Origin of the sequence: Paenibacillus taichungensis, from assembly GCF_003287275.1 — a bacterium.
GTDB classification, from domain to species: Bacteria; Bacillota; Bacilli; order Paenibacillales; family Paenibacillaceae; genus Paenibacillus; species Paenibacillus taichungensis_A.
In genome coordinates this window covers 346,029-403,699 of the sequence record NZ_QEVW01000014.1, presented here as the reverse complement: position 1 = coordinate 403,699, position 57,671 = coordinate 346,029, and the positions used below count along the sequence as shown (strand labels likewise).

At 44.5% G+C, this 57,671-nt stretch carries 52 protein-coding genes (2 of these 52 cut by a window edge); 45 read left to right on the top strand and 7 right to left on the bottom strand.

Annotated features, from left to right (window positions below; translation table 11 throughout):
- Positions 1-563, bottom strand: partial view of a chromate transporter gene (locus DC345_RS21680; RefSeq protein ID WP_113054868.1) — the 5' portion only. 91 nt of this gene lie to the left of the window's left edge; 563 of the gene's 654 nt are visible here — the first part of the coding sequence; its start codon is at positions 561-563; the stop codon falls past the left edge of the window.
- The gene (locus DC345_RS21675) at positions 556-2,094 is read right to left on the bottom strand and encodes a sulfatase family protein (protein ID WP_113054867.1); all 1,539 of its coding nucleotides are present in this window, start codon (positions 2,092-2,094) and stop codon (positions 556-558) included. The genes DC345_RS21680 and DC345_RS21675 overlap by 8 nt, the downstream gene beginning before the upstream one ends.
- Positions 2,095-2,217: 123 nt before the next feature.
- Between DC345_RS21675 and DC345_RS21670 the strand changes: the two genes are divergently transcribed.
- From DC345_RS21670 to DC345_RS21640, 7 genes are all read left to right on the top strand, one after another.
- Positions 2,218-3,072 carry an AraC family transcriptional regulator gene (locus DC345_RS21670; RefSeq protein ID WP_113054866.1) on the top strand — a complete coding sequence of 285 codons (855 nt, stop codon included), beginning with the start codon at positions 2,218-2,220 and terminating at the stop codon, positions 3,070-3,072.
- 73 nt (positions 3,073-3,145) lie between these two features.
- Positions 3,146-4,945, top strand: coding sequence for a sensor histidine kinase (locus tag DC345_RS21665; RefSeq protein ID WP_113054865.1), 1,800 nt, complete (start codon positions 3,146-3,148; stop codon positions 4,943-4,945).
- A gap of 3 nt (positions 4,946-4,948) precedes the next feature.
- Positions 4,949-6,640: a response regulator gene (locus DC345_RS21660; protein ID WP_113054864.1), complete on the top strand. Its 1,692-nt coding sequence runs from the start codon at positions 4,949-4,951 to the stop codon at positions 6,638-6,640.
- A gap of 158 nt (positions 6,641-6,798) precedes the next feature.
- On the top strand, positions 6,799-8,367 hold the full coding sequence (locus DC345_RS21655; protein ID WP_113054863.1) for an extracellular solute-binding protein: 1,569 nt from the start codon (positions 6,799-6,801) through the stop codon (positions 8,365-8,367).
- Positions 8,368-8,400: 33 nt separating this feature from the next.
- On the top strand, positions 8,401-9,363 hold the full coding sequence (locus tag DC345_RS21650; RefSeq protein ID WP_113054862.1) for an ABC transporter permease: 963 nt from the start codon (positions 8,401-8,403) through the stop codon (positions 9,361-9,363).
- Between the two features lie 16 nt (positions 9,364-9,379).
- A complete protein-coding gene (locus DC345_RS21645) occupies positions 9,380-10,273 on the top strand; it encodes a carbohydrate ABC transporter permease (RefSeq protein WP_113054861.1) in 894 nt (297 codons plus the stop codon).
- A 30-nt stretch (positions 10,274-10,303) separates the two neighbouring features.
- On the top strand, positions 10,304-12,322 hold the full coding sequence (locus DC345_RS21640; protein WP_397333707.1) for an alpha-L-arabinofuranosidase C-terminal domain-containing protein: 2,019 nt from the start codon (positions 10,304-10,306) through the stop codon (positions 12,320-12,322).
- 130 nt (positions 12,323-12,452) lie between these two features.
- Here the strand turns inward: DC345_RS21640 and DC345_RS21635 are convergent, their stop codons facing one another.
- Entirely contained in the window at positions 12,453-13,694 is a 1,242-nt protein-coding gene (locus tag DC345_RS21635; RefSeq protein ID WP_113054860.1) for an MFS transporter, read from the bottom strand.
- A 156-nt stretch (positions 13,695-13,850) separates the two neighbouring features.
- The gene (locus DC345_RS21630) at positions 13,851-14,324 is read right to left on the bottom strand and encodes a MarR family transcriptional regulator (RefSeq protein ID WP_113054859.1); all 474 of its coding nucleotides are present in this window, start codon (positions 14,322-14,324) and stop codon (positions 13,851-13,853) included.
- A 200-nt stretch (positions 14,325-14,524) separates the two neighbouring features.
- Between DC345_RS21630 and DC345_RS21625 the strand changes: the two genes are divergently transcribed.
- The 3 genes from DC345_RS21625 to DC345_RS21615 are packed head-to-tail and all read left to right on the top strand — an operon-like array spanning position 14,525 to position 18,025.
- The gene (locus tag DC345_RS21625; protein ID WP_113054858.1) at positions 14,525-15,871 is read left to right on the top strand and encodes a spore germination protein; all 1,347 of its coding nucleotides are present in this window, start codon (positions 14,525-14,527) and stop codon (positions 15,869-15,871) included.
- The gene (locus tag DC345_RS21620) at positions 15,864-16,934 is read left to right on the top strand and encodes a GerAB/ArcD/ProY family transporter (RefSeq protein WP_113054857.1); all 1,071 of its coding nucleotides are present in this window, start codon (positions 15,864-15,866) and stop codon (positions 16,932-16,934) included. The genes DC345_RS21625 and DC345_RS21620 overlap by 8 nt, the downstream gene beginning before the upstream one ends.
- Positions 16,907-18,025, top strand: coding sequence for a Ger(x)C family spore germination protein (locus tag DC345_RS21615; RefSeq protein ID WP_113054856.1), 1,119 nt, complete (start codon positions 16,907-16,909; stop codon positions 18,023-18,025). The genes DC345_RS21620 and DC345_RS21615 overlap by 28 nt, the downstream gene beginning before the upstream one ends.
- A 109-nt stretch (positions 18,026-18,134) precedes the next feature.
- Here DC345_RS21615 and DC345_RS21610 read toward each other — a convergent pair whose 3' ends face one another.
- Positions 18,135-18,683, bottom strand: coding sequence for a TetR/AcrR family transcriptional regulator (locus DC345_RS21610; RefSeq protein ID WP_113054999.1), 549 nt, complete (start codon positions 18,681-18,683; stop codon positions 18,135-18,137).
- 207 nt (positions 18,684-18,890) lie between these two features.
- Here DC345_RS21610 and DC345_RS21605 point away from each other — a divergent pair, with 207 nt between their 5' ends.
- The 7 genes from DC345_RS21605 to DC345_RS21575 all read left to right on the top strand — a co-directional run bounded on the left by DC345_RS21605 (position 18,891) and on the right by DC345_RS21575 (position 25,877).
- Positions 18,891-20,060, top strand: coding sequence for an MFS transporter (locus DC345_RS21605; protein WP_113054855.1), 1,170 nt, complete (start codon positions 18,891-18,893; stop codon positions 20,058-20,060).
- A gap of 244 nt (positions 20,061-20,304) precedes the next feature.
- A complete protein-coding gene (locus DC345_RS21600) occupies positions 20,305-21,285 on the top strand; it encodes an aldo/keto reductase (RefSeq protein ID WP_113054854.1) in 981 nt (326 codons plus the stop codon).
- 239 nt (positions 21,286-21,524) lie between these two features.
- Complete coding sequence (locus DC345_RS21595) at positions 21,525-22,250, top strand: SAM-dependent methyltransferase (protein ID WP_113054853.1); 726 nt, start codon at positions 21,525-21,527, stop codon at positions 22,248-22,250.
- A gap of 58 nt (positions 22,251-22,308) precedes the next feature.
- Entirely contained in the window at positions 22,309-23,463 is a 1,155-nt protein-coding gene (locus tag DC345_RS21590) for an NAD(P)/FAD-dependent oxidoreductase (protein ID WP_258530751.1), read from the top strand.
- Between the two features lie 191 nt (positions 23,464-23,654).
- A complete protein-coding gene (locus tag DC345_RS21585) occupies positions 23,655-24,839 on the top strand; it encodes an aminotransferase-like domain-containing protein (RefSeq protein WP_076288472.1) in 1,185 nt (394 codons plus the stop codon).
- A gap of 15 nt (positions 24,840-24,854) precedes the next feature.
- On the top strand, positions 24,855-25,163 hold the full coding sequence (locus DC345_RS21580) for a hypothetical protein (protein WP_113054852.1): 309 nt from the start codon (positions 24,855-24,857) through the stop codon (positions 25,161-25,163).
- A gap of 213 nt (positions 25,164-25,376) precedes the next feature.
- Positions 25,377-25,877, top strand: a complete 501-nt coding sequence (locus DC345_RS21575; RefSeq protein ID WP_113054851.1) for a GNAT family N-acetyltransferase — start codon at positions 25,377-25,379, stop codon at positions 25,875-25,877.
- 106 nt (positions 25,878-25,983) lie between these two features.
- On the opposite strand, the gene DC345_RS21570 is transcribed toward DC345_RS21575, so the two are convergent.
- The gene (locus DC345_RS21570; protein WP_113054850.1) at positions 25,984-27,258 is read right to left on the bottom strand and encodes a stalk domain-containing protein; all 1,275 of its coding nucleotides are present in this window, start codon (positions 27,256-27,258) and stop codon (positions 25,984-25,986) included.
- Positions 27,259-27,435: 177 nt separating this feature from the next.
- On the opposite strand from DC345_RS21570, the gene DC345_RS21565 reads away from it, so the two are divergent.
- From DC345_RS21565 to DC345_RS21500, 14 genes are all read left to right on the top strand, one after another.
- On the top strand, positions 27,436-28,665 hold the full coding sequence (locus DC345_RS21565; RefSeq protein ID WP_397333706.1) for an aminopeptidase: 1,230 nt from the start codon (positions 27,436-27,438) through the stop codon (positions 28,663-28,665).
- 50 nt (positions 28,666-28,715) lie between these two features.
- The gene (locus tag DC345_RS21560; protein ID WP_113054848.1) at positions 28,716-29,390 is read left to right on the top strand and encodes a TetR/AcrR family transcriptional regulator; all 675 of its coding nucleotides are present in this window, start codon (positions 28,716-28,718) and stop codon (positions 29,388-29,390) included.
- A gap of 182 nt (positions 29,391-29,572) precedes the next feature.
- Positions 29,573-30,349 carry an ABC transporter ATP-binding protein gene (locus DC345_RS21555; protein WP_113054847.1) on the top strand — a complete coding sequence of 259 codons (777 nt, stop codon included), beginning with the start codon at positions 29,573-29,575 and terminating at the stop codon, positions 30,347-30,349.
- Between the two features lie 53 nt (positions 30,350-30,402).
- Positions 30,403-31,413: an aliphatic sulfonate ABC transporter substrate-binding protein gene (locus tag DC345_RS21550; protein ID WP_113054846.1), complete on the top strand. Its 1,011-nt coding sequence runs from the start codon at positions 30,403-30,405 to the stop codon at positions 31,411-31,413.
- Between the two features lie 42 nt (positions 31,414-31,455).
- The gene (locus DC345_RS21545) at positions 31,456-32,301 is read left to right on the top strand and encodes an ABC transporter permease (RefSeq protein WP_113054997.1); all 846 of its coding nucleotides are present in this window, start codon (positions 31,456-31,458) and stop codon (positions 32,299-32,301) included.
- The gene (locus DC345_RS21540; protein WP_113054845.1) at positions 32,298-33,110 is read left to right on the top strand and encodes an ABC transporter permease; all 813 of its coding nucleotides are present in this window, start codon (positions 32,298-32,300) and stop codon (positions 33,108-33,110) included. Before DC345_RS21545 ends, DC345_RS21540 begins: the two co-directional genes overlap by 4 nt.
- A gap of 32 nt (positions 33,111-33,142) precedes the next feature.
- A complete protein-coding gene (locus tag DC345_RS21535; RefSeq protein ID WP_113054844.1) occupies positions 33,143-34,504 on the top strand; it encodes an LLM class flavin-dependent oxidoreductase in 1,362 nt (453 codons plus the stop codon).
- 250 nt (positions 34,505-34,754) lie between these two features.
- The gene (locus tag DC345_RS21530; protein WP_309304342.1) at positions 34,755-35,279 is read left to right on the top strand and encodes a sigma-70 family RNA polymerase sigma factor; all 525 of its coding nucleotides are present in this window, start codon (positions 34,755-34,757) and stop codon (positions 35,277-35,279) included.
- The gene (locus DC345_RS21525) at positions 35,276-36,130 is read left to right on the top strand and encodes a hypothetical protein (RefSeq protein ID WP_113054843.1); all 855 of its coding nucleotides are present in this window, start codon (positions 35,276-35,278) and stop codon (positions 36,128-36,130) included. The genes DC345_RS21530 and DC345_RS21525 overlap by 4 nt, the downstream gene beginning before the upstream one ends.
- 319 nt (positions 36,131-36,449) lie before the next feature.
- Positions 36,450-37,604: an alanine racemase gene (alr, locus tag DC345_RS21520; protein WP_113054842.1), complete on the top strand. Its 1,155-nt coding sequence runs from the start codon at positions 36,450-36,452 to the stop codon at positions 37,602-37,604.
- Positions 37,570-38,376 (top strand): D-alanyl-D-alanine carboxypeptidase family protein, encoded by an 807-nt coding sequence (locus tag DC345_RS21515; protein WP_113054841.1) that lies wholly within the window; start codon positions 37,570-37,572, stop codon positions 38,374-38,376. The genes alr and DC345_RS21515 overlap by 35 nt, the downstream gene beginning before the upstream one ends.
- 52 nt (positions 38,377-38,428) lie before the next feature.
- Positions 38,429-39,481, top strand: coding sequence for a D-alanine--D-serine ligase VanG (vanG, locus tag DC345_RS21510; protein ID WP_113054840.1), 1,053 nt, complete (start codon positions 38,429-38,431; stop codon positions 39,479-39,481).
- 137 nt (positions 39,482-39,618) lie between these two features.
- Complete coding sequence (locus tag DC345_RS21505) at positions 39,619-40,233, top strand: TetR/AcrR family transcriptional regulator (protein WP_113054839.1); 615 nt, start codon at positions 39,619-39,621, stop codon at positions 40,231-40,233.
- Positions 40,234-40,277: 44 nt separating this feature from the next.
- Entirely contained in the window at positions 40,278-41,243 is a 966-nt protein-coding gene (locus DC345_RS21500) for an alpha/beta hydrolase (protein ID WP_258530750.1), read from the top strand.
- Positions 41,244-41,321: 78 nt separating this feature from the next.
- Here the strand turns inward: DC345_RS21500 and metE are convergent, their stop codons facing one another.
- Positions 41,322-43,613: a 5-methyltetrahydropteroyltriglutamate--homocysteine S-methyltransferase gene (metE, locus tag DC345_RS21495; protein ID WP_113054837.1), complete on the bottom strand. Its 2,292-nt coding sequence runs from the start codon at positions 43,611-43,613 to the stop codon at positions 41,322-41,324.
- Positions 43,614-43,845: 232 nt separating this feature from the next.
- Here metE and DC345_RS21490 point away from each other — a divergent pair, with 232 nt between their 5' ends.
- From DC345_RS21490 to DC345_RS21425, 14 genes are all read left to right on the top strand, one after another.
- Positions 43,846-44,166, top strand: a complete 321-nt coding sequence (locus DC345_RS21490; protein WP_113054836.1) for a DMT family transporter — start codon at positions 43,846-43,848, stop codon at positions 44,164-44,166.
- A gap of 21 nt (positions 44,167-44,187) precedes the next feature.
- Positions 44,188-44,538, top strand: a complete 351-nt coding sequence (locus DC345_RS21485) for a DMT family transporter (protein ID WP_113054835.1) — start codon at positions 44,188-44,190, stop codon at positions 44,536-44,538.
- A 27-nt stretch (positions 44,539-44,565) separates the two neighbouring features.
- Positions 44,566-45,108, top strand: a complete 543-nt coding sequence (locus DC345_RS21480; protein ID WP_113054834.1) for a TetR/AcrR family transcriptional regulator — start codon at positions 44,566-44,568, stop codon at positions 45,106-45,108.
- Between the two features lie 59 nt (positions 45,109-45,167).
- Positions 45,168-46,133 carry an MBL fold metallo-hydrolase gene (locus DC345_RS21475; protein ID WP_113054833.1) on the top strand — a complete coding sequence of 322 codons (966 nt, stop codon included), beginning with the start codon at positions 45,168-45,170 and terminating at the stop codon, positions 46,131-46,133.
- 240 nt (positions 46,134-46,373) lie between these two features.
- Positions 46,374-47,219, top strand: a complete 846-nt coding sequence (locus DC345_RS21470; protein ID WP_181586683.1) for a helix-turn-helix transcriptional regulator — start codon at positions 46,374-46,376, stop codon at positions 47,217-47,219.
- An 85-nt stretch (positions 47,220-47,304) separates the two neighbouring features.
- Entirely contained in the window at positions 47,305-48,579 is a 1,275-nt protein-coding gene (locus DC345_RS21465) for an ABC transporter substrate-binding protein (RefSeq protein WP_258530749.1), read from the top strand.
- Between the two features lie 52 nt (positions 48,580-48,631).
- Positions 48,632-49,522 (top strand): carbohydrate ABC transporter permease, encoded by an 891-nt coding sequence (locus DC345_RS21460; RefSeq protein WP_113054831.1) that lies wholly within the window; start codon positions 48,632-48,634, stop codon positions 49,520-49,522.
- A 15-nt stretch (positions 49,523-49,537) separates the two neighbouring features.
- On the top strand, positions 49,538-50,419 hold the full coding sequence (locus DC345_RS21455) for a carbohydrate ABC transporter permease (RefSeq protein ID WP_113054830.1): 882 nt from the start codon (positions 49,538-49,540) through the stop codon (positions 50,417-50,419).
- Positions 50,420-50,650: 231 nt separating this feature from the next.
- The gene (locus tag DC345_RS21450) at positions 50,651-51,403 is read left to right on the top strand and encodes a response regulator transcription factor (RefSeq protein ID WP_258530748.1); all 753 of its coding nucleotides are present in this window, start codon (positions 50,651-50,653) and stop codon (positions 51,401-51,403) included.
- A complete protein-coding gene (locus DC345_RS21445) occupies positions 51,372-53,024 on the top strand; it encodes a sensor histidine kinase (RefSeq protein ID WP_113054828.1) in 1,653 nt (550 codons plus the stop codon). Before DC345_RS21450 ends, DC345_RS21445 begins: the two co-directional genes overlap by 32 nt.
- 217 nt (positions 53,025-53,241) lie before the next feature.
- Entirely contained in the window at positions 53,242-54,879 is a 1,638-nt protein-coding gene (locus DC345_RS21440; RefSeq protein ID WP_113054827.1) for an extracellular solute-binding protein, read from the top strand.
- Between the two features lie 142 nt (positions 54,880-55,021).
- Positions 55,022-55,933: an ABC transporter permease gene (locus DC345_RS21435; protein ID WP_113054994.1), complete on the top strand. Its 912-nt coding sequence runs from the start codon at positions 55,022-55,024 to the stop codon at positions 55,931-55,933.
- A gap of 10 nt (positions 55,934-55,943) precedes the next feature.
- Positions 55,944-56,831 carry a carbohydrate ABC transporter permease gene (locus DC345_RS21430; protein WP_113054826.1) on the top strand — a complete coding sequence of 296 codons (888 nt, stop codon included), beginning with the start codon at positions 55,944-55,946 and terminating at the stop codon, positions 56,829-56,831.
- A 159-nt stretch (positions 56,832-56,990) separates the two neighbouring features.
- On the top strand, positions 56,991-57,671 hold the 5' portion of the coding sequence (locus tag DC345_RS21425) for a glycoside hydrolase family 76 protein (protein ID WP_113054825.1). Its footprint extends 450 nt past the window's final position; only the first 681 of its 1,131 coding nucleotides appear in the window; it begins with the start codon at positions 56,991-56,993; the stop codon falls past the right edge of the window.

Sequence of the window (57,671 nt, the reverse complement as noted above, 5' to 3'; positions counted from 1 at the left end):
ACGGCCATACCGCATATCAATCCTGAAATAATAAGATAGAGGGGGTGGATTCCTGCAAACAGAAGCACAGCTACGGTCACAATGGCAGCTATCGCTGTTGTTGTATCAAAGATGGAATACCTGGCCGTCCGATAAGCTGCCATGCTAATTAGTGCAATAATGCCACCGTTCATTCCTTTTAAAGCAGCCTCAACTTTGGGTTGGTTACGAAATAGGATGGCGAACACGCTGATCAGGATCACAATCAAAAACGTGGGACATGTCACGCCGATGACGGCAGACACAGCTCCCATAATTCCTGCCTGGCGATGTCCGATCATCGCAGCGGCATTAACGCCAACTCCTCCGGGAGTCGAGCCGGCAAGCGATATAAGCTCACCGATCTCGTCCTCTTGCATCCATTTTTTCTTGTGCACCACTTCGCGTTCGATAATTGGCAGCATCGCATATCCGCCTCCGAAGGTGGAAGGACCGATGCGAAAGAAAGTCCAAAAAAGCTGGATCAGTAACATAAATTGTTCATTCAGGTTCTTGATGCTACCCTCAACCTTTCCATCACGCATGATGAATTCGAGGCATCGGCATGGACTCCTTGCCAAGCTCAGCCCAGATGTATTTGAGCAGAAGCTCAGACTTGAGCCCGGTGTACTCAGGTTCATTCCACAAGTTAAAACGTTCATCTGGATCCTGTTCAAGATCGAAAAGTTCACCATAGGTTTGATTGTAATAGACGGTGATTTTATACCGCTGTTCGACATAGGTTTTTTGATGAATCGTCGTGGGTTCGTGTCGAAATTCGCAGAGAGCATGATTACGAACGGCTTCCTTGGCGCCCAGCCACACTTTTTTCTGATCGATTCCCGTCATGGCGTGCGGAATTGCAATGTTGCAAAAGGACAAGAAGGTAGGAGCCAGATCGACCAGCGATTGTATGGCATTTGACTTTTTCGCAGCAGGCACCTCACCAGGATATCTTACGATAAATGGGACTTTGATAAGATCTTCGTAATGGAATCCACCCTTGGCCTGAAGACCATGCTGTCCGAAGAAATGACCGTGATCGGTAGTGAAAACGACGATCGTATCGTCTGCAATACCCAACTCATCCAACTTATCGAGGATTTTGCCAATATATTTATCCATCATGCTGATCATTCCATAATACACGCCGACCAGTTTTTTCTTGTCATACGCCGTTAACCGGAATTTGTCGCCATATTCATAATAATGATGCGAACGGTAACCGTGGATGCCGAAGCCGGTTTCAACCAGATGCTCAAAATTCGGATTCTCCTCCTGGGTCAGTTGAAAATGTGGTGGGTTACGATCATGCTCTCCAGGTGTTATAGAGGGAATTGTCAGATCATCGGGGTCATACATGGAATCCCAAGGTTCCGGTACCAGATATTCAGGATGCGGATCGAAAAAGCTGGCCCACAGAAAAAATGGATCATCAGCATGGGTGTACTGCTCCAAAAGGGAATTGGTTCGTTCGGCGATCCAGGTGTTGTAGTGATATTTCTCAGGGATGGGCCATGTATAGGTTGAAGATGGATCCATCGTTCCGGTTGGGGGAAGGAAGTAATCTCTCCAATTCGTACATCCCTGTTCTTCCAACCATAACGCGTAATGCTGACCGACATGCGCTTCATTCGTATGATTACGTGTTAACTCTACGTGGTCAAAGCCGTAAAATGGACCGTGGAAATGTCTCCAGTACTCCAAATCCTGCAGGATGGGATACGCTTCAGACGACGGGTATTCCTCTGTAGATTTTAGAGGCTGAAAATGTGCTTTACCTACTAGGGCAGTGCGGTAGCCTGCCTCTTTGAAACTTTCCCCGACGGTATGACGATCTTCAAGCAGTTTTGTGCCTAATGTCCAGGCTCCATGCTGACTGGGGTACATACCTGTAATAATAGAAGCACGGCTCGGGGTACAGGTAGGGTTCGGGCAATAGGCCCGATCAAACGTTGTTCCTTGATGGGCGAGCCGGTCCAGATTGGGCGTGGAAATTTCAGACTGAAAAGCTCCGATTGTGTTCCAGTGCTGCTGGTCGCTAGTGATTAGCAAAATGTTAGGTGTTCTCGACAAGTGTAATCGCCTCCTAGTAAGATGATATTGAAAAAAACGAGTTATCAAAATAGCCCGGTGTTATATTTTTATTGTCATTTTGTTATGATCAAACAAAATTGGTGAAGGAGGGAACTCCCTACGATGCAGGAATATGAGTACGAGTATGCAGAATTCATCTACTATAAGCCAGGATATTTGGATAAAGAGGAACACATCTGGCCAGTCCGGGCAGGGAGAAGTATAGCCAAATCCAATTACAGGGTTGGCCCCAAACGTATCGAGTGTTACAGTCTTCATTTTGTGCGTGAAGGTATGGTCAGGCTTGAGTTTGATGGCAAGCGAGTGGACCTGCAGAAGAATGATCTGTTTTGTCTTTTTCCCGGCAGAACCTATTACTATCACATGCTTCCCTCGGAATCTCCACTGCAAATGAACTGGCTGGCATTGGATGGGTCTAAAGTCAAACCTTTATTGGAGCTGGCTGGCTTGACTCCGGAAAGTCCGTTTGGCAAACAGATGTGTTCTCCACAGGTCCAGCAAACGTCTGAACGTCTGATTCATGCATTGGCATGTGTGGAACGATGGAAGCCAGCAGTATCGCTGGAGTTGCACGGGCTGGTATATGGCTTGTTGGCCAGTCTTGTTCCGGACACCAACAATGCACAGCCTACAGAACTGGCGGGCTGGATACATGAGTGCATGGATTACATGGAATTGCATGCAACAGAGGGCATTTCGGTGCAGCAGGTTGCTGACTTCGCAGGGGTGCATCGTTCATACTTCTCCAATATGTTCACCAGTCAGGTTGGTCTGCCTCCGTTAAAATTCATGCAGAAAATACGTATGGATAAGGCCAAACAGCTGCTTAAAGATACGGATGCTACCGTTACGGAGATTGCTCTATCACTCGGTTATCCCAATTTATATTCATTTACCAGAGCATTCAAAATCTACTATAAAGTACCTCCTATCATGATGCGGAGAACCTCAAGCTGATCCTGAAGATACCGATGTCCAGTATGGAGAACGCTTACTTTTTTATTGGATCATGAAAAAGGAGACTTCCACAATGAAACTCTCTACATTGCAGAGATGGATATCACCGAAACGCAGCATTCAGGGCAAAATTTTTATCGCTTTTATTGCAGTTACGCTAGTATCCATCGTTTCGATTACGGTCATTGTTTATATGAGTATGCGTGAGACAATTACGCAAAATGCCATTACGTCTGTATCAGACAGCATAAGGCAGGCAGATGAATCATTGAACAGAATGCTGGAAGAGATCGACCGGCTGAATACGGTCGTGGTGACTAACAAGAACACGGTCATTGACACTTTGCTCAGTCCAAATGAGGAGATCAGCTATGAGTGGTTTCAGGAGCAGAAGCGAATGGATGAATTTCTATCTTCCCTCATCGATTATAAGGCTTACATTTCACGGATAGCCGTTGTGGGCCTGAGCGGGAAAGTTTTTTTCTCAGGTGGACCTTGGCTGGACAGAACCATCTTGGGCACGCCATTGATGAACTATATGCTTCAAAATGGATCAAGGCACGCATATTTCAAACAGACAGGAGTGTCAGATGCGGTTACCATTGGTCGGGAGATTCGTTATAACCGTGCGACTATTGGGTTTGTCATGGTGGATCTTAATTATGAGTTTATCCAGAAAACATACGACGTGAGACCAACTACAGACAGCATGATCTATGTGCTGGACAAGGGGAATCAATTCATCTATGAAACCCGATCTGCCTCACCTCTTACTCCATCTTACCAGCAAATTAAGGAGATCAATCAGCAATTTAAGACGGATGGTGAAGCGGTCAGGCGGTACATTGATGGAAAAGAATATATCGTTGTTTGTCGTCAATCCGACTATACTGGGTGGAGTACTATTTCTTTGGTTCCGATGGATTCTCTTCTGACCGAATCTGTGAAGCTGCGCAACCTGCTCGCAGAGGTGTCCATTATTGTGTTTGTCGTTGTTCTGATCGTTTCACTTCAAGTCTCTTCCCGAATTACCCTAAATATCCGGAAACTAAAATCACTGATGATGTTGGTGAAGGACGGTAATCTGACACTCCCCCAAAATGAGATTAAAACTGAAGATGAAACAGGACAACTGTACCATGTCTTTAACGGAATGGTGGAAGAATTGAAAGATCTGCTCGAAGGAATCCGCGTCAGCGAGAAAGAAAAGCGGGAAGCTGAGCTAACTGCGCTCCAGGCACAAATCCATCCTCATTTTTTATACAATTCTCTCAATACAATCAAGTATCTAGCCAAGCTGAACGGAGTGCCAAACATTGAAGAGGTCTCGGGTTCATTAATTGAGCTCATGCGGAGTGTCCTTGGTAATTCTAATGAATTTCTTACGGTACGTGAAGAATTGGCATATGTTGAACATTATATTTCAATCATGAAGTACAGGTATATGAAGCCAATTAGGATGATTACCGAAATTGAGGATGAAACCTTATTGGATTGCCTGGTGTTGAAGCTGATGCTGCAGCCCCTGGTTGAAAATGCAATTATTCATGGAATCGGACCACTCGAACAGGATGGCTTCATATTGATACGGGTGTATGAAGAAGGAAATAATCTCAATATTGATGTGGTGGACAACGGTAAGGGGATCACGGAGAAGCAGCGGGAGTATTTACTGAAAGGTACGGGTACAAACGGCGATACATCACGTTTTAGTGGAATGGGTGTACGTAATGTACACGAACGAATCGTTCGCACGTATGGCGCACCGTATGGGGTTCATTTGTGCAGTGAACCGGGATTGTACACCAAAGCCGAGGTTCGGCTCCCCAAAATGGAGAAAAGTGTGGAAAATACCAAACGAGAGGTGATATAAGCCATGTTTCAGGTGCTACTCGTCGATGATGAGCCGTTAGTATACCATAATTTATGGACGTTATTGGACTGGGCTAACTATGGGTTCGAATTATGCGGTCAGGCGCATAATGGGTTAATTGCTTTAAGAATGATTGAGCAGTCGCCACCGCATATGGTCATTATTGATGTAGATATGCCTGAAATGAACGGTGTAGAGCTCAATCGAGCAATCAAGGAACGTTTTCCGTGGATTAAGACGATTATACTTAGCAGCTATGACGATTATGACTATGTGCGGGACTGCCTGAACAATGGCTCCATGGATTATTTGCTCAAGCATCGATTGGACGAGTCAACACTGCTCAACATCCTGAATAAAGCCGTATCGGAATTGCAGCAGGAAGATCAGATGCGTGTGAAACACGTCACCGAGAGCGGCATGGTCGAGAAATTGAGTTCAGAGGCTATACGCGATTACTTACTGTACTTGCTCAAAAGACAGACGAAGGCAGCCTACAGATTTGAAGACTTCTCCCGGAGAGACAATCTGTATCTGCATGCGTCCAGATATGTAACAGCAGCTTTACAGATTGTTCCGTTCCTGCTGCTGACAGAGTCATACAGTGACGTGCAGACGAATGGTCTGGTTCAACAGGTTGTTGATATGATGCAGCAGAGCCTGGGTGATATCCATGAGCGGACAGCGGTGTACGTTGAGGAAGGGCGATTTGTCATCGTGTTTTCCTTCAGGGAACGAAGCGAGCACATTATGCAGCGTGAGGTAGACGGACAACTGCGCAAGATTCAGCATGCATTGGAACTGTTCCTGAATCTGCAAAGCGTAACCGCTGTAGGACCTATATGCACCAGTCTGTCACAACTGGCCTCCAGCTATTGCTCAGCCGAATATGAACTTGATAAATCTTCTTCTGCAAAAACGCTCAGAAGCCATATCTCCCAAGTGGAAGCCCCATGCTCGGACAAGCATTCCGAAGAAAATGATGAGCCTCCGCGTGTTTCTCTGACCATTGAGGAGCACAAGCAGCTTCTGTTATCCATAGAAAGGTTTGACAAGCAAGGTGTGCATCAATTGATTTCCTCCATTTTTGCTTCGATCGACCACCTGCCTATCCATTCACATACCGTTCAGATGATTGTCAGCGAGCTCATGCAAACGGGCGATAAAGCATGGAGAACCTTCTTGCCTTCCACAGATCCAGCGGTAGCTAATCTGCCTTCAAGAAGCGAACTTGGGCGGATGAAAAATATAAGGGAATTGGAGCGAGGCCTGCAATCCTTCTTCTCCGGCCTGTTTCATTTGTTGCGTCAGCATCGTGTTATTGGGTCCTATTCTCGCCATGTCACGCAGACGATCCATTTCATACTGGAGAGGTATTCCGGTTATGTCACATTGGAGCTTGCAGCAAGCGTAATTGGTCTGAACGCATCCTACTTAAGCAGAATATTCAAGGAGGAGACGCAGCGGACTTTTTCGGAATATCTGAATCAGGTTCGGATTGATGCAGGCTGCAAGCTGTTGGACAGCGGCCGATATTCAATCAAGGAAATAAGCATGCAAGTGGGATTTACGACACACAACTATTTTTTTAAAGTATTCAAAGAAATAACGGGTTTAACACCGCAAGCATATTTGAGCGATCCGGGAAAAAGGAAGAACGCCACGAAGCTGACTTCTTTGCACTTGGGGGACTAGGCCGATAAGGGCAGAACTCTAAACTCGTAAAATATGTGGAGTAAAGGGTCATATTATTGTAATTACCTTCCATGACCGGTGAATTATAATGAGCACACACCAATCGGAAACGCTTACAAGTTACGTTGGTGATAAAGAATTGTGGGGGGCACAACTTTATGCGCAAACGCTGGGGAAGAAAGATGATCATGATGATGATCGCTTCCAGTTTGATGCTGGCTGGATGCAATTCCGGTGGAACCAATAACGAAGCTGCACCGGAGGTTTCGAAGAACGATGTTCATACGACCGGGTTTCCGATTGTGGACCAACCGGTAAATCTCAAGATGTTTACCCGAATTGCACCTGTAAATGGCCCTTTCAAAGAAATGCCGGTTTTCCAGGATTACGAGAAATTAAGCCAAGTGAAAGTGGAATTTATTGAAGCTCAGACAGATGGTTTCCAAGAGAAAAAAAATCTGTTGTTTGCTTCGAATGAGCTGCCGGATGCCTTGTTCCGTTCAGGTATTTCCCCACTTGAAGCCATCCGATATGGCTCTGCCGGCCAATTGATCCCACTGGAAGGTCTTATCGATGAATATGCTCCGAATTTGAAGAAATTAATGGATCAATATCCCGAAATCCGCTCAGGCATTACTACACCAGAAGGCCACATTTATGCGATCCCGGGTATTGTTACGCTAAGTGCGGCGCGTACAGATAAGAAATGGATCAATCAGATGTGGCTTGACAAGCTGAATCTGGAAGTGCCGGAAACTACAGAGGAACTGTACAACGTGTTGCTTGCCTTCCGTGATGGTGATCCGAATGGAAACGGCAAACAGGATGAAATTCCGATGACTGCACGCGTGGGATTGGCTGTTGTAAGTGCGATGAGCGGCTCATTCGGATTGGATTCGCAGCTTGGATATAACATCAATATTGAAAATGACAAAGTACACATCTGGATGGGCAGTGACCAGAACAAAGAAATGCTGATGTATTTAAATAAGCTGTACAAGGAAAAGCTGCTGGACCCGGAAATATTTTCACACACAGAGGCGCAATACCTGGCCAAGCAGGGATCGGGAAATACAGGTTTTTTCTTTGACCAGACGAACAATAACTTCTTGTCGATCAAAGACCAATATACCGGTATTGCCCCACTGGAAGGTCCCCAAGGTGACCGATTGCAGAGTCAGGCTCTGCCAATTGCCAGAGATTTTGGAGCCTTTGCAATCACATCCGTCAATCAATATCCGGAAGTGACGATGCGCTGGATTGATTATTTCTACAGTGATGAGGGTTCCACCCTGCTCCGATTCGGAAGAGAAGGCGAGCACTACGAGATGAAAGATGGTATTCCTTATTATAAAGAGGACTTCCTGAAAGAAATCAGTAACCAGGCCAAAATTACCCCTTATGCCGGCGGAGGCGCGCCACATCTCATTAGCGAACAGGTTGCTTCTTTTATCAACCCGCCTCAAGTGCAGGAGGCGCAGCAAAAGCTCGATCCGTTCATGCCAAAAGTCCGCTATGCGGCTCCAATGTTTGATGAGCAAACTGCCCAGGAAGTCAACATTCTGCGAAATGATATCGATAAATATTACGAAGAACAGAGTACAAAATTTATTGTGGGTGCAATCGGTTTTGACAAGTGGGAGCAATTCCAGGCGACGCTCAAAAAGATGAGAGTTGAGGAACTGGAGAAGTTGTATCAGGATGCCTTTGACAAGATGCAGAAATAATGCTGAAACATCATGGATAAGGAGCAGTTGCCTATGAAAAGCGTCAAAACCGATACAACGATTACGATGCCACGAAGCCATCCGAAAAAGAGTTCAGGCCTGTTAAGGCAAATGGGCAAAAGATTGGACCTGTACCTTATGCTGCTTCTGCCAGTCACTTGGTATGTGGTATTCCACTATGCCCCGTTGTATGGACTGCAAATTGCGTTCAAAAATTTCAATCCAGCCAAAGGGATTCAGGGCAGCAGCTGGGAGGGTTTTGGCCACTTCGAACGATTTTTTGATTCCTATTATTTCTGGAGACTTCTATGGAATACACTTTCCATTAACTTGTTCTCCTTATTGATCGCCTTTCCAATTCCGATTCTGCTGGCATTAATCATTAATGAAATTCGCAATAAAACCTTCAGCAAATGGCTGCAAAATATTACGTATATTCCCCACTTTATTTCAGTAGTCGTTATCGTTGGCATACTGAATGTGTTTCTCTCACCCCATACGGGTCCAGTCAACCTGCTGATCGAGGCATTCGGAGGTACACCGATCCGTTTTCTTGAAGAAGCCGGTTGGTTTAAGACTATTTTTATCAGTTCGAATATATGGCAGAACATGGGCTGGCAATCCATCATCTATATTGCAGCCTTGAGCGGAGTGAACCCGCATCTGTATGAAGCTGCCAAAATGGATGGGGCATCAAGGCTGCGGCGTATATGGCATATATCGCTACCCGGCATCGCTCCGGTCGTCATCATTTTGCTCATTTTGGATATCGGTCATTTCATGAACATAGGGTTTGAGAAAATTTTGCTGATGCAAAACAATCTCAATCTGGAATCTAGCGACGTCATTTCAACCTTTGTCTATACGACAGGTATCCTCAAGGGAGAATACAGCTATACAGCTGCTATCGGGCTCTTTAATTCAATCATTAATCTGGTGTTACTTTTACTGGTCAATCGGATTGCACGTAAGACGTCTGAGACGAGCTTATGGTGAAGGAGGGCAAGAAGCCATGTCCAAGCAGGCGACATTACAAACCAGTTCCAATGAACGGATTTTCGATGTAATCATATACGTCATAGCCTCAATTATTATCATCGCTGTGTTGTACCCGTTGATTTTTATCGTGAGTGCTTCATTCAGTGATCCCACGAAAGTATTGAATGGAGAAGTCTGGTTATTGCCCAAAGGACTGACGTTGGACGCCTATACGAATATTTTGCACAACGAAAAGATTTGGCTGGGATACCGTAATACGATATTTTATACGGTCGTGGGCACGGTGATTAACATTATCATGACCGTGTTGGCCGCATACCCTCTTTCCAGACCCGACCTTCCTGGACGTAATGTAATCATGGTGTTCATCACGCTAACGATGTTTTTCAGTGGCGGATTAATTCCAACGTATCTATTGGTCAAAAATTTGGGCATGGTGGATACGATGTGGGCTCTGATCATTCCCGGCGCGATCGCCACGTACAATCTGATCGTGATGAGAACGTATTTTCAGTCGAGTATTCCCTGGGAGTTGCAAGAAGCTGCCCACATGGACGGGTGCTCTAATTGGCGGCTGCTTGTGAGCATTATCCTGCCCTTGTCCAAGCCGATTCTTGCCGTGATGGTGCTGTTCTATGCCGTAGGCCACTGGAATTCATTTTTTAACGCACTCATCTATATTCGTAACGAAAATCTGCATCCGCTTCAGTTGATACTGCGCGAAATTCTGCTGATCAGCCAATCCGATGCCGTGGACGGCAGCCTTGGATTGGAAGACAAAATCCTGCTTGCGGAGAGCATCAAGTATGCGGTAATTATCGTCTCCAGCTTGCCTGTACTGTTGATGTATCCTTTTGTGCAGCGGCATTTTGTTAAAGGGGTCATGATTGGATCGATCAAAGGTTAAATCCATATCAACCACAATGATGGAGGAGTTATGTTGAAATCAAACGCCAGAATTAGTGTAGATTGTAGTCGCGTAAGTGAGCATAAGGTCAACCCGTATTTGTTTGGGCATTTTGTGGAAGACATCCGGGATCACATGGAGGCGATGCTTGCCTTTCCATTGAAGGATATGGACTTTGAAAGCGAGGCCGAATCAAGCATTTCTGTATCAGGAAGCTGGTACGCCTACACCAATGGGAGAAATACGCAATATGCGATGGAAGCTCCAGCCCCGAGACATTCGGGCCGCGCTCAGCGTATTCGTATCTTTAGTGATGATGAAGCGCATGCCGGAATTGCACAAAGCTGCGCATTGAAAGGGCCCATGGATTACACCGTACGTATCGTTGCGCGAGCCTCTATCGAACTCCGATATTTGATGGTGGAAGCCGTCGATAGACGTACAGAAGAAGTGCTTGGTCAGTTGAAAGTCGAATTAAACAGCCATAATTGGCAGGCTTATGAAGCACAGCTGACGATGTTACGAGCTTGTCCCGATGCGGAGGTCAGGGTGTATATTCCGGCAGAGCATCCAAGATGGATCGATCATGTCTCCACGGGAATGATCTGGCTGGATCATGCGTCTTTATTGCCTGTCGATCATATTGCCCTGGTAAAACGTGAAGTTGTAGAGATGACCAGAGCGTTAAACGCAGGCATGATGAGACTTGCAGGGAACTACATTAGCGCCTATCACTGGGAGCAAGGCATCGGCCCGATGCTGGAGAGACCTGTTATGTACAACGAGGCATGGGGAGGATGGACCAGCAAGTATTTCGGAACGGATGAATTTATCCGCTTTTGCCACGAGCTGCAAGTGGAACCTCTGATTTGTGTGAACGATGGATCGGGTACACCTGAAGAGGCCGCCCAATGGATTGAATATTGTAATGGAAGCGTAGATACGCCAATGGGAGCTCTTCGGGCGAAGAATGGATCGCCGGAACCATATCATGTGAAGTATTGGGAGATCGGCAACGAGGTGTGGGGACAATGGCAAGTTGGAGCTTGCTCTGCCGAGCAATTTGCGGAGAGGACCGTACAGTTTGCGAAGACGATGAAGGAATCAGATCCTTCCATTGTATTACTGGCCTGTGGACATTACGAGCAGGATTGGAATAAAACAGTGCTTGCTCTCGCCGGGGAACATATCGATTATCTAACGTTGCATTTGTATCATGGCTATGGTCCCTTTGGCATGAATCGGGATACGCCGGTGGAGGATCGGTATAAAGCAATGGCCAGCTATCCCGAGTGGACGCGGCACTATATACGTCAGACAATGGAGGTCATTCATTCCGACATCAAACATCAGCATGTGAAGCTGGCCATCACCGAATATAACACGATGTATTATCCAAACACTGTGCGAAAAGGACTGCCAGACGAGCATACCCTTGGAGCAGCCGTGGCGAATGCCGCCAATCTGAATGAAATGATTCGTTGCAGCGATAGCGTGCACATCGGCAGTTTCTCTGATCTGGTCAATGGTTGGCTCGGCGGATGCATCCGTGTCGGAGATTTTTATGCTGATCAATATCGAGGCAAGCAGGCTGGATGGAGTGGACACCCGCTCACGATATATGGAACTCCAACCTATGAAGTATTAAAGCTTTACGCGAATCGGGATATTCGTCATATCCTCCCCGTAGAAGCTGAATGTGGAACATTCTCTGTAATTTCCAACAAAAAAACGCCTGTAGAGCTGGACGCACTTCCCAATCTGGATGTTGTAGCCGGAACGAATGATGATCGCAGCAGGGTCACCATGTTTATTGTGAACCGAAGCTTGGAAGAGGTACGGGTTGAGCTCGATTTACAAGCTTTCGATGCGAGCGAAGAGGGGACCTTATATGAGATTACCAGCGATTTGCACCATAACATCAACTCCGTCTTTCAACCCGATCTTATCAAGTGCACAGAACGGAGTGTTTTGACCGAGAAGTGGCAGCATGGTTACGTATTACGTCCTTCATCCATCTATGTACTGGAATTGGGAAAGGCAGACTAATTGAATTGACATTCTGGGGTGGAGACAAATAGGGTTTCAGAACTTATACCTAAGTTCTGAAACCCTATTATCTGTTCTATGGTGCCTAGGCACCCATCAATTCAATGCATACCTGATGAAAGTAGGCGTTTTAAATAGTTACATGCGTTCGCTTATACAAAACGGGTATTGCCGCTGCAATAAGGATCACGCCCATAATGGCGGGTGCAGCATGACCAACTGATACATAGATTTGACCTCCAATGATAGGACCAATCATTCTTGCTAAAGCCTGTATAGATTGACTACCACCTTGAATCCTTCCTTGTTCACTAGAATCGACAGACTTGGAGAGCATGCCATTAAAGGAAGGCCCGAAGATCGAATCACCAAAACCGAAGATAAACATGCCGGCGATAAACAGAGGGTAAAATGAGAACAACGTAGACAGTGCGATGAAACTGTAGCCTATAATCTCTGAAATCATTCCAAGAATGGCTATCTGTTTATCACTAAATCTTTTCAGAAGCTTAGGCATGATGAAAGCTTGTGAGATGATGTCCTGAACACCCATAATCGAGAACATAAGTCCAATGATTGCAGGCTTCCAATTGAAAGTATCCACTGAAAATTGTGAAAAGACGGCCTGTAAAGATCCGTTGGGTATCCAAAGTAAAAACGCTGAGATCAGTAGTCTGTTTAAGTTTTTCATGGAAAGCATGTTTGCAAGCTGTATGAATGGATTAAGTCTCGCCAAAGTAATTTCTTTCAGTCTATGTTTCTTGTCCAGACTCTCAGGCATAAAAAAGAATCCATACATAACATTCACTAAAGTGATGATTGCTCCAAAATACATGGGTGCAGAATAATCAATCTTGGCGAGTAATCCGCCTACAGTCGGGCCAATGACGGTGCCTACACCGACAACCGCACTTACCCATCCAAAGTATTTGGTTCTCTGTTCGGGTGGGATGATGTCCGCAAAATATGCGAAGATGGTGCCTATGCTTCCGCCTGTTATACCCTCAATTATGCGCCCCGCAAAGAGTACCCATAGCGCTCCACCTATCCCGAAAACCAGGTATCCTATTGCAGAACCCAAAAGGCATACCAGGAGTAGTGGGCGACGGCCATATTTGTCGCTCAGAGCTCCAAGCACGGGGGACGCAAAAAATACGCAGAAGGCGTAAACAGAGGTCAGCAGCGTAACAACGGTAGCTTGTTCTCCCGGAGTGCTTGTGTAAGGCTGTACTAAGAATGGGACGACAGGTGCTATGATGCTGAATCCTATTCCGCAAAGAAACACAGAGATTAGACCGAATAGCAAAGCATGTTTGTCTATGGTTTGTTCAGCGTTCTGTGTATGTTGTGATCGTGATCGTAATTTAAACATTCAATTCTCCCCTCAAACGCCGTTATTTTATTTCCTTGGAAACATTAATATCGTACAACCACTTTGTTTCCTTGTCAACAAAATAATGACGATAAAAAAACAGCCTGTACTCCAATAGAGTCCGGCTGCGTTTAGTTTAACTTGCATAATTCAGATTTATTCCGACTTCAGATCTGTACCCAGTTTCTTTATTTCTGCGTCGAGATGCCGATTATACTTATCCACGAATTTAAGCATACTGTCAAATTGATCATCGGTTATCTGTTCAAATACGGCCTTATCTCGCTCATGAAACTCGTTGTGCAGGTCCTCATGGATTTGATAAATGACTTTCCCTTGCTCGGTAAGCCTAAAATAGATTTCTTTCTTGTTATCCGACTTCTGGTAGCTTTCGATCAGGCCTTTTTCGATGAGCTTCTTCGTTAATTTACTTATCGCACCGCGAGTCATATAAAAATACTCCGCAAGTTTTGTCACATTGGAATCTGCATTCTTTTCAATGTATTCGATGCAATGTACCTCAGAAGGCTTATAACCCTTAAGACTTTCTTCCATCTTATCTTTATTAAGCCAAACCAGCTTGTTATATAAGTCCCTGAAACCCAATAGGACCTCTTCTTCTTTGTTCATGGACTATCCTCCCACCTGTTGGTGCATTACAATATTATATAAAATTTTGGTTTCCAGTTCAAAAGTATTAATGATTAAGGTAGGGATACGTACGTGATAAAAGAGAGATAAAAGCCTTTGTGGCTACTGCATAACTCAAGGTGATTTTCTGAATAAACTTTTATCTTAACGACATACTACTTCAAAAGAGGTGGTAAAATTTGCAGCAAATCCATGAACAAGATTTTCACAATATAGAAAAGCAACTCAAAGATCATTTCAAAAAGAGCTCGGATTTCTTAAGCAAGAATGTGGTTATCGCGGATCAGGAATTCAGAGCGTATTACATGGAGACCCTTGTCGATCTTCCAACAACATTGTCTACAATTAACCAGGCGGCGAGTGGCGATGATAACGGATCATTTCAAAATATGTTCAGGCCATTTGAAGAAGAGGCCTCCATGTCAATGGACGAGATACGCAATCATATTTTGCATGGAAAGCTTGTTCTGTTCAGCACTGAAGGGATGGCAGCTGTTATGGAACCGGAGCATACTGATATTTCGCGATCTGTCAGTGCACCGGAGAGTGAGAATCCACTTCAATCTGCGTACGATGCTTTTACAGAAGATATTAATAAAAACATCGGTTTGCTGCGGAAAAAGATGATTTCCGAAGATTTGGTTATTGAGCGACGAGAAACGGGGACCCGATCTACCAAGAAAATTGCCATGGTGTATTTGGAGGGAGTTGCCCAAGCCAAAGTCATCGAGTCTATTCGCGAGAAACTGGAACAAAACAAGGACGAGGAATTGACCACGGTAAGGGACCTGATACGTATACTGGGGCATCCAAAATTCTCAATAACACCAACGTACATCTCTTCCGAGCTACCTGGGGAGATGGTGCAGAATCTGATGAACGGAAAAGTGGTTATTCTAATTGATCAATTTTCGTTTGCTTTTGCTTTTCCAGCCATCATCACGGATCTATGGTCAACAACACTGGACGTTAACTACCCTTATTTGTTTCAAGTGTTTTTACGAACCGTACGGGCCATTGGGGCACTTTTGGCCATTACGCTCCCAGGTCTGTATATTGTGCTAAATTCGGTGAATCCGGAACTGTTGCGAATCCAGTTAGCCATCACGGTTGCCAAGAGCAGGGAAGGGGTTCCTTATCCTTCGTTGATCGAAATGCTGCTGGTTATGCTGCTTTTGGAGATGATTATCGAAGCCACCATTCGACTCCCAAAGAACATCGGACCCACCATAACCATGATTGGCGGTATTCTGTTGGGACAAGCCATCGTTCAGGCCAAACTCGTCAGTAATCTATTAATTATTATTCTGGTTGCCTCGGCAATTGCCAACTTTGTATTGGCAGGCTATATGAACACGACGGGCATACGAATGTACAAATACGTTGTTATGCTCATCAGTTCCTTTTTCGGGATATGGGGTCTTGAGGCTGCGATGATTTGGATCATACTGTATTTTGCCACGTTGAATACTTTCTCCGTTCCCTACTTAAGTTTAAGTGTGAAAGGAAAGGCTTCGGATGAATAAAGCCCAGATTCTAACCATGTTTGTGCTGCTTCACTTCGCTTCGATCTTTGCCATCTTTCCTGAACGTATCATATCTGCGACTTCCAAAGGACACTGGGAACCCATAATGATTCTCTTTTTGGCAGAGCTACTTGTTCTTTGGATGTACTTAAAAGCGTTGTCGCAGTTTCCAGGGAAAACAGTGGTGGACATCTGTAATGAATCACTGGGCAAATGGGTAACGAGACTGATCGTTCTGCCGATGCTTTTCTTCCTGTATGTTGAGCTGCTATTACTTATGTACTTTCAGTCAGTCGAGATTAAAGCCGTATTACTACAGAGAACACCGCCAGCAGCAACATCGGCTCTTTTTATCATTCTCTGTTTCTATGCTGTTTGGAAGGGACTTAACGTAATGATTCGGGCCAGCATCGGATTATGTATTCTCTTGATGCCATTCATTTTCTTTTCCATGATGATCAGCATCCAGAATTTTAGAATCAGCTACATTTTTCCGATTTGGGATAGCGGAATGTCGTTTTTCTCCAATTCGGATTTCTATGTATGTACGGTCATTTCAGCCGGATTTCTATTCCTTGGTATGATTCCCTCCAAACAACGGCTTAGCTTTGGCAAAGCAGCTGGTGCAGTGGGTATCATATTTTTGTTTGCTTTGGGATCTGTATATGTTCCGCTTCTTGTATTCGGACAGGAAACGGTAATCCATCTGCAATATCCGATGCTCATGGCATCGGATACTATTGATCTGGAGTGGGTTGTATTTGACTGGCTTCCAAGCTTTTATGTGGTGGCCTCCAGTGCACTGGGTGTTTTGAAGGTTTCCGTTTTACTCTGGATGCTGGTGGCCCTGCTGCATCAGCTCTTTATGCCAAAAATCAACCGATTATGGATTCTTTCCGTGGTGTGCCTCACCTTGTACGTGATTAGTCTTTTGATACCGGATGTTAACGCTTTGAATTCATACCTGTACCTGAATTCTTTCTTTTGCGTTTATAGCGTTATCGGTTTTCCAATCATTGTATTCCTCGCCGCGCAATGGCAGCGAAAGAAGGTGAGTACATGAACATGCGCACCATAAAAACTCTGATTGTAACTTTATCTATGATCATGTTACTTCCGGGATGTTGGGATACAAAAGATATTAACAAACAATATTTGCCTGTTGTCATGGGTGTGGGGAAGGGAAAAACGGAGAAATACAGGATCATTCTCCAAATCCCCGATGCATCAGGCAAAACCCAAATTCTTGACAAAGAGGCGAAATCCATCAGTAAAGCGATTGATTTGATACGAACGGATTCTGAAAAAAGCATCGAATTGGTACATTTGAGGCTGTTGTTAATCGACAGGAAAGTCGCAGAGAAGGGGATTGACAACATTATCGATTTTGCCGTTAGAGCGAACGATATTTCGATTAAGGGCTTGGTGGCGGTGATTGACGGTGATTTTGAGAAGACGATGTATCATCAAATCTCGCCAACACCTGAAATTTCTTCTTACGACTTTTTTAGCCAGGATGCGGGATGGACGCCGAATCAATCCATCGTCCGAATATGGGAAGCCTATCAAAACCAAAACTCATATACAGAAGACATGGCCATCCCCATGCTCAAAAACGGCGATCGAACCTTGTTCACTTTTAAAGGCACGGCTGTAATGCGTGAGGACCGCATGGTTGGGACGCTGAATCAGGAAGAGACCCTTTTATTTAATTTATTTAAAGGGAAATATTCAGGGGGAACCATTGAAGTCGCTCAAAACACGAGTGTCCTTATTCAGGATGCTAAAACAAAACATAGGACCCAGTGGTCGGAAAAAGGACCTTCAATCCAGACGGATGTTACACTTGACGTCGTCATTACTGAAAGCCCTGAAGGAAAAGGCAACGCGGTGATTGAAAAAGAAATGAAGGAACAATTGAGCAGTCAATTCAATGAAACCGTGAGAAAAATTCATTCCTTAAAATCAGATGTACTCGGAATAGGCATGATATTCCGTCCGAAGATGTCGGAAGGGAAATTAAAGGAATGGAAAACCAAGTGGTTTCCGAAGTTGGAGCAAAAGATCAACGTTCGTGTAAACGTTCTGAACGAAATTTATTTTAAAGAAAATGCCAACGATAATGAGAGTCAGGGACAAATGTTAAAAAAATAGCGTAGCACTGTTCACCCTGCCATAAGAGAGGAAAATGCTTTACCGTTATGGAGTCGCCCTGGTGGCGACTTTTTTTATAATATCAGCAAGGTTAAGCATAACGTGTTATTTATGAAAGATTCAGTTCCAATATCTTATTCACTTGCTCTTCCATGACATGAGGTGGATAGGGCATTTTGTTTATAAACCACCATTCCACGATTCCCACATAAGCTGGCGCAAAAAATTGAAGCAAAATATCTTCACTTATCCCGCGATTTTTCCCATCAATCATGTCCCATCCTTTCTTTATGTCCTCGATGACAAATTGGAGAAAACGGCTGCGAAAGAAGGGTGCTCCTTTACTTGTTAACATAGCTGAGAAGAATAAATAGTTGGTTTCAAAGTATTCAAACCAGCTCATTCCCCCATCTGTAGTGCTCATTTCAGATTCCGGTTCACACAATACTTGTAGTTCGTTCATGTGTTCCTCGATGAGCTTATCCAGTAAATCATACTTATCCATGTAGTGAAGATAGATGGTTCTACGGCTAACGTTCGCTGTGTCGGAAATATCCTGAATTGTAATTTGGTCAAAATGCTTTTGAGACATAAGTTCAATCATCGCTTTTTTAATGGCATCTTGAGATTTGAGTATTCTTCGGTCTACTTTGGTCAATTCGTGCACCTGACTTTCCATGTTTGTATCCAGATTTTCATGATCTGTGCACTAATGCACAAATCCTCATCAATTAGTCATTGTAGATTACCTGTGCTTCTATAATAATACACACAAGCGCAAAAATACATTCTTGTGTATTTATTTTATTTATACGCCATTCGTAAGTTAAAAGAATGAATCAGAAATAGTGAAGGAGTTTTGCACGTGGTCAGATCAAATCATGTATTGATGTATATTTTAATTGTTGGTGTTTTCGGCATCCTGACTACCGAAATGGGAGTCATTGGCATATTGCCTCAAATAGCTGATTATTTTCATGTCAGTGTTTCCAAAGCTGGATTGCTCGTGAGTCTCTTTGCACTCGCTGTTGCGATCTCCGGTCCTACAATGCCGTTATTATTCTCCGGTATCAACCGCAAAACGGTAATGTTGCTCGTGCTCGGTATTTTTGTAGCATGTAATATTATTTCCATCATTGCACCAACGTTCACCGTTGCCCTCGTGGCTCGCATCATCCCTGGCTTTTTCCATCCTATTTATTGTTCATTGGCTTTGACCGTAGCTTCGACCTCTGTAAGCAGGGAAGAAGCTCCCAAAGCGGTCTCTAAAGTAATGTTTGGAGTTACCGCAGGAATGGTACTTGGTGTACCGATCACCAACTATATTGCGAATGGAACATCCGTAGAGGTGGCGATGTTATTCTTTGCGATTGTAAACGCAGTGGCGTTTGTGGGTACATGGATATTTATCCCTTCTATGCCTGTTAAGGAAAAGCTTTCGTATGGAACACAATTGGGCATCTTAAAAAGAGGCATGACCTGGCTAGCCATTGCTGCCGTGATTCTTATGGCTTCCGCAACGGCAAGTGTGAACAGTTACATCGCAGAGTATTTGGGCTCTATCACTCATATTTCAGGAAAAACATTGAGTATCGTGTTATTTATATATGGTTTGGCAAGTCTAGTGGGAAATGTGGTGGGAGGCAGATTGCTTTCTAAAAACACGCGAAAAACCGTCATCCTGTTTCCCGTGGTATTGGGGATCGTATATCTGTTATCTTTTTGGACGGGCACATCCACTGGACCTATGATTTTAACGGTGATTTTATGGGGAGTATGCTATGCCATAAGCAATTTGATTGGTCAGTATTGGATTGCCTCTGCCGCTCCAGAAGCGCCCGATTTCTCCAATGGTTTGTTCCTGTCATGCGGTAATTTGGGAATAACGCTAGGAACTGCTGTAGGCGGGCTGTTCATTTCGGGGATTGGCACACAGTACATTGTACTTGGAGGTGTATTGTTCCTGATACTAAGTCTGCTATCCATTTTGCTGAGAATTCGTTTATTTGACCCTGTAAAAAAACATGTAAGCTAAGTAACCTTAAGTGACATACACAAAAGGGAAATGTTCATTATTCATCTTCTTGCTTACCAAATAATGAACATTTCCCATCGTGTTGTTTACTAATGCACGTTTTATAGCCATTTGGGAATTGCGAGATTATTTCTCATGCTTAATACTATACTCAAGACTACTTATTCTTCCGTGTGTATCATATTCAGGCATCAGAGCTATTTGCAAAGGTAGCAAAAACCATCCGAAAGCGAGGAATACGCAAATGGATTATGTGAAGCTTGGCAATACAGGTCTGGATGTGTCCCGTCTGTGCTTGGGCTGTATGGGGTTTGGTACAGCCGTTCCTGGAGGCCATCAATGGGTTATTAATGAAGAGAACAGTCGTCCCGTTATTAAAAAGGCGTTGGATCTAGGCATCAATTTTTTTGATACAGCGAATGTATATTCAGCCGGAACCAGCGAGGAAGTGATTGGGCGCACCTTACGTGACTATGCCAATCGAGATGAAATTGTGCTTGCAACGAAAATTAATGGTCGTATGCACCAAGGCCCAAATGGTGCCGGACTTTCCCGTAAGGCCATTATGAGTGAGATAGATAAAAGCCTGAAGCGGCTGGAAACAGATTATGTGGATTTGTATCAGATTCATCGCTGGGATTACACTACACCCATTGAAGAAACGATGGAAGCCTTACATGATGTGGTCAAAGCAGGAAAGGTAAGATACATAGGCGCTTCTGCGATGTATGCCTGGCAATTTTTGAAAGCGTTACATGTAGCCGAGCAAAATGGGTGGACCCGCTTTGTATCCATGCAGGATCATTACAATCTTATCTATCGTGAGGAAGAAAGAGAGATGCTTCCGCTCTGTAAAGCTGAGAAAATCGGTGTGATTCCGTATAGTCCGCTTGCGGGAGGCCGATTGACAAGAGACCCTCAGGAAAAAACACATCGTTCCGAAACCGATCAGATTGCAAAGCAAAAATATGATGCAACTGCAGATACCGACCGATTGATCATTGATCAGGTTGCCGCGATTGCCGAGAAGCAAGGGGTTGCTCGTGTACAAATCGCACTTGCCTGGTTACTGCAAAAGGAACCGGTCACAGCTCCCATCATTGGCGCTACCAAAATATCGCATCTGGAGGATGGCGTAGCCGCTCTTTCGATTAAGCTAACACCTGAAGAAATAGCATCGTTAGAAGAACCCTATGTGCCTCACCGAATTGTTGGTCATCAATAACAGGTTCATCACATATACAAATAGAAGTCGCCTAAATTGGCGGCTTCTTTATGTTTTTATCTGGCGATGCAGCATCAAATTTATTCATTTTAGAGTGTAATGAAACTAAGCATTCTGAGATGGGGGAAGTCTTCGTAAAATAGCATATCGCAGTGCTTACGATTATAAGGCTTGGTTAAGGGCATAATTGTTAATTGGATAAACTCACTCACAATATATAGCTGTAAAGGAGCGGGATCATGTCCTTCTTTAGAACACTATCCGTACGGGCAAGGGAAGACGAGTTGATGGACGATTTCTCCATGGGGGGAGAAGAGTTGAGCGAAGCCCTCAAACATTTGAGACGCCTCAACAAAATATTCGCTGCCCCCGGTCCAACCCGTGCAGGGGTGGAGAAGTTATGGAAAGCGATTGGCAGTCCAACTACGCTGACCCTTCTTGATGTGGGAGCAGGTTCAGGTGATGTAAACCAGAAGTTATTGCGCTGGGCGGACCAGAAAGGAGTTAAGCTTGAGATTACTCTGGTAGATCTGACAGAGGAGGCATGTGAGGAAGCGAGAAACCTTTTCCGGAATGAACCGAGAATCAATGTGCGACGTGCCGATGTCAGGGAATTACCGGATGCCTCAGCAGACATCGTGACTGGCTCGCAATTTGTCCATCATTTTGAAGGAAAGCAGCTCGTTGAGATGGTCTCCCATATGCTCCGTGCCTCCAAATATGGCGTTGTCATTAACGATATCCATCGGCATCCTGTATCCTATGCGGCTGTCTGGGTAACCACTCGAATGATCTCACGCAATCGGTATATTCGTCATGATGGACCGTTGTCTGTTGCAAAAGGCTTCACGGGAAGAGATTGGCGGGACTTGAAACAGCAGTTGAACCATGACACCTTGACCTATGAATGGAAGCCTCTGTTCCGCTATTCCGTCGTGATACCCCAACAAGGGACGTTATCATAGCATCATTACATCAATAGGCAGTTATCTTAAATGGACAATGAAAGGCGGGTGTTCTTACGTGTCTACACCAATGGATGCCATAGTCATCGGAGCGGGAATTGCGGGCAGTACCTGCGCGTTGCAACTTGCCAGGCAAGGACATCGGACACTGCTGCTGGATCGGCAAGAATTTCCACGTCACAAAACATGCGGTGAATTTATGTCGCCTGAGACAACGGAGATGCTGGATTATTTGGGGATCAACCTTAGTGAACAAAAGATAAAGCCGAGTACCCTGGATCATGCCAAGATCATTATGCCTCAGGGCGGGGAGATCGTGGCACCTTTGCCTGGATTGGCCTATGGCATTAGCAGATATGAGCTGGATCGGATTTTACACGAGCAGGCCACAGCCGCAGGCGTTGAGATCGTTACAAAGGCAACGATAACCAACATTCAGCAGTTAGATGATTATAGTTATGAAGTCGAAGCCCAAAAAGGAAATGAGCGGATTCATTATAGCGCAAAAACCGTTATCGGAGCCCATGGCTCGAAGAAGCTGAGGGGGATGACCTCGCCAGCAGAGCTGCGGGATAAAACAGCATATGTTGGTATCAAATCACACTATCGGGGGATCACCATCCCCCTAAGGGTAGAGTTGTATTTTTGCGAGGGAGGGTATGTCGGGATTTCGCCGATTGAGGATGGTATCGCAAATGTAGCTGCATTGCTGACCCTTGATTCGGTGCGGGGAAGCGGCAAGTCTATAGAAGATATTTTGCAGTCTGCTTCCTTGACCAACGAAAGATTGGCAGCGAGGCTAGCCGAGGGAAGCTCAGTTCCAGGAACACAAGTCTCGATTGCACCACTCCATCTATCCAATGTTCCTGATCCGTGGTCCCATTATCCTCATATTGGGGATGCCATGCTAATGATACCACCTCTGTGTGGTGACGGAATGTCTATTGCGCTTCGTTCCTCACTGTTGTGTGCTGAATGGACTGACAGGTATCTTCAAAGAAAGATCAGCTTTACGCAGTGGCAGTTAGGGTATTCGAAGGAAGCCAATCTTGAATTCGCCCGACTGCTCCGGCGTGCACGACGGATTCAGAAGCTGGCTTTTGCCAAAACGAACAAGTTCTATCCTGGTTTGGCCCGCATGGTCCCTGGTCTGGCGACTTATCTGGTGAAGGCAACACGGTTATCGGAAATCAATCTTGTCCATCGATCATAGATGGCAGCAAAGTGACATCCATAATGTAAAATCCGTAGGTGTATGGGGCGGCTTATGTCAGCCTCTTTTTGTTGTTTCTCTGCCAATTTTGACGAGACCGTTTAGAAATCTGCCAAATACTCGTATAATAGAATCTAATTGTAGCTATAGAGACAAGAGTCTGATTTGAATTCGGGAGGCATTATTTTAAGATGAACTATTCATTTTCCAACCGGATTGCTGCATTGCAGCCATCCATCATTCGTGAGATTCTGAAGGCTTCTTCGGGTCAAAATGTAATTCCGTTCTCTGCGGGAAATCCCGCTCCGGAGACTTTCCCTATTGAGGCAATTCGCACATTCACCCAATCGATTCTGGAACAGGATCCGGTAACAGCACTGCAATACGGAATTACCGAAGGTTATGCCCCGCTGCGGGATACATTGACTACACATCTGAAGACAGGCTTTGACACAGGCAAAGCGTCGGATGAACTGTTCATCGTATCTGGAGCACAGCAAGGAATTGAACTCGCTTGTAAAGTATTCTGTAATGAAGGGGATACGATTATTTGTGAGAGCCCAAGCTTTATAGGTTCACTGAACTCTTTCCGTGCTTCAGGAGCAAACCTGGTCGGCGTTCCAATGGAGACGGACGGTATGGATATCGGGAAGCTGGAGCATGCCCTGCAAACCGAGCAGAATGTAAAACTGATCTATGTCATTCCGAGTTTCCAAAACCCTACAGGTTTTACGACCAGCCTGGAGAAACGCAAGGCAATTTACGACCTTGCCAAGAAGTATGGAGTCATGATCCTGGAAGATAACCCATACGGAGAACTTCGGTTTAGCGGAGAAGATGTAGCGACGATTAAGTCGATGGATGATGAAGGTCTGGTTATTTACGTAGGCTCCTTCTCCAAGATTCTGTCCGCTGGCCTGCGTGTTGGTTATGTTCTGGCTCCTTCCGAGGTTGTGCAGAAGATGGTTGTTGCCAAACAGGGAGAGGACGTACATACAGCCATGCTGCCGCAGATTCTGGCACACAAGTTCATGACTGAGTATAACTATGCAGAGCATATCAGCAGTATCCGTGCGATTTACCGCAGGAAGTCTGCCTTGATGATTGACAAGTTGCAGGAGCATATGGGTGAGTCCATTACCTTTACTCAACCGGATGGAGGGCTGTTCCTCTGGTGTGATCTGCCGGCTCATATCCCAATGCTGGATTATGCCAAAACAGCCGCTGCGGAAGGCGTAGCTGTTGTTCCGGGCACTGCTTTTCTCGTTGATGAGAACGAACCCTGCAATGCAATCAGACTTAATTTCTCAACACCTTCCGATGAGCAAATTGTGAAGGGCATTGAAATTCTGGGACAGGTTCTGCACAAATTCTAATTGGAGGCATATTTCATGAATCAACGTTTTCGAATCACTCGATCCATGCAAGAAAATAACGAAGAGAAATCCATTTCCTTGGAAGAATGCAAACAGTATTTTGCATCCAAACCGGACTTTATGTACTCACCTGTTCTTACCGTTCAGGGGCCAGAGAGCGTCATGTCTATCGATGGGGATTTCTTCATGTGGACGTATGAGAACCAACAGATTCCATTTCGCCTGTATATGGGAGATCTTTATGTTGCCATTGTCAATGAAGCTGTCGTTCCGCAAATGGTTGAGGTTGCAACGGATTTGCGAGCCGATGTGGTTGAAGGGTAAGAAGAGGCCTGAAATGAAGTGCATCTGTACAATCGTATTTATGGAGTTTCGGGAAAGTCGCCAATCTGGCGGCTTTTTTGCTGTGAATCTATTCTTCAATTTGCTTATTGAAATATTCAATCGATGGGGGAATTGACGCTCAGGACCTGTTCGTGATAATTTATATAAATCACAAAATCCAATAAATCCAATGAGGGAAAGGGGTTTTACGCAATGTCGTCAATTGTGCTTGCAGCTGCCGAAGATATACGAAGCGAGGATTCGGAACTATTAATCAAGGAGCTAAGCCAAGAACTAGGGTTGTTATATGGCGGCGATGGGACGGCGGGATTTCAGCCATCCGATGTGGAGACACCGCGAGCAGCCTTTATTGTAGCGCGTTTGGATGGATATCCGGTAGGTTGCGGAGCCATCAGGCCCCTTGATGACACATCCGTGGAGGTCAAGCGTATGTATACACGTTCTGATTTCCGTCGCAAGGGTGTGGCCCAGGCTATTCTGGCCGAAGCGGAACGTCTTGCGCTCGAATTTGGCTACACCAATTTGAAACTGCAGACTGGCCCCAAGCAGCCGGAGGCGGCGGCCCTTTATGAAAGAGTTGGATACTATCGGATACCGATTTTTCACGGGGACTGGGATCAGGTACTTGCTTATCAAAAAGATCTGGTACTCAGCGCAACCCACAGAAATGAGCCTTCCTCATTGAACGCATAGATATCATCTATAACAAATGAACCGAAATCTCTTGTCAGCATCCAGAGATTTCGGTTCGTTTTTTTGGTGTGTGGAAGCCGATGGAGTCAAGAATATCAGAAATCCTTTACTCTTTTATAACAGAGGCATTGACAGCGCCTTCCATCTGATTATTGTAAGTACGGAATAATCCAAGGCGCCAGAAGGCAGCTCCCTTAAGATCATATCGCTTGGCAAGACCCAGTTTATCATCTATGGAAGATGAAGTTTCACTATTTAAGCTGATACCGAGCAAAAGTTTTTGCTTGGAGACGCCAGCATCCAGCGCAAGCTGGATGGCCTGATCCACAAGGCTGTTCGGCTCGGGAACCTGCGATTTGGTGCCGACGGGATTATATTGGTAAGCCATAATGATGATGTCGTCTGCCAACGAAGCGAGCGTTTTGTAATCATAGCCTTTATACGCACTATTTAATGGAGGGACCGCCAAGGATAGAGCGATATCTTTAGGCAAAGAATCCTTCAGCTGCTTGACGTAATTGTTCAGCAGTTTCTGTTGCTCTACAGCGTCCAGTTTAAAACCCAGTCCTTCAAAATCAAGAACAACGCCTCCAAAACCATTCTCAGCTATGGCAGCAGTTATCCCCTCAATGGATTTCTGGCGCATGCTGCTATCACTCAGCACCTTGGTCAATTCTCCATTACCATCCAAAGCATACACCATAAGATACGGTTTAATACTCTGATTCGCTGCATCGGCAACGATGGATTGAGGTGTAACGTCCCCGGCAGAAGCTGGGAGGCGGTACTCATCACCCTGAAGCGTAAATTGTCCTTCGCGATCAATGCGACTCCAGCCAAAAGAGACAGAGTTCATCGAAGACACCAAATCGATTTCCTTATAGGATTGCAGCGCATAGAAAGCTCTTAAATGCATTTCGCGTTGAGGTGAAACAAGAGAAACGGTGCGAGAGGACTGGTTCCAGCCTACACCAACACCGAACTGATTACTGAAAGAACTGAGTGGAATAAGCACACGACCTTCTCGCTGAACCGGTGGCGCTGCGAGCTTCACTTTTTCTCCGTTGACGGTTGCTGTAGTGCTTCCCACTTGAAGCAGAACTTCCGTCGCCTGACCTTTTACTTTTCCAATCGCTTTTACGGTTTGTACCTTGCTGTTCCAGGTAATATTAATTCCCAGGGCTTCGCCAACGGTACGGAACGGGACATAGGTAACGCCTTTATCAATCCGAGGGTCTGCATCGAATTTCAGAGGAACATCATCCAGCAAGACCGAAATGACCGGTGCGGCATAGGCATCATTAAGGTTTGCAGTGGTTCCGAGCAAGGATATGGCAAGAATAGTGGCAGCAGCAGTCTTTCCTATTCGTGTATGTAACATGTTTTTTGCTTTCCTCCAACTCATCAAATATAGTAGAATTGCATCTCATCTAAATGAAATCTAGCATAAGTTAGTATAGCAAAATTTTCATAGAGTTCCAATTACAAGATATAATGGACGTATGAAGAGTAACAATTGAACCAGCGATATTAATTTTAGTAGGGGAGGAGAATGCTATTGGATTTTCATGAAAAATTACAGCGTTACGCAGCACTTGTGATCAACATTGGTGTACATATTCAGAGGGGACAAATACTTGTCATAACCGCGCCGATAGCGGCTGCGGCGTTTGTTCGACTAGTTGTGAAACATGCTTATGGGGCAGGCGCTTACGATGTTTATATCGAGTGGAGCGACGATGAGATTACGCGTTTGAAGTATGAACTTGCACCGGATTCGGTGTTCCACGAATATCCTGCGTTCCGGGCAGCCGGATGGGAAACTTTTGCCGAAAATAATGCTGCTTTCCTGACGATCACTGCACCCAATCCCGATCTTCTACATGGAATAGATCCACAGCGAATCATGAATTCGAATGCATCCAAAGGTAAGGCATTAGCCAAATTTCGCAGCTACGGCATGTCCAACAAGGTCAGTTGGTCTATAGTTACGGTTCCCTCAATGGCTTGGGCAGCCAAGGTGTTTCCTGATGTTGTCGAGGAGCATTTGATCGATACGATGTGGGAAGCTATTTTTGACGTTACGAGGATTAATTCGGACGATCCCGTTGAGGCATGGAAGACGCATCTTGAGCTGCTTAGAAACAAGACGAATCAACTTAATCGTAAAAAGTATCGAGCACTGCGATACCGTGGTCCTGGTACCGATCTGCGGATAGAATTGTCGCCTAAACATATCTGGGTTAGTGATGCGGATAACATCAACGAAAAGGGTGCTTCATTTTTGGCAAACATTCCGTCAGAAGAAGTATGGACTGTTCCGTTAAAGCAGGGCGTGAACGGCACGGTTCGCAGTACTAAGCCGTTAAGTTATGAAGGATATTTAATCGATGATTTCTCCTTGACATTTGAAAACGGGAAAATTATTAATATTCAAGCAGCGCAAGGGCTTGAGGTGCTAATTAAACTAATTAGCGTCGATGAAGGCGCGGCGTATCTGGGCGAGATTGCGCTGGTACCTCATCATTCCCCGATTTCGGAATCAGGGCTTGTTTTTTATAACTCTCTCTTTGACGAAAATGCATCCAACCATCTTGCGATCGGTAATGCGTATTCCTTCTGTCTTGAGGGAGGGAACGAGATGACTGAAGCGGAAAAGGCGGCAAACGGTGTGAACTCAAGCCTAATTCATGTCGACTTTATGATTGGATCGGCTAATATGGATATTGATGGAGAACTTGCAGATGGTGATTTGGAACCTGTGTTTCGTCACGGTAACTGGGCGTGAAATTAATATTCATGGATCAATAACTGGTAATAAAGCGGAGGAGGATTCAAATGTCACCCAGAAACATACTAAAGGACCAACAAATGAGAAAGGAACGCATCGAGCACATCTTGGATTCAGCATTACAAACCATGGCCAAACGTGGAATTGATTCAACCAATATTAAAGATATTGCCAAGGAAGCAAAACTTAGCGTCGGCAATATTTATACTTACTTTACATCGAAGGATGAAATTTTCAGTGAGGTTCTGCTTCGAGGACAAACAATGTATGGAAGGACCATTGCACTGCTAGCAGACCTGGATATAGACCCTCGTGAAAAACTATTTGAGATTGGTAAAGGCTGGTTATCAAACGAGAGTAATTGGGCCTTCACCATCATGTTGCAAAGTATACGAACGAATCAGGCCGTCAGCACCGAAATAAAACAAGCTGCAACCCAGAGATTTACCGACAATCTGGAACCTTTGGCAGAGATCTTTCGCCAAGGACAGAACGCCGGAGGCATCATACAAGGAGATGCTCGGCAACTTGCGTTTTATTTTGTAAGTCTGATTCAAGGTCTGACCTTGCAGCTCGCTCCAGGTTATGAAATACAAGTAGATATTGACCCGGAGAAAATCGTTCGTCTTTTTATGATACCAGAGAAAGAGGGTTCAACAAGCGATCTGTTTAAGAAAAACAATGATTTAAGTTACATAAATAAAAAAATGTTTGACAGGTAAGAAATGGTATTGATAATATATCGTATAACAAAACGAACCGAAATTCACTTTGTTGATTTGGTCACATTGAGATTTACACTGCACCGCTTTATACGCTGTGGGAATGGGTAAATCTCTTTTTTTTGAATCAAATACAAGTAAACAAGTAAGTATTATTGATTAAATGCGAAAGGGTGTCTTTAATGTCTGGGGATATGCTTATGATCAGCGATCTGAACAAAACGTTTGTCGCCCCTGTTGGCGAAATCATTGCATTAAACAACATTCAGCTCAACGTTCGAAAAGGTGAATTAGTAACCATCATTGGTCCGAGCGGATGTGGTAAAAGCACTTTGCTTAAAATTGTGGCTGGCTTAGATATGCAGTATACGGGAACCGTTTTGCTCAACGGTAAACCTATTACAGGCCCCAGCATAGAGAAAGGATTTATTTTTCAGGAGCCCCGGCTATTCCCATGGTTAACGGTGGAGAAAAACATTGCATCTAATCTCTCTCTTAGAGATCCGAATGTGCGCAAAAAGGTGGAGGACCTGATTGAGCTGGTCCGTTTAAAAGGATTTGAAAAATCATATCCTCGCGAATTATCGGGTGGTATGGCTCAGCGCGTCTCCATTGCCAGAGCATTGCTGCGTAATCCGGATGTATTGCTGCTCGATGAGCCGTTCGGAGCACTCGATGCATTTACTCGCTCTCATTTGCAGGAAGTGCTGCTTGATATTTGGCAACGTAATGGAACAACCATGCTGTTTGTAACCCATGATCTCGATGAAGCCGTCTTCCTGGGGGAACGAGTCGTCATTATGAATCCGCGTCCAGGCCATATTCGAAGTATTCTTTCGATTGACTTGCCTTTTCCCCGAAAAAGATCAGGTAGTGCGTTTCAGGAGATGCGCAGACTGGTATTAAATGAGTTCGAAAAGGTAGATGAGCCTTTATATGACGTAGGCGGCGGTATATAGCGTAATCCATAGACGAATAAGGATGTACAGCATATTAAAGGGAGAGTGATTATATGAAAAAATCTCATCTGGTTCTAGTTATGGTGCTCGCGTTGTCTTTATTGACAATGGCTTGTGCATCCAAAACTTCAAATGAAAATGCAAGTGGTTCAGGTACGGGCCAAAATGTAACCGTGAAAATTGGGATTCAGGGCAGCGGTGGCTTATTCGGTAAAGCACGCGAAGAAAAATGGTTTGAACAAGAATTTGAAAAAACAGGTGCCAAAGTGGAATGGATCGAGTTTCAGAGCGGACCGCCCATGACAGAGGCAATTGCATCCAATAAGCTGGATATTGCCAGCCTGGGGAACATGCCAATTATCGCAGCACAAGCCGCAAATATTCCTTTCAAAATCGTATCGCAAGTTCTGGACGGAAAAAATAACGTTGCAATTATTGTACCTGCTGGTAGTACCGCTCAGTCACTTAGTGACCTGAAAGGCAAAAAGATTGCCGTTACAAAAGGAAGCAATGCTTACAACTTTTTATACCGTGGTTTGGAGAAATCCGGTTTAACGGATAAAGATTTTGAAATCATTCAGTTACAGCCAGATGAGACACAGTCTGCGTTTGAAACCGGCAGTGTGGATGCCTGGGCGACATGGGACCCTTACATTACACTCAATACCTTAACGGGAAAAGGAAAAGTGCTGTCCGACGGAGAGCAGCTTGGTGTATTGTCGCCTTCATTTACGATTGCGGGAACTGGTTTTGCAGAGGAACATCCAGAGCTTGTTACTCTGTACTTGAAGGTAGTTAATAAAGCATTGAAGTGGGAAAGCGAGCATGAAACCGAAGCGATCGACAGATATGCAGCTGAACGTAATGTTCCTGCCAGTGTAATCAGTGGGACATTCGAACGTTCCCGCATGATTAACACGTCAGTTAATGAAAACATTGTAGAAGAAATGCAGCAAACAGCGGATTTCCAATATAAAGTGAAGAATATTCGGAATCAGGTTGTTATTAAAACAATAACGGACAATCAATATATCGACGCAGCTCTCAAAGATCCACTGAAATAAACATAATGACCCCTATAGAAGAGAGGCGTTCACTACATGCAGATGCGTGCGGAAAAGGCGGTTATCCCGCCTTTAATTCCAAAGAAAAACTCGGTTAAGAGGCGAAAACTTTACTTAAGGGCTAGCAATTTGGTACTAGGGCTTTTCGTTCCGGTGACTCTGCTACTCGTGTGGGAGGTGGCCGGGGTTATGGGATATTTGAACCCCGTTCTACTGCCAACGCCAAGCAGTATATGGAAAGAGCTTGTCAGCATGACGGAGACGGGTGAACTTGTGAAGCATTTGGGCATATCGACGTGGAGAGCTCTGCTTGGTTTTCTAATCGGAGGCGGTCTTGGCCTAAGCATGGGTTTGTGGGTGGGATTCTCTTACAAGACAGAGCGACTGCTGGACCCTTCCTTTCAAATGTTGCGGACGCTGCCCCACTTGGCCATTGCTCCCCTATTCATTTTGTGGTTCGGTTTCGGTGAAACTTCAAAATTGTTGCTGATCGCTAAAGGCGCTTTCTTTCCGCTGTATGTTAATACTTTTCTGGGTATTCGATCGGTTGACAGCAAGCTTTTTGATGTAGGAAAGGTGCTGCAATTCAGCAAATGGCAGATGATCACGAAGTTAATTCTTCCCGCATCTCTGCCGAATATCTTTCTGGGTATCCGATTATCCGTCAGTGTCGCCTGGCTGGGTTTGGTCGTTGCCGAATTGATGGGTTCTAGTGCAGGCTTGGGATACCTGATCAATGATGCCAGATCGTTCTCACTGACCACCGTAGTGTTTGTGGGAATCATTGTTTTTGCTGTCGTGGGAAAACTGTCAGATTCCATCATTAAGTTTCTTGAAGCGAGAGCGTTACGGTGGCAAGACGGTTTTAAAGGAGAAGAATCAAAATGAGCAGGCTGGAGATTGGAAAACAAACCGAACGAGCAGGAGACTGGCTGAGCAGAATTCCGGGTCGTCTTCACGGGTGGATTATTCCGTTAGCTATTCTCCTCATCTGGGAATTGGCTTCTGCCCTTCAGCTGGTTTCAGCGACTATGCTACCTGCTCCTTCCAAGATTGCAGAGCAGTTCATGCGTCTAATCTTGAACGGCGAGTTGCTGGAACATCTCGGGATCAGCTCCTATCGAGCGGGCTTGGGATTTCTGCTTGGAACAGCTGCCGGGCTCATGCTCGGTCTATCCACAGGGCTTGGAAAATTGGCAGAGCGCACACTTGACCCCTCATTACAGATGCTGCGGATGATCCCGCTCCTTTCCCTTATTCCACTATTCATTTTATGGTTTGGTGTAGGAGAGTTTTCAAAAATTCTAATGATCTCGCTAGGCGCGTTTTTTCCTGTATATGTGAATACATTTCTCGGTATACGAAACGTTGATATGAAGCTGATTGAAGTCTCCCGGATTTACCAGTATTCAAAATGGGAGCTACTCGGAAAACTCATTATTCCTGCGGCGCTTCCCAATATTCTACTTGGAGTCAGATTGTCTCTGGGCGCGGCGTGGCTAGTCCTTGTTGTGGCTGAAATGATGGGAACCAGCGCAGGTGTCGGCTACATGATACAGGATGCCCGTGCTTACTCGCAAACGGATATTGTATTTGTCGGTATTGTAGTCTTTGCGGTTGTAGGAAAGCTCTCGGATTCGACTGTCCGGCTCCTTGAAAACAGATGGCTTCGCTGGCGAGATACGTTCAAAGGGTAATCCGATAATTGAAACAAGAAGGGAAGATTTATATGGGGACGAGACAAGAGCAACTTCATCTAGGAGCATTCATTTATTATACAGGTCATCATCACTACGGCTGGCGCCGTTCGGATTCAGGTGCTGAACAGATTTTTGATTATAAATTTTATCGTTCCATCGCACAGACGGCTGAACGTGGGAAGTTTGACATGATGTTTCTGGCTGATCTCCTCTACGTGATGGGCGCTGATCAATCAGCTGCAGGAATGCTGGACCCGCTAACGCTCCTGTCGGCATTGGCTACAGATACGGAAAAGTTGGGTTTGACCGCCACAGTGTCGACGACCTATAACGAGCCGTATAACGTAGCTCGAAAATTTGCCACATTGGATCATATCAGTGAAGGACGCGCAGGATGGAATATCGTGACCTCCCAATTGGATGTTGAAGCCAATAACTATGGAAGAACCGAGCATCCCGAGCATGGGCTTCGATATAAAATGGCCCGGGAATTTGTCGAAGTAGCCACCCTGCTCTGGGATAGTTGGGAAGATCAATCCTTAATTGTGGATCGGCAGGCTGGACAATTTGCGGACCCGTCTAAACTAAAGGAAGTTTCATATAAGGGGCAGTGGTATTCTACCCAAGGTACAATCAATGTGCCTCGTTCCCCGCAAGGATATCCTGTACTCATCCAAGCCGGATCATCCGAACCGGGACAGGATTTTGCTGCCAACTACGGTGAAGTGATTTTCACGGCCCAGCAGTCTCTGAATGCTGCGAAAGAGTTCTATAAGAACGTCAAATCCAAACTCGCACGATATGGGCGCGAACAAGGCAGCATGAAAATAATGCCTGGTTTATCACCGATTTTGGGTAAGACGGAGCAGGAAGCTCAGCGAAAATATCAAGAACTGCAGGAGTTAATTCCTCCGGCTGCCGCAGTGGGTATGTTATCCGGAATGCTTAAGTTTGACCTTTCGGAGTATCCTGTCGAAGGCCAGCTGCCTGACATTCCAGATCCCGTGGAGGCTTCCAATGGCATGAAAAGCCGGGTACAGCTGATTATGGACATGGCTCGACAAGATAAGTTGTCCATTCTTGAGTTGGGTCGGAGGCTGATAGGGGCAAGAGGGCATATGCAGTTTGTAGGTACCTATGAGCAACTGGCTGATTTGATGCAACAATGGTTTGAAGAATATGGTTGTGACGGATTTAATATCATGCCGCCCGTTCTGCCGGGAGATTTGAATGAATTTGTGGATCATGTGGTGCCGATTCTTCAAGCACGTGGACTCTTCCGCACGGATTATACGGGCAGCACGCTTCGTGATCATCTTGGGCTGGATCGTCCGGGAATCAACCATTTTCAAAAAGAGAACGCGTTAGACAATACCTCCATAATTATATGAACATATTTGTCTCAACCTAATCCAGTTTCAATCACATTTCTTCCGATAGTAAAGAGAAGAAAACAAGTCGCCTATTGGCGGCTTTTTTCGTTTGGGACGAGATAAGTTCTTGTTCTCAGATAAAAAAATCAAAAAATTATATCTTCTTTAAAACTATTTTCGACTCTCAGCTGTCTAACATGCGAAACAACATACAAAGTAAGCTTTATTAAAAATGCGGCAATAATCAAAATATACAGTCGCAACGGGGGTGGACAAACTGAGCAAGGTAAGTACAGCACTAACTGAACAGCAGTTCAGTGATCGTCTGGAGGCATGTAAAGAAAAGCTTTATCGCTTCGCATTCTCTTATGTGAAAAATGAACAGGAAGCACTGGAGATCATATCGGAAGCCTCTTATAAAGGTTTTCTATCTTATGAAAAAGTGAATAGTCCTGATTATTTTGAAACCTGGATGACCCGGATCGTCATCAATTGTTCTCTGGATCACATCAGACGAAAGAAGAAATACACGTATATGGAAGACAGTATAATACCGTTTGCAGCCGAAGAGAGTTCCATGGGGCTTGAAGAGCAATGGGATTTGTACGAAGCACTTGATCACCTGCATCCCGAAGATCGGGCATTTATCGTTTTGAAATTTTTCCAGGATCAGCGATTCAAGGATATGGCGGAGGTGCTGTCCCTGCCGGAAAGCACGGTGAAGACCAGGTTCTATAAGATCTTAAACAAACTCAAAAAACATCTGACCAAGGAAGAGGTTGATTTTACATGACAGGAAAAGAACGATATGAACAGATCAATATTCCATCCGGCCTTTCCGGAGTTATTCAGCAAGCCCGTCAGCGTGCACGAAATCAAAAACGAAGAAAAATGATGATCTGGCGCAGTTCCTCCCTGGTTGCAGCCTGTGCTGCGGTGATGATAACAGCCAACGTACCAGGTGTGGCCAAGGCATTATCCGATGTACCTGTTATAGGTTCTGTCGTCAAAATTCTGCAAGTTGGTGGTGGCGGGGAGCGCACAGATGGGGTTTCGGTTACCACGACCAAAGAATCGGATACACTAAACATTAATTTTCAGATCGATGGTGAACAGATCACCTCTGCTCCATCATATACTGTGGATCACAAGGAAGGGCCGAATCGCTTGATCTTCACCTTCAATGGGGTACGTCATCTGGATTATGACAAGCTGGAGCAGGATATTAAAGCACTTAAGAATGTAAAAGAAGTCTATCAAAATATCATTTTGGATGATTCTGCGATTGGCTTTGTGGTTGAACTTAAGGATGATGTGGATTATTCCGTGTCAGAGTATCAGCAGCCTGGATATATTCAGTTGAAGCTGTCTTCCGGCGGCGTGAAGTCAACACAAGCGCATGAACTTTTCTTCGTGCGAAGCGAAGACATGGAGCAGGGTGAGGCACTGGCCATGTTGGCTGAGCAGTATTCTGCCGATGGCAGTAGCGTTGTGCAGACTCAAAATGGAAAATTCACCGTCGTTATGGGTGCCTTCGATAACCGTGCAGATGCAGAGAAACACCTGAAAGAATTTACTGACCGGGAAGACTACAGTGAACCACTGCATGTCGACAGCTGGATGAGTAATGAAAATCCGCAATAATGTTAGAAGCCTGCCCTAGCGCAGGCTTCTTCTTGTAGACTTTATTATCTGAAGTCCATTTCCGTTATCTTTTACGAGTCGCCTATTGGCGGCTTTTTTTGTTGTAACTATGAGATGTTCAAATCTGTAATCTTACATCGTTGTCAGTTTTGTGTAAGTTTGATCGATAGGAGCTGAAGTCGCCTTAATATACACTTAAATCAATTCAACGCACTACATTCACACCTTTAGGAGGCCAAAAAAATGAAAAGTGCATATGCGGATCTGCTGAAAATAGGAACTAAAAACAAGCCATCTATTCGGTTGGGGAGATCATGGGATGTACCGAGATACTTGGGCTGAAATAGATTTAACGCAAATTCGCGAGAATGTCATACAGATCCGCAAATTTCTACCCCGTTCGACCAAACTAATGGCAGTTGTTAAAGCAAATGCATACGGGCATGGAGATATTGAGACAGCCAAAGAAGCAGTAGAGGCAGGCGCGGATTATTTAGCGTGTGCCTTCATTGAAGAAGCCATCCGCATTAGAAATGCTGGCTTAAAACAACCGATTCTTATTTTGATTCCGATTCGTCCCGAACTTGTACCTCTGGCTCTGGAACATGATTTGATGCTTACTGTTACACAGGCGTCATGGTTTCATGAGATGAGAAAATACAAGCCTATTCATACCCCGCATAAGTTATCTGTGCATGTGAAAATGGATACTGGACTTGGACGAATCGGTATACGCACACAAGAAGAGTGGCTTGAAATGGTTCCTTGGCTCAGAGCGCCAGATGTAGTAGTTGACGGGTTCTATACCCACTTCGCGACTGCAGGTGAGGCAGACAGCCGTTATCTACAGCTTCAGATTCAACGCTTCCTGGAAATGAAAGAATGGAGCAGTATGTCACGGATTCCAATCAATCATTATCACTGTGCGGGAAGTGTAGCAGCACTTCGATTCCCGGAATTGTGCATGGATATGGCTCGCATAGGAGCTGCAATCTATGGCTTTTATCCGGAAAAACTAGTACCTAACATCCAATTAAAGCCGGCATTCAGTATGCACAGTAGATTATTACAAACGAAAAAATTAAAAAAAGGCGAATATGTGGGCTACAACAATGCTTATCAAACAGACTCAGATCAATGGATCGGAACAGTGCCTATCGGCTATGCCGATGGATGGTCGCAGAGAATGCAAAATTCGGAGGTGTTGGTGGAAGGGGTTCGTTCAGAAATTATTGGGAAAATCTCCATGGATCAATTGATGGTCAAGCTTCCGATGTATTTTCCCAAAGGATCAAAGGTGACCTTCATTGGCTATTCAGGTGAGCAGGAAATTCAGATTCAGGAACTGGCCAATCATATCGGTGGTGTCTCTCAAGAAATAACGAGTTCCATCACGGACAGAGTATTACGAATCTATAAAGAAGGTGGGGAGTTTCATCATGAAATCACGGGAAGTCGTACAAGAACATATTGAGATCAGCGTAAGTAACGAAGAACGATTTCAAGGGCACTTAGTGTTAATAAATGATCAAAACCCAATTAGAAGGCAAGTACAAGTACATGAATTAGAGTCATTGGATTCCCTGCCTTCAATAAAGAAGTTAAATAAGGAGATGCTTCTGGAGAAGCAGTGCTTCAATCAATTTCATGCTCTGCTTAAAGCTTGTGGGGGGACGGATGAAATTGTCGCTGTCAGCGCATATCGAACCAAAGAAGATCAAGTCCAGATCTATCAAGATTGTTTGATAGAACAGGGTTCCGAATATACTTCCAAATACGTAGCCTTGCCTGACCATAGTGAACACCAAACGGGGTTGGCTATCGATGTGGGTAAATTGAAATCGAATATCGATTTTATTGCTCCTTCCTTTCCGGATACGGGCATTTACAAGTCCTTCAGACAACATGCCATAAAATTCGGTTTTATCCTTCGATATAAACAAGAAAAAGAATCAATCACTCGTATTGCTTATGAGCCATGGCATTTTAGATATGTAGGATATCCCCATTCCAAAATCATGGAAGAAAACAATCTATGTTTAGAGGAATACATCGATTTTGTACAGCAATATCGATACTCTGGAGAGCAGCTCACGATGAAACAAAAGGACATGACAATCCAGATATATTATGTTCCCGCGGATAAAGGGAAATCCAGCCATATCCCGATCTTGAGTTGTGATTCTTATCGGATATCAGGAACGAATCGTGAAGGATTCATTGTTACGACTTTATCCAAAAATTAAGTTATAGCAATAAGGATTTTTTAGACATATCACATTATAGGAGGCTATTGCGATGCAGAAAAAGTCGATTGCGGTCTTGTTTGGCGGATGTTCAGGTGAGTATAACGTATCTTTGAGCTCAGCCGCTTCAGTGATTGAAAATTTGGATACGGAAAAATACAATCTTGTGTTAATTGGAATTACACAGCAAGGTGCTTGGCTCAGATATAGTGGAACGGTTGAGGATATTCGCAATGATCGATGGCATTTGCATCCGAGTTGTATCCCATCCTTTTTCTCGCCGAGTAGAGAAGTCAAAGGGCTCATTGAGCTAGTTCATACGGAATATCATGTAACACCGATTGATGTTGTATTTCCAGTGCTTCACGGCAAATACGGTGAAGATGGGACCTTGCAAGGATTATTGGAACTGTCGGGTATACCGTTTGTTGGATGTGGCATGTTATCCTCTGCGTTATGTATGGACAAGGAACTGGCTCATAAACTGGTGCAGGCAGCAGGTATAGATACGCCACGTTCCCTTACATTACATAGGAGTGAACGGGTGGAAGAAGTGCTACCAGCAATAGAAGCAATGGGTTTCCCACTCTTTGTTAAACCGGCTAGATCAGGATCGTCATTAGGCATATCGAAGGTGAACAATAGGCAAGAATTGATTAACGGAACTGAACACGCCTTCATACACGACAGCAAAGTGGTCATTGAGCAAAATGTTAACGGTTTTGAGGTGGGTTGTGCTGTATTGGGCAATTCTGATCCCATAATCGGCATGATTGATGAGATTGAGCTACAGGGGCACTTTTTTGACTTCTCGGAAAAGTACTCCTTGATCAGTTCGAAGATTCACTTGCCAGCCCGCATTGATGAGCACACTGCCAGGAAGGTTAAAGAGAGCGCTCTGACTATTTATAAAACGCTTGGGTGCAGAGGGTTTGCACGCGTAGATATGTTCCTGAACAATGACGGAAGAATTGTGTTCAATGAGGTCAATACGATACCTGGCTTCACATCGAATTCCCGCTATCCTAACATGCTCCAAGCTGGCGGCATGACTTATGCAAATATTCTTAACCAGCTCATAGATCTCGCCATTGATGAGAATTGAGAGTGTTTGAATGGAATATAAACTGAAAAGAAAAACTTTAATTACCCATTGCGTAATAATACACAATGGGTAATAATATTATTGTGAAGGAATGAAGACTTAATCTATCGTAAGAGAAAGGCAGGCGTCATTTAGGGATGAATAAACCAAGCTTGCGTGATATCAAAAGAGAAGCAACTACCAAAGCGCTGGCCAGCGCAGCGTTTGAACTTGCGGTTGAGCGGGGATTGGATGGATTCATTATCGATGATCTCGTTCAAAGAGCCGGATACTCCAGAAAAACGTTCGCTAATCATTTTTCCTGTAAAGAAGAAGCGATAGCCATGGCGGCAATACTTACAACAGATCATTACGAAGACGAGCCATTAAATGAAATCATACAAGAAAACATACTGCCGTTGGATGCACTATATGTGTTGATAAAGAGATCCCTAACCACAGAGTATGTTTCCAAAATGCGTCAACTCGTATCGCTTTCCACACAATATCCGACGCTTGAACCCTATCTTCTCAGCGTGCTTTCTCGTTTGCAAGCTACGGCTCAGGAAACATTAACTGATTTATCCCAGGGACGGTATCCCCAAGGATATTCCCATCTTCTTTCGGGGGCTGTATACGGTGCTGTTCTCGCAATATTTGATGGAAGCATCGACGTGCTGCTGCCAGGGCAAGAGTCAACAGATTCTCCTGGGGAGATGACATTGGATCAATATTTGGATGACATGTTCAACTACTTGCGAAGCGGATTTTAGAATACTCCCGAAAGGAAGGGAACATGATGAGAGTTACAACTAAAATGATTGATAAACAATTAAGAGTGAAAGGCAAACTGATTGATTTATTAATGAAATCTTCTCATGAAGAAAAGTGGCTTAACTCGATGAGGAAAATCAAAAAAAGATCGGATGCGACAGCGGGGAAAGACATCGACGGTTTACAGTGCAGTGAAGAGTGGATACCACGTACAAGTGATGGTTCCAAGATACGTGTTCGAATTTATAAACCTCTACATCCCAAAGGAAATGCGCCAGGTGTACTTTGGATACATGGAGGGGGATATGCGATGGGAAACCCGGAGCAATTCGGGGCAACCTACAAGAAATTAATTAATGCAAGTCATTGTGTAGTCGTTGCGCCAGATTATCAATTATCGATTGATGCTCCCTATCCAGCAGCGTTAAATGATTGTTACGAAACCCTTTTATGGATGAAAAGCCATGTGAAAGAACTTGGAATTAGAGAAGATCAACTCATGGTAGGTGGAGAAAGCGCTGGAGGAGGACTTACCGCCGCACTTACTCTGTATGCCAGAGATAAGGGAGAAGTGAACATTGCATATCAAATGCCACTGTATCCCATGATCGATGACAGAATGATTACTGAATCCGCTAAGGACAATAATGCCCCTATTTGGAACTCTGATTATAATCAATGGGCTTGGAAATTGTATCTTGGCGAATTGGCAGGCAAGGATGTACCTTCTTATGCGGCTGCTGCCCGAGCTACCGATTACAGCAATCTTCCTCCGACTGTCACTTTTGTTGGTGATTTGGAACCATTTCGTGATGAAACGATTCAGTATGTAGAAAACTTAAGAAAAGCAGGTGTACCTGTTGATTTCGAAATCTACAAAGGCTGCTATCATGGTTTTGATATCATTCAACCCAATGCAGAAGTGAGTAAAAAGGCAGTTTCAGTTTTTATTGATTCATTTAAATACGCAGTGGATCATTATTTTGCTGAACAGACAGCAAAAAGATGATATTAAAAGGCGGACATTCCATAGCCTAGGAATGTCCGCCTTTTATAAACGAATACTTGAGTTATTTATCTATTCAACTTAAACCGTTGTTGCAACGTGCTTTTCACGAGCAATCTTAGTTGCATCAACCATGTTGCGCAAGGAAGCAACGGTTTCTTCGAGTCCACGAGTTTTGAGACCGCAATCCGGATTAATCCAGAACAGTTTAGGATCCAATACACGCAAGGCGCGTTCGATCATGTTCGTCATTTCATCCACACTTGGAACACGTGGGCTATGGATATCGTATACACCAAGTCCGATGCCCAGTTTATACGTGTTCAACTCAAAGCTGTGAATCAGTTCACCGTGACTACGGGATGTCTCGATCGAAATAACATCGGCATCCATCGCTTCGATGGAATCGATCATGTCATGGAATTCGCAATAGCACATATGTGTATGAATTTGAGTCGTGTCTTGAACCGTGCAAGTGGAGATACGGAAAGCTTTGACAGCCCAAGCCAGATAATCGGCTTGCTCGTTTTCCTTCAACGGCAGTCCTTCGCGAACCGCTGGCTCATCGACCTGGATCATGCCAATACCTGCTTGCTCCAGTGCTTCGACTTCTTGTCTCAGTGCATACGCCAATTGATATGCGATGTGCTCGCGCGGGATGTCTTCACGTACAAATGACCAGTTCATGATGGTGATCGGTCCGGTGAGCATTCCTTTTACAGGACGTTTTGTTTGGGACTGTGCGTATTTGGTTTCTTCAACGGTCATTTCTCCGGTAAATGCAACGTCTCCGAAAATAATTGGTGGTTTTACGCAACGGGAACCGTATGATTGTACCCATCCAAATTGTGTGAAGGCAAACCCTGCAAGTTTTTCGCCAAAGAACTCTACCATGTCGGTACGCTCAAACTCACCATGCACGAGAACATCAATCTCAATCTCTTCCTGAATTTTGATCCAGATATCAATTTGATCCCGGATGAAAGCAGCATACTGCTCATTGTTCAACTCACCCTTGCGCCACAATTGACGTGCTTTACGCACTTCTGCGGATTGTGGGAAGCTGCCGATAGTCGTTGTCGGGAAAAGTGGCAATTTCCATTTGTCCTGCTGCGCGATATGACGCTCGGCAAACGGACGGGAACGTTCCGGCTGTTGAACGCTGAGTGTTGCCACGGCTTCTTGAACAGCAACACGATTGCGCTCTTCGGATTGCTGGAGAGCCTGGATCGTACGATCAGAATTTTCAATTTCAGCGATGATTTCAGCGTTTCTTGAAGACAATGCTTTTGTCAGAAGAACGATCTCGTCCAACTTTTCATCTGCAAAGGCCAGAGCATTTTTCAGTTCGGATGTGAGTTTAGTTTCACGTGCTGTCGTTACCGGAACATGAAGCAAGCTGCATGAGGATTGCACGATTAAACGTTCAGGTGTTACGAGTTCAGCCAGTTCATCCAACAGCTTCAGTTTTCCTGGCAAAGAGGCTTTCCAGATCCCGCGGCCGTCAATAACCCCAGCACCCAAAACTTTATCCGCTGGGAAACCGGACGTTTGAATGGACTGAATGTTACCTGTGGCTCCGTGTACAAAATCAAGTCCGATACCTTGAACCGGCAGGGAAACAATGCTGCTATAGTTCTCTACGGATTCAAAGTAGGTTTGCAGCATAATGTTCAGACCCGGTACAGCAGATGCAAACGTCTCATAAATTTTACTCAGCAGCTCTAGGTCAGCGTCACTTGTTTTGGTAACGAGGATTGGCTCGTCAATCTGTACCCACTGAACTCCTTCATTTGCAAGCTCTTGAAGCACTTGTACATAGAGCGGAAGCAAGCGGTCCAGCCAAGCATTCGTTTCGGATTTATCGTATCCTTTGGACAGTTTCAGGAAGGTCAATGGACCGACAAGAACCGGTTTGCCTTCAATGCCAAGCTTTTCTTTGGCTTCACGATAAGCAATAAGGGGTTTATTTTCCGTAAGAGCAGGGGAAGCGTCGTCCAGTTCAGGTACGATATAGTGATAGTTCGTGTTAAACCATTTTGTCATTTCACTTGCTGCTGCATCTTTCGTTCCCCGGGCAATTCCGTAATAGACGGACAAAGGTACAGCGCCACCGTCATATGCAAACCGTTTTGGAACAATTCCGAACATAACGGCAGTATCCAGAATGTGATCATAGTAACTGAAATCATTGACAGGAATAAGATCAATACCTTTTTCTTGCTGCTTGCGCAGATGATCTAACCGAATCTCCTGCAATCTTGCTTGAAACTCTGTTTCTTCGAGCTTGCCTGACCAGAATGCTTCCAATGCTTTTTTCCATTCCCGATCCGCACCAATTCGTGGATATCCCAATACGCTGCTTTTTGCCATGACGTAAAACTCCTCTACAATATGTTACCAAAAAGTTATCACATATCTGGAGTTATAATGTAATTCCATTAAGTTATATCTAGCTATAGCCTATGGCTATATCGGTGTGGCATGAAGGCTATTTGTAATGGCAAACATCAAAATAGTATAAAACTGTACAAAAAAACCGTCCAGACGGTATAGTTAACTGGAGATTGAATATTGTTATTTATGTGGGAGGTGGAATGAGAGCATGGTTGCATATTTTTTATTGGGATTGGCGATTGTATCTGAAGTTTTTGGTAGTTCCATGATGAAATTATCAAATGGATTCCAAAAGAAACTTCCGATAGTAGGATTGGTTTTGGGAATGGGTACAGCATTCTTTTGTCTTTCTCTGGCGTTAAAAACCATTCCGCTTGGTACCGCATATGCAACGTGGTCGGGTGTGGGAACTGCTCTTACAGCACTCGTTGGCATCGTGTTTTATAAAGAGAGCGTGAACGTCAGAAAAATCTCAGCATTAATTTTAATTATTGCTGGGGTTGTCATTATGAAATTGGCTCATAGCTGAGCAAGAATGGAGGGATGAATAATGAAAGGTTATTTCGCACTGGCCAGTGCCATTATTGCTGAGGTTTTCGGTACAACCATGTTAAAATTGTCGGATGGATTCACGAATCTGTTACCTTCCATTGGACTTGTAGTTGGCATGGCATTATCATTTTATTTTTTGACAATGTGTTTGAAAACCATTCCTTTGAGCACCGCTTACGCCATATGGGCAGGTGTAGGGACAGCAATAACCGCCTTGTTGGGCGTCATTTTATGGAACGATCCGTTTAATATTCTGTCGGGAATTGGACTTATTATGGTTATCGGGGGTGTAGTACTATTAAACTTATCGAAAAGTCCCGTTCAATCATCAAACGCAAGTCAGTCATAAATAAACGTATTTAAAGGAGGTTATCTTTTGAGAAGTAATTCAAGACGTCATGAGCTTTTGGCATCCGCATCCTATATTGTTGAACATTTGGGCATGGAAAAATTAACGTTGGAAGCTGTAGCCAAACATGCGGGAGTAAGCAAGGGCGGATTGCTTCATCATTTCCCGAATAAAGAAGCCATCGTTACAGCTATGATCGAGGAATTCGGAGATTCGTTTTTCTCGGAACTACAGCAAAAATCGAGCGAAAGTATAAACGAAGCCGGGAAATGGAGCAGGGCATATATTGAAACAACCTTCCATGACTCCAAAACAACTGCAGCTTTGAGTACGGCACTTTTGGCCGTGTTATTTTCAAAGCCCGAATTACTTGCAGCGTACAATAAAAAAAATAACGTTCTCCAAGAAGAAATGTTAAATGATGGCATTGATCCCGTGAATGCTGCTATTATCAAATTAGCAACAGATGGGTTATGGTTTTCCGAGATTTTCGGAATTGGAATCTTGGATCAGGATATTCGAAATCAAGTGGAAGAAAGACTCATGAAGATGTCTTTCGAAGCAAAATGAGAATGTCCGCATCAACTCTTTTTTTCATATTTGAAATTAGAAAGGAGAGGTATTCCATAATGCGAGGACTGATGGCTTTCGCAGGATCAAGGCATTTTCAATTAAATGAGGTGACTGAGGGTGTCTTTGCTGCGATTGCAGTTCCCGGTACAGGTTCATTGGGGAATGCCGCAATCGTTGATTTAGGAGATACAACGTTAGTTGTGGATACATTCACGACAATACAGGCTGCAGAGGATTTGCAGGCGGCGGCTGAGTACCTTACCGGAAGAAAGGTTTCCTATGTAATTAACACGCATTGGCATAGTGACCATACTTGCGGCAATCAAGTGTTTGTCCCTGCGGCTCAGATTATTTCGACAACAATTACTCGTGAGATTATGGATACCTTTGTAAGGAACAGGATAACGCAGCAGCTGGCAAAACCGAAAGTGATATATGATGCTATAGATGAACTCGAAGAACAAATACTACGAGAGACAAACGAAAAGTTGAGACAGGAAATGCAATGGGATAATGCCAGTGACCGTGAATATATGAAGATGCTCCCCGACCTGGTATATTCATTGCCGAACTTAACGTTTGATCAGCACATGACGATTCATGGCAGTAAACGCAGTGTTGAATTTATTACTTTTGGCGGAGGTCATACCCAGAGTGATGCACTGGTCTATATTCCGCAAGACAGAATTGCCATCATGGGGGATCTGGTGTTATCCAAACATCATCCCGTTCTCATGTATGCCAATCCTCAGCAATGGCTGGATATTTTGGATAAAGTGGAACAGCTGGATATAGAAACCATCGTACCGGGGCATGGAGAAGTATGCTCATTGAACGCATTGCATCAAGTCAGAGCCTACATAACGGGTCTATTGGAAATCGTGACTGATGCTACTCAAAGAAACTTAAGCTTGGACGAGATTGTTGTACCATCAGCCTATCAGGACTGGTTCTTTACTACGTATTTCAAGTCCAATTTGCAAAGCATCTATGAATGGATCAAGAAAAGTGGTAAAAGTTGAACCTGACACCACCACTTTTGCGGTCATTTGTGCATCTGGTTGTAAGTAAAAGTAAATCAATTTTAGGGCTCCTTAACAAATGTTGGGGGGCTTTTTTTGTTTTTTTATCCGTTTTTTTTAGCTCAATTAGAAGGGACAGCCATACTTGATGCATAATAATGATAACTAGATCATTGTTGAACTGGAAAATGAGGAAAGGGTGATTTGATGGGGGTACCTACTTTTCTTGAAACAGGTCATATGACAGAAGGTTTTCCGATCCGGGTGATTCATACCGAGGAACAGTTTAATTTTGCCGCACACTGGCATGAAGAGGTTGAATTGGTTGTAGTCAATGGCAAAAGCGCGAGAATTGGCGTGAATAACCATGTATTTGACCTTGAACATGGAGACGTGCTGCTTATTAAACCGGGAGACATTCACTGTTTCTTGCCAGGTACAGATCATTTAACCATTATCCTGTTTCGACTGGAATTATTAGCAGGAAGCTTTACAACCGAAAGGGAAACCCAGGACCTGGGTGAGCTTTTCAATAAAACGACGGTCATCCCGTGCAGCCTTTGTCATGAGAAAAACCTCGGGAAATATATAGACGCCTTAGCCAATGAAGAGAAGGATCAACAGGTGGGGTATCGTTGGTTAATGGTTGCCAGATTATATGATCTTATTGTTCATATGCTGCGCACAAAGGCACCGATTACAGATAAATTAACTTCAGGTTGGCCCTGTACTCCTTCCAAAAAATTCGAATTTCTCGAATCGGTCTGTGAATACCTGGAAGAGCACTATGCTGAACCTATTAAACTCGATCAGGTCGCGGAGCACATTAAATTCAGCAAGTTTCACGTATGCAAACTGTTTAAAGAAATCAAAGGAATCACATTGATGGAATATCTGAATCATTTTCGAATCATCAAATCGGAATGGGCGTTATTGTTTCGCGAAGAATCCATTCTGGATATTGCCATTGGTCATGGGTTCAACAACGTGAACTCGTACAACCGTCTTTTCAAAAAATATAATGACTGTACTCCGTCCGAATTTCGGAAGAAGCATCGTACGAACATCACAACATATGATGGATGATTCACAATATTTGGGGAGAAAGCCTTCTTCAAAATCCATATACTCTAATAAATTGTAAGCGTTTCCTTTTTGAAGGAGGGGGCCCATGAAGAAGTTTAAGCTTAAATATATCTCCATGATTGCACTCGTAAGCGCAGTGATAATGGTGTCCGGCTGCCAGCCAAGTGGAGCCAACCAGTCCAAGCAGGAGGAGATCACCGTCTGGAGTTTTACGGATGAAGCAGGTTATGCCATTGAGAAATTCGAGGAGAAATATCCGGGCATTAAGGTGAACTTTGTCAATATTCCGGGCAATTTCTATATCACCAAGCTAAAGTCCGCATTACAGACAACGTCCAAGGCTCCGGATGTGTTTATGATCGAGAATGCCAATATAAGAGAGCTGATTGATGTGCCTTATCTGGAAAATTTATCGGAGGCACCGTATAACGCCAATGAACTAATTCCAGAGCAATATGCCTTTGTGCAAGCTAATGAGAAGGATAGCGAAGGAAATGTTAGAGCAATCGGTTATCAGGGAACGCCTGGAGGCATTTATTATCGGAGAGATCTGGCCAAAGAATATTTGGGTACGGACGATCCAGAGAAGGTAGCGCCGCAAATGGATACATGGGAGAAGATATTCGAGATTGGAGAGAAGGTAGAGCAGCAAAGTGGAAATAAAGTTCATGCCCTTGCCAACTGGAATGCAATATCCAATTCATATGATGGTATCCCATGGGTTAAGGATGGTAACTTAGTCATCGATCCCACCTATATGAAGGTGCTTGACCTTGTTCGTGAAGCACGTCAGCGGCATGTGCTTGCAGAGTTGGATGATGGTAGTGCCGGATATGCGGCTTCAATGCAAAAAGGCCAGGTGATGTTCTATCCGGGAGCAACCTGGGCGTTGCAATACACCTTTAAGGCGAACGCTCCGGATACCGAAGGATTGTGGGGGCTCGCGCCGGGGCCATCCGCTTTTAGTGCCGGAGGAACTTATATTGCGATGTATAGCAAAAGTGAAAAAAAGGATCTAGCCTGGAAGTTTATTGAGTTTTACAACTTTGATCATGATTTTCTGTCTGGGCTTGCGAAGGAACAGGACTATTTCACAAGCAATATGGTCGTGAATGATCAGCTTGCTGGCACCGTATCTTCATCGTATTTGGGAGGGCAGAAGCATTTTGAGTTTTTCTCGGAAGCAGCCAAGCAGGTTCCTGTATATGAGCGAACCAAATATGATTCAATTATTAACAATGATATCTTCAAAAATGTACTCCAGTTATATCTCAATAACGACATTCAGACCAAAGAAGAAGCCGTCAAACGAATCAAGCGTGATGTCAAATTGAGATTTCCGGAGCTGGAAGTGGATTAGCTTAGAAGTAAGCAAATGCCTTTTAATCATCCGATGACTGGGGGTACAAATCATGTTTGCCAAGTCTATCCGCAAAGACCATTACGGATACTATTTCATTGCTCCGTTTTTCATTCTTTTCGCCATTTTTGGGCTATACCCCATTCTGTATTCTCTCTATATCAGCTTCACCAACTTTGATGGGATCACTACGCCGGACTTCGTCGGAATGGGTAACTATATTGCTGTTCTGCAAGATCCTTTGTTCTACAAGACGTTATTTAATACCCTTTTTATCTGGGGTGTCTCGGTAGTCCCACAACTTACCGTTTCGCTTGTACTCGCCTTTATTCTCAACGACAAGTTGCTTAAGGGAAGAGATATTTTCAGAGCGGTTTATTTCTTTCCCAATATCGTTACCGCAGCATCGTTGGGTCTGCTTGTGAGCCTGATTTTTGATTGGCAATCCGGAGGTTTGAATCATTTTTTGGTTCAGGTTGGACTCATTGATGATCCAATTAACTGGAAAAACGACCCCTGGTTTATGCGATTAATCGTTTCATCCATCTTGTTCTTTCAATACTTTGGTTACTCCATGGTCATCTATCTGGCAGGGCTTCAGGGTATTGATCCCGCTCTGCAGGAAGCCGCTCAAATGGATGGGGCGAAAAAGAAACATATTTTCATTCATATCATCGTTCCAATGCTGCGCCCAATCATTCTGTTTCAGATGATTACATCTATTATTGGGGGCATTCAGATTTTCGATCAGCCGTTTACACTGACGAATGGATCGGGTGGTCCGGACCGTGCAGCCATGACAAGTATTATGTATCTATATAATGTGGCATTCCAAAGTACACGTTTTGGTTATGGGGCGGCGATTGCATTCTGTCTGTTCATCATCATTATCCTGCTATCGGTCGTATCCTTCATGATGACGAAGCGCAAGAGCCGTGCATAGGGAGGGGGAAATGTAATGCAAACCGTCAAACCAGTCGAACAACAAAAAGTCACTCTACAGCAATACGATACTGTAAGGCGTCTGACCCTGGGCAAAGTCATTATATATTTGTGCCTGATTAGTCTTGCCGTAATCTGTATCATCCCATTTTATCTCATGCTCATCTATTCCACACATAACAATGCAACGATTGCATCGACATTTACGTTTCTTCCTGGACCCTTCCTGTTGGATAATTATACGAACATGGCTTCCAAAATCAATATCTGGCGCGGGTTTGCCAACAGCTTTTTCATTGCCGGAACGTCTACGGTGCTATCCTTGTATATCGGTTCCCTGACGGCATATGGCTTCGCCAAATTCAAATTCAAAGGTCGCAACTGGCTATTTCTGTTCCTGCTTGCCACCATGATGGTACCTGGGCAGCTCGCACTGATCGGGATGTATCGTCTGTTTAGTACGTTAGGTTTGCTGGACAGCTATGCAGCGATCATTTTGCCGGCAGCGGCGAATGCATTTAATGTATTTTTTATCAAACAATTTATGGAGAGCAGCATTCCGGACGAGATTATTGAATCTGCACGTGTAGATAGCGCAGGGGAGTTCCGTACGTTCAATCAGATTGTCCTGCCCATTCTGGGCCCGGCTATCTCGGCCCTTGGCATATTCACCTTTATCGGTTCTTGGAATAATTTCCTCACGCCGCTGGTCCTGTTTTTCTCCCTGGATAAATATCCGCTTCCTGTACTCGTTGCACTGGTACAAGGATATTATGGAATGGATTATGGATTGTTGTATTTGGGTGTTGCGATCTCGATCCTGCCAATTATCATCGTTTTTGCGATATTCTCCAGACAAATCATAGGCAGTGTTGCCTTGGGTGCGGTTAAAGGATAGCACATGTACAGAACTGGTCGCCTTCTTGGCGACTTTTTTGTTGTTTAACATAAGGTGTCTATCGTGTCGGGAACTTAAATCAAGGACATCAACGCCTGAAAAGTGGCGTAATATCATTTTGAAAGCCTTTCCAAAAATCTATGATATACTACGATATGACTGGCATGCCATGGAAAAAAGATATTCCAACTTATCGTTTCCTTCACTTTCACTTGCAAAGGAGATGTCATGATGTTTAATGTTCTTGTTGTTGACGATGAGAGCGTTCAAAGAGAAGGCATTAAGGATTTGATCTCTTACTACGGCTTTCCCTTTCAAGTATTGGAAGCTGAGAACGGGATGAGCGCAGAGAGAATTCTGGTTCAGAACGCTATTGATATCCTCATCACCGATGTCAAAATGCCGCTTATGGACGGACTGGAGCTTAGCAAACAAGCCAGGAAAACGCAGCAGAACATAAAAATAGTCATCTGCAGCGGTTATGATGAATTTGAATATGCCCGCAGTGCGATTCGGCTGGGAGTAGTGAATTATTTGCTCAAGCCACTGATCAGGGAAGAGTTTTTACAGGTGATGGAAGATATTACGCAGATCCGTGCTTATGGCGGAGGTCCCGAACCGGAATCAGTGGAATCGAAGGTCATTCGACAAGTGAAAGATTATGTGAAGGATAACCATCAGAGAGATATATCATTGTCCGAGGCAGCCCATGATGTGTATTTGTCGCCAGGGTATTTGAGCATTTTGTTTAAAAAAGAGACCGGAGAGAATTTCTCGAAATATTTAACCGATTACCGTTTGCGGCGTGCAAGCCATCTGCTTGCTCATTCGAATATGAAAATCAATGATATCGCAGGGGCCGTTGGCATCGACAATCATTCTTATTTTGCCAAGCTGTTCAGAAACAGGTTCGGCGTCAGTCCGTTACAGTTCAGAGAGTGCGGGGTGCTTCATGATCGGATGGATCAAGAGCAAATTCAATGATATCAGGTTCCGAAACAAGCTGCTGCTGTCGCATTTGGTGATTGCACTCATTCCGATTCTTCTGCTGGGGTTGCTCTCCTTCATTCAGTCATACCGAATTCAAATGAAGGAGTTGCGGAGCGAAGCAGAAGCGAGTCTGGAACAGGTGTCTAACATTATGGATTATAAGATTAATCGGTACAACACGTTAAGTGAGTTCATGGTGCTGAATCGGGACTTATCGCAAATATTTACGAAAGACTACGAAGAAAATTATTATAATATGTACCTGGATTTCCGGGATATCCTGGAGCCGTTAATCTCCAACATCCGGCTGATGGATGATGATATTGAAGACATTACCTTTTATACGTCCGGGGAGTTATTGGGAATCCGCAATAATATTTTGCCAATTGGGGATCTCAAGAGCAAGTCTTGGTATGACGGATTTCGAGGCAGGCGCTGGATTGTGGATGGGGAGAAGCTTTATCTCGTTCAGGAATTGATCAGCAATCCGAAAGACAGCAATTTTATGGTGATCTCCATTCAGCATGATAGCATCTTTGCCGACCTGGACAATCTGTCAGAACATGTAGCCGTTTATATTGAGGATGCGAAGCAGCATGTGATCTTTCAGGAAAACCACGAGTATGCTGCTGTGGCCGCAAGTTCGAAAGTTGAGGAGTCTGGCGATCTGAGTCTTAGCCGCTCACTCGCCAACAATGGCTGGACCATTCACTATAATCTGCTGAATACCAATGCGTACGCCAATGCAATGAGTATTTTTCAAATTACGCTGTTTGTCATCTTTCTCAGCCTGATTATTACCTTCTTGCTCATTTATGTTATTTCTAATAACTTTACGCAACGAATTATCCATATCAAGAACAAGGTGGACAAGGTGGAGCGGAACAATCTGGATGTGATTATCCGAAGTTCATCCAGGGATGAATTTGGTGAGCTGACTAACGGTATTGGTAAAATGCTGACAAGGATTAACAGCCTGATCTCCCAGGTATATCACGCCGAAATTGCCAAGAAGGAAAGTGAGTATAATAAGTTAATCAGTCAGATCAATCCTCATTTCCTGTACAATACACTCTCCTTTATCCGATGGCGGGCCGAAAAAAAGGCAGATATTGAGACGAGTTATATGGTATCTGCATTAGCTCGTTTCTATAGAACAACACTTAACCAGGGGAAGCTTATGGCTACCATTGAGTCTGAGGTGCAGCATATTAAGGCATACCTGGATTTGCAGCTCATCATGAACGAAGGTCGATTTGATGTGGATTACTATATTAATGACGAGGTATTACATGCAGAGGTGATCCATTTTATTTTGCAGCCCATTGTAGAGAATGCCATCAAGCATGGTTTTGTGGAGGCAGATGCGATCCATTATCACATTCATATTGCGGTTAGTCGGGCAGAAGAGGGGATTATATTAACTGTTCGTGATAACGGGGTGGGCATGACACCTGTGCAGACAGCAGGGTTGTTAACAGGAGAGAACGGCGGATGTGGTGTCCGAAACGTTAATGACCGAATTAAGCTGTATTATGGTCGGGATTACGGGCTTGTTATTCATAGTGAACCAGGCAGCGGAACGGAAGTGTCAATCGTCCTTCCTGACACATGATTATGTGTAATTATAGTAAAAAAATAGCGTTAGTACTGAAGCGGTTGCTGCGGCAACCGCTTATTTTTTCTGTTATAAACTTTTAATAAAGAAAAATAAAGTAAATCGGAGGTCATAAAAAAAGTGTTACATATCCGAAAAATGTGGCATATACGCCAATTATGAAAACGCATACAATTTTGTTATCAATAGCAAATCAGATAAAGGGGATGACAGGATGAAGAAGCGAAGCAAGATGGCTACGCTGTTGATCGGAAGCATGCTGATGGTTGTAATCAGTGGATGTAACGCAGGAAATAACGAGAGCGCACAGCCGGAAATTTCACAACAGGACTATGAACCATACGGTAAATATGAGACACCCGTGGAATTTACGATTGGCCGAAATACCAATCATGTGAACAACCTGCCTGCTGGTGATACCATTGAGAACAATCTGGCTACCCGTTATGTAGAAGACCGGGTGAACGTCAAGGCCAAGGTAGCTTGGGAAACCGATGATATGGATCAGAAGCTGTCACTCTCGATGACGACAGGTGACCTGCCGGATGTAATGCTTGTCAGCCGCGAAATATTTAATCAACTGGTGGATAACGATCTGATTGCAGATATGACGGAGGTTTATGAGAAGACGGCTTCCGAAGGCGTTAAAAATATTTACGGTTCCTACGGAGATTTGCTGCTGAATCAGGTAAAGGTGGACGGTAAAATCATGGGTCTGCCTATGACGAATATCGGAAATCAGCACCAATTGCTGTGGGTCCGGAAGGACTGGGTGGACAAAGTAGGCGCGAAGCTGCCGGAATCTGTCGAGGATGTATGGAATCTCGCGAGAGCGTTTGTTGAGAAGGATGTCTCGGGAACAGGCAAAACGGTAGGCATGGTCATGGATTCCAATGCCATGAATTTTACGCCGGTCTTTGCTGCACATGGTGCCTTCCCGATGAACTGGATACAGAAGGACGGTCAGGTTGAATATGGATCTGTTCAGCCTGAAGTAAAGCAAGCGCTGACAGAACTGAGCGCCATGTATAAAGAAGGTTTGATTGATAAACAGTTTGCTGTCCGGTCGAACGAAGAGAAGGAAGCCCTAGTTATCAACGGACAGGCCGGAATGGTATTTAATCCATGGTGGATCGGCTACACCAACTACAAGGATTCCATTAAGCAAGATCCTGAAGCAGTCTGGGTTGCCGTATCCGCACCAGTCGATGAGAGTGGCAAGTTCAAGACGATCCGGCAAGATCCGGTGGGCGGCGGCATCGTCGTTGTGAAGAAGGACTTTGCGCATCCGGAAGCGATCATGAAATCAGTCAATTTAACGACAGATTTTCTGTACTCCTTAACGGAAGACGCCATCAATTACAAGAAAGAGCATCCTGACGAGTTGCTGACCGATGCAAGCCGCTGGAACAATGACCCTACCCAGATTCCGATGCAAGTGGACTATGATGATGTACTCAAGCGTTATTACGATGATCTGATCAAAGCAGATGAGGCCGGTGATGCTTCTGCTGTTCAGGAAGATCGAGTGGTTTCTTTCAAGGCCTATCAGGAATTCAAAGAGAAAGGAAATGCGATTGATGCAAACACCTACGGTGAATACCTCTCCCGGATCGAAGGGCAGCGTGAGGCGAACAATCCAAACCTGGAAGAGATCCCCGCAGGCTTTTATGGGACAACTGAGACGATGAAGCTGAAGTGGGCGAATCTGCAGAAGCTAGAAGAGGAAACCATGCTCAAGATCATTATGGGTGAAGCGCCTGTAGATGAATTCGATAAATTTGTCGACACTTGGAAACGTACGGGTGGCGATGAGATTACAGAGGAAGTTAACGAGATGAGCAATAGATGACAATTGCGTGAGCTTAGGTGCGGAAGCCTGATTGCGGACTTTCGCACAGGCTTTCGCCGATAAAGCCTGTCCAATTAGGCACATGATGGAGGTGGAAAGGACAATGGCCCAAATGGAAACAACCGTTAATCAAGAGCGGGAAATGCGTTACGGGAGGAAAAAGAAACGTAAAACTTTTGATGAAATGACCTATCATTTTATGCTGCTGCCTGGCATGATCATGCTGTTCATTTTCTCAATTGTACCGATGTTCGGGATTGTGATGGCATTCCAAAAGTTCATTCCTGCCAAAGGAATATTCGGGTCCAAATGGGCAGGGCTATCCAATTTCACGTATATGTTTCAACTGCCGGACGCGAAGCAGATTTTCATTAACACATTGGTCATCGCAGTTGGAAAGATTGCTCTAGGGTTGATTGTACCCATCATATTCGCTCTGCTGTTAAACGAGGTGCGTCTGAAAGTATTCAAGAGCACGATACAAACCATCGTCTATTTGCCGCATTTTATGTCCTGGGTGGTTCTGGGCACGATGCTGACCATGATCTTTTCCTTCGATGGCATGGTGAACAACTTCCTTGAGTTTCTCGGCTTGGAGCGAATTATGTTCCTGGCGAGCAATGACTGGTTCAGACCGCTGCTCATTGTGACGGATACGTGGAAGGAATTTGGCTACGGGACGATAGTCTATCTGGCTGCATTAACGGCAATTAATCCTGCATTGTACGAATCTGCGGCAATGGACGGCGCAAGTCGCTGGAAACAGACGCTGAACATTACGCTGCCGGGTATGTTCCCGACGATTATCCTGCTGGGTACGCTGAGTCTTGGTAATGTACTGAATGCGGGGTTTGATCAGGTGTTTAACCTGTATAATCCGCTGGTATATGAAACGGGCGATATTATCGATACTTTTGTGTACCGTATGGGTCTGATCAACATGCAATATTCATTTGCAACAGCAATTGGACTGATGAAATCGGTAATCAGCTTTGTTCTGATCGTGATTTCCTACAGACTGGCTTCGAGGTATGCGGGGTACAGAATTTTCTAGGAGGGTTAGCATGATTCAATCCAAATCGCTCGGCTCCAGGCTATCCCGCCTGTTGATTATGTTTGCGTTAATTCTTATTACGTTCATGTCCTTGGCGCCGATTGTCAATACCATTATGGTATCTGTCAGCAGCAGTACGGCTGTTAATGCAGGGCGGGTCTATTTTTTTCCAGTGGAGCTGAATTTCTCATCGTATGGCCAGATTCTGAATGATACGAAGTTTTGGAAGGCTTTTCTGATCTCGGTCGAGCGGGTGGTGCTTGGTGGAGCAATCAATATGTTCTTGACCATTCTCATGGCTTATCCGTTGTCACGAAGCGTCACACAATTCAGATCGAGAAACACATATATGTGGATTATTGTGTTTACAATGCTGTTCAGCGGCGGAATCGTACCCTGGTATATGGTCATCAGCAACTTGGGTTTGATCAACAGCATTTGGGCGTTAGTTTTGCCGGGGGCAGTTCCTGTCTTTAATGTAATTCTCCTCATGAACTTCTTCAAGGGAATTCCAAAGGAACTGGAAGAGGCCGCATTCATTGACGGTGCCAGTCCACTTGAAATTCTGCTCAAAATCTTCATTCCCATTTCCATGCCGAGTCTGGCAACGATCATGCTGTTTGTCATTGTCGGGCACTGGAACAATTTCTTTGACGGGATCATTCTGATTAACGACAGCTCCAAAATCCCGCTCCAGACCTATCTGCAGCGGCTCAGCCTCACACGAGATCAGATGCAGAATCTTTCAGTCGAACAGCTGCAGCAGTTCAATAAAATCTCCAATACAACGTTGAATTCTGCCAAAATTCTGGTATCCATGATTCCCATTCTGCTGATTTATCCTTTTCTGCAACGTTATCTAATCCACGGAATCGTACTTGGGGCCGTAAAAGAATAGTTCTGGTTGTCAGCATCATCTGCAGTTCTGCCTGAGAAATGTGGAAGGAGGTGAAGAAACACCGTCAGGGAAAGGTGCGAACAGGGCTGGAGCAAGGCATTGACACTTCCTTACGAGTGAACTGTTAGTTATCGTCAATTGGAGAAGGGAAGGGATCTGATGAGCAAAAGGAAAATGGTAAGCCTCACGCTGGTACTCAGTATTATTTTGGTCACAACCATGGGGGCAACAAGCGGTGGCAAGAATCGCTATGCCGATCAGGCGCAATGGTCGCAAGAGAAGCTGCAGGAATACTACTGGAATGATACATCAAAAATGATGAATAATGCTTATCCATCAACACCAGAAGGTGAACAGGCCTTGAATTACTGGTGGAAGGCTCATGCAGTCGATGCATTGGTGGACGGGTACGAACGTACAGGAGACAAAGCGTACACTGAACGTGCGGAAAAACTCGTTCGTAGTATCATTGCACGCAACGGCTCACTTCACAATGAATTTTACGATGATATGGAATGGCTCGCGCTCGCTGGACTTCGTCTGTATGATGCAACAGGCAACGAAGAGATGAAGGGATACGTATTGGAGTTATGGGATGATATCAAGACCGCCTGGTGGGAAGATGAGCTTGGTGGTATGGCTTGGAAAAAGGATCAGCGATATAACCGAAATGCGTGCTCCAGTGGGCCTGCCGCCATCTTGGCTGCAAGGCTGTATGAACGTTTTGGCGATGTGCGGGATCTGGAATGGGCCCAAAAAATATATGATTGGGAGAAACAATATCTGGTAAATCCACAAACGGGCCTGGTAGCGGATGGTTTGGTGCTGAAGGAGGATGGC

Coding starts and splice junctions, on each gene's coding strand:
- DC345_RS21670 (WP_113054866.1), top strand. CDS start 2,218: ATGCAGGAATATGAGTACGAGTATGCAGAATTCATCTACTATAAGCCA.
- DC345_RS21665 (WP_113054865.1), top strand. CDS start 3,146: ATGAAACTCTCTACATTGCAGAGATGGATATCACCGAAACGCAGCATT.
- DC345_RS21660 (WP_113054864.1), top strand. CDS start 4,949: ATGTTTCAGGTGCTACTCGTCGATGATGAGCCGTTAGTATACCATAAT.
- DC345_RS21655 (WP_113054863.1), top strand. CDS start 6,799: ATGCGCAAACGCTGGGGAAGAAAGATGATCATGATGATGATCGCTTCC.
- DC345_RS21650 (WP_113054862.1), top strand. CDS start 8,401: ATGAAAAGCGTCAAAACCGATACAACGATTACGATGCCACGAAGCCAT.
- DC345_RS21645 (WP_113054861.1), top strand. CDS start 9,380: ATGTCCAAGCAGGCGACATTACAAACCAGTTCCAATGAACGGATTTTC.
- DC345_RS21640 (WP_397333707.1), top strand. CDS start 10,304: ATGTTGAAATCAAACGCCAGAATTAGTGTAGATTGTAGTCGCGTAAGT.
- DC345_RS21635 (WP_113054860.1), bottom strand. CDS start 13,694: ATGTTTAAATTACGATCACGATCACAACATACACAGAACGCTGAACAA.
- DC345_RS21630 (WP_113054859.1), bottom strand. CDS start 14,324: ATGAACAAAGAAGAAGAGGTCCTATTGGGTTTCAGGGACTTATATAAC.
- DC345_RS21620 (WP_113054857.1), top strand. CDS start 15,864: ATGAATAAAGCCCAGATTCTAACCATGTTTGTGCTGCTTCACTTCGCT.
- DC345_RS21615 (WP_113054856.1), top strand. CDS start 16,907: ATGGCAGCGAAAGAAGGTGAGTACATGAACATGCGCACCATAAAAACT.
- DC345_RS21600 (WP_113054854.1), top strand. CDS start 20,305: ATGGATTATGTGAAGCTTGGCAATACAGGTCTGGATGTGTCCCGTCTG.
- DC345_RS21595 (WP_113054853.1), top strand. CDS start 21,525: ATGTCCTTCTTTAGAACACTATCCGTACGGGCAAGGGAAGACGAGTTG.
- DC345_RS21585 (WP_076288472.1), top strand. CDS start 23,655: ATGAACTATTCATTTTCCAACCGGATTGCTGCATTGCAGCCATCCATC.
- DC345_RS21580 (WP_113054852.1), top strand. CDS start 24,855: ATGAATCAACGTTTTCGAATCACTCGATCCATGCAAGAAAATAACGAA.
- DC345_RS21575 (WP_113054851.1), top strand. CDS start 25,377: ATGTCGTCAATTGTGCTTGCAGCTGCCGAAGATATACGAAGCGAGGAT.
- DC345_RS21570 (WP_113054850.1), bottom strand. CDS start 27,258: ATGTTACATACACGAATAGGAAAGACTGCTGCTGCCACTATTCTTGCC.
- DC345_RS21560 (WP_113054848.1), top strand. CDS start 28,716: ATGTCACCCAGAAACATACTAAAGGACCAACAAATGAGAAAGGAACGC.
- DC345_RS21555 (WP_113054847.1), top strand. CDS start 29,573: ATGTCTGGGGATATGCTTATGATCAGCGATCTGAACAAAACGTTTGTC.
- DC345_RS21550 (WP_113054846.1), top strand. CDS start 30,403: ATGAAAAAATCTCATCTGGTTCTAGTTATGGTGCTCGCGTTGTCTTTA.
- DC345_RS21545 (WP_113054997.1), top strand. CDS start 31,456: ATGCGTGCGGAAAAGGCGGTTATCCCGCCTTTAATTCCAAAGAAAAAC.
- DC345_RS21540 (WP_113054845.1), top strand. CDS start 32,298: ATGAGCAGGCTGGAGATTGGAAAACAAACCGAACGAGCAGGAGACTGG.
- DC345_RS21535 (WP_113054844.1), top strand. CDS start 33,143: ATGGGGACGAGACAAGAGCAACTTCATCTAGGAGCATTCATTTATTAT.
- DC345_RS21525 (WP_113054843.1), top strand. CDS start 35,276: ATGACAGGAAAAGAACGATATGAACAGATCAATATTCCATCCGGCCTT.
- alr (WP_113054842.1), top strand. CDS start 36,450: ATGTACCGAGATACTTGGGCTGAAATAGATTTAACGCAAATTCGCGAG.
- DC345_RS21515 (WP_113054841.1), top strand. CDS start 37,570: ATGAAATCACGGGAAGTCGTACAAGAACATATTGAGATCAGCGTAAGT.
- vanG (WP_113054840.1), top strand. CDS start 38,429: ATGCAGAAAAAGTCGATTGCGGTCTTGTTTGGCGGATGTTCAGGTGAG.
- DC345_RS21505 (WP_113054839.1), top strand. CDS start 39,619: ATGAATAAACCAAGCTTGCGTGATATCAAAAGAGAAGCAACTACCAAA.
- DC345_RS21500 (WP_258530750.1), top strand. CDS start 40,278: ATGATTGATAAACAATTAAGAGTGAAAGGCAAACTGATTGATTTATTA.
- metE (WP_113054837.1), bottom strand. CDS start 43,613: ATGGCAAAAAGCAGCGTATTGGGATATCCACGAATTGGTGCGGATCGG.
- DC345_RS21490 (WP_113054836.1), top strand. CDS start 43,846: ATGGTTGCATATTTTTTATTGGGATTGGCGATTGTATCTGAAGTTTTT.
- DC345_RS21485 (WP_113054835.1), top strand. CDS start 44,188: ATGAAAGGTTATTTCGCACTGGCCAGTGCCATTATTGCTGAGGTTTTC.
- DC345_RS21475 (WP_113054833.1), top strand. CDS start 45,168: ATGCGAGGACTGATGGCTTTCGCAGGATCAAGGCATTTTCAATTAAAT.
- DC345_RS21470 (WP_181586683.1), top strand. CDS start 46,374: ATGACAGAAGGTTTTCCGATCCGGGTGATTCATACCGAGGAACAGTTT.
- DC345_RS21465 (WP_258530749.1), top strand. CDS start 47,305: ATGAAGAAGTTTAAGCTTAAATATATCTCCATGATTGCACTCGTAAGC.
- DC345_RS21460 (WP_113054831.1), top strand. CDS start 48,632: ATGTTTGCCAAGTCTATCCGCAAAGACCATTACGGATACTATTTCATT.
- DC345_RS21455 (WP_113054830.1), top strand. CDS start 49,538: ATGCAAACCGTCAAACCAGTCGAACAACAAAAAGTCACTCTACAGCAA.
- DC345_RS21450 (WP_258530748.1), top strand. CDS start 50,651: ATGTTTAATGTTCTTGTTGTTGACGATGAGAGCGTTCAAAGAGAAGGC.
- DC345_RS21445 (WP_113054828.1), top strand. CDS start 51,372: ATGATCGGATGGATCAAGAGCAAATTCAATGATATCAGGTTCCGAAAC.
- DC345_RS21440 (WP_113054827.1), top strand. CDS start 53,242: ATGAAGAAGCGAAGCAAGATGGCTACGCTGTTGATCGGAAGCATGCTG.
- DC345_RS21435 (WP_113054994.1), top strand. CDS start 55,022: ATGCGTTACGGGAGGAAAAAGAAACGTAAAACTTTTGATGAAATGACC.
- DC345_RS21430 (WP_113054826.1), top strand. CDS start 55,944: ATGATTCAATCCAAATCGCTCGGCTCCAGGCTATCCCGCCTGTTGATT.